Raw genomic sequence first — 56763 nt, 5'->3', positions numbered from 1 at the left:
ACTGGCCCTATGAAACCTCAGCAACAGGTCGAAAGATACTGTGCTAATTCCTGCGGGTGCTGCACCCGATCGATAAGATTTCCGAATTGTCGACCGACGCATCCGTGAGGATGCGTTTTTTGTTTGAAATAGGTGGAACGAGGAGGAAATGGATTCATGAAAACGAGCGGAGCTTTTCGACGCAAGATGGAATCACGTCATCTGATCATGCTGTCGTTAGGAGGCGTCATTGGAACAGGATTATTTTTAAGTACAGGTTATACGTTGGAACAAGCGGGACGTGTCGGAACGATTTTGTCGTATTTGATCGGAGCCGTCGTCGTCTACTTAGTCATGTTAAGTCTCGGTGAACTCGCTGTGCACATGCCGGAAACCGGATCATTCCATAAGTACGCAACGAAGTATATCGGACCCGGTACCGGTTATACGGTGGCCTGGCTCTACTGGCTGACGTGGACGGTCGCCCTTGGTTCAGAATTCACGGCAGCAGGCATTTTAATGCAACGTTGGTTCCCGTCGATTCCAGTCTGGGTGTTCAGTGCATTATTCGCTGCGATGATCCTTGGTATCAACGTCTTGAAGGTCCGCATATTTGCTGAAGTCGAGTTTTGGTTCTCCGCCATTAAGGTCGTAACGATCATTGCTTTCATTTTACTTGGTGCGGGAGCCATCGTTGGCTTCATCCCATTACAAGATGGTAGCCCAGCACCATTCTTTTCTTCCTTAACGGAAGGAGGATTGTTTCCAAATGGGGCATTTGCGATCTTCATGACGATGCTTGCTGTGAACTTTGCTTACTCAGGAACGGAATTGATCGGCGTCGCAGCGGGTGAAGCGGTCGATCCGAAGCGGACGATTCCGCTTGCGATCCGAACAACGATTTTGCGACTCGTCCTCTTTTTCGTCGGTACGATCATCGTATTAGCCGTCTTATTGCCAACGGAAGGGAAGGGCGTGCTCGAAAGTCCGTTCGTTGCGGTGTTCGAACGAATCGGAATTCCGTATGCGGCAGACGTGATGAACTTCGTCATTCTGACAGCGATCTTGTCGGCAGCGAACTCTGGGCTTTACGCTGCCTCCCGGATGCTTTGGTCGCTTGCGAACGAACGCATGATTCCGCGCTTCTTCGCCCAGGTGACGCCAAGTGGGGTTCCACTTCGAGCTGTATTGTTCAGCATGCTTGGCGGAGGACTTGCTTTGCTGTCTAGCATCTATGCAGCAGGAAGTGTCTATATTGCGCTCGTCTCGATTTCCGGCCTTGCTGTCGTCGTCGTCTGGATGAGTATCAGCGTTGCGCAGTATCGCTTCCGGAAACAATTCCTCCGCGAAGGGCATACGGTCGACGAATTGGTCTATCGTACACCACTCTTTCCATTGGTACCGATCGCCGCTTTCGTCGTCTGTTTGATTTCCCTGATTGGTATCGGATTTGATCCGACGCAACGAGTCGCCTTGTATTGCGGTATCCCATTCATCGTGATCTGTTATGTCGTTCATGCGTTCACGAATTCTTCTCAGAAACGGAGTGTTGAAGATGTCCCGAATCAAAAATCCAGTTGACCAACGATTACAGGAAGTTCCTTTTCTTATTTTAGATGGTGCCCTTGCGACCGAACTCGAACAAAAGGGATTCGACCTGAACGATCCACTCTGGTCGGCACGCCTCTTAATTGAAGCACCGGAACAGATTGAGCGTGTCCATCACGATTACTTTGAAGTGGGCGCCGATGTTGCGATCACCTCAAGCTATCAAGCAAGTATCGAAGGATTCAAGCAACGTCACATCACGACCGAGGAAGCACAAGCGTTAATTCGACAAACGGTTACCTTAGCGCAAGATGCACGGACGCGTAGCGGAAAGAGTGCCGCATTGATCGCGGGATCAGTTGGTCCTTATGGTGCCTACTTAGCAGATGGTTCTGAGTATCGCGGTCATTATGGTGTGTCAGCAGATGTGCTAGAAGCCTTCCACAGACCGCGCATCGAAGCATTGATTGAAGCGGGGGCTGATCTGCTGGCATTCGAGACGATTCCGTCGCTTGAGGAAGCTGTCGTGTTGTTCGGGATTCTCGAAGCGTTCCCGGAAGTATCTGCTTGGCTGACGTTCTCGCTTCAAGATGCGACGCACATCAGTGAGGGAACACCGCTTGCGATATGCATCGAGACAATCGGACAGCATCCGCAACTTGCAGCAATCGGTGCAAATTGTTTTCCGGCATCCTACGCGACCGACTTCATCCGTCACGTTAAGACGTTGACGAGTGTTCCAATCATCGTCTATCCGAACTCCGGTGAAGTCTATGATCCGGTCGCAAAGACGTGGTCGGGTACGAATCAGTGCACGTCGTTCCAAGCCATCGCAAAGACATGGTATGAAGCTGGAGCACGATTGATTGGCGGTTGTTGTAGAACTTCACCGGAACATATCGCGCAAATTCGTTCGGTTTGCCAGGTTTCTCATACGTGATGAATGATGACGAAAAAACGGACACGAAATCAATCGATTTCGCGTCTGTTTTTTTAATGGTGTGATTCCATTACCGTTCGCGCAAGGCGCGATTGAATTGTTGCAATAGGCGTCCGAAATCTTCTGCATCATCCGCTGGCCAGTCTGTCAGTAGACGTTCGATGCTCGCGAGACGTGCGGTTCGGTAGATGGTGAGTTCTTGTTGTCCTTTATCTGTAATATGATAGAAGAAGGCTCGCCCATCTGTCGGATCTTTTACTTTTTCAACGAGTTGCTTTTGATCGAGTGCCGCTGCTTGGCGACTGACGGTCGAGACATCGAGCTGAAGTTCACGGGCAAGTGTTTTAACACCGACGTTGCCGGAATCCGCTAATTGTCGCAGTAAGAGATAAGAAGCACGGTCCAAATTACGATTGTCTGCCGTCGCCGTCGTTAAGCGCCGGATCAGGATCGCTAACTCGAGTTCAATGGTTTCGAGTGATTGTTGAGACATCGGGTATCTCCCCTTTCAAAAAAGTCTCTCTGTCCCTCATGATTACCCAATGTGGATAAGCTGTCAATGCGAAAAGCAGGAGGCTTGACAGAGTTGTAGTTGTATTATACAATCATTTTTGTTCTTTTAATTGTATCATACAACTTTCGTAGATGAGAAACGAACGACAAAGGAGAATTCAGATGAAAGCTTATGAATCGATGAAACAAGAGGTCATTACGGTAAACGATACAGATCTGATTCGTACGGTCATCGAACGATTCATTCAATCTGGTATTAGCGGCGTACCCGTCATCAATGCCGAGCAAGAGGTCGTCGGTTATATCAGTGACGGAGATATCATGCGCGCGATCGGAAAACACAAGGACATCATCGTCGATACATTCTTATATGTAGATGTCATCAAAGGAGACGAAGAAGATTATGAAGATCGAATTCGTCATATCTTGAATCGACCTGTCATGGAACTTGCACGCCGGAAGGTTGTAACAGCAGACGCTGATACAGAAATGGAAGAGATTGCAGCAACGCTCGGTTCAAAACGGATCAAAAAGCTTCCAATCCTTAAGGCAGGACGTCTTGTTGGGATCATTAGTCGAGGCGACGTCATCCGCCATTCGTTTAAACAGTTCATATAATACATTCAATAGAAAGAAGGGACACTATGGCACTTGCTGAAAAAACAACGACGCTTGAGCCGGAAACGGTATTAGCGGAAAGCAAACATGGATTATTCCATCAACCGGTTGCTGTTTGGGCAGTCTTTTTCGCCAGTATTACAGCATTCATGGGAATGGGACTCGTCAATCCGGTCTTACCGACGATTGCCGAGAATTTAGAAGCGTCCAAAAGTGAAGTAACGCTCTTATTTACAAGTTATAACGCCGTCATGGCATTCGCGATGTTAATTACAGGCGCGATCTCATCACGGATTGGTCAAAAAGGAACATTAATGCTCGGGATTGCCGTCATCGCAACTGTTGCTGGTTTTGCTTCACAAGCAGACAGCATTTGGACGCTCGTCGCGTTACGCGGTGGATGGGGACTTGGGAACGCTTTGTTCGTTGCAACCGCACTGGCTGCGATCGTTTCGCTGTCGTCAGGCGGAACAGCAAAAGCCATCATTTTGTATGAAGCAGCCGTTGGTCTTGGGATTTCGATTGGACCGCTATTAGGCGGAACACTCGGTTCGATCACATGGCGCGCCCCATTCATGGGTGTTGCGACAATCATGGTCATCGCGTTTCTCGTCTTGCTCTTCTTGATGCCAAAACCAGCAGCATCTGCTGCACCAAAACAAAAGTTATCATTAAAAGCACCGTTCCAAGCGATGAAGCATCGTTCGCTCTTGACACTCGGGATCGTTGCGGCGCTTTATAACGTTGGTTTCTTTACGATCATGGCCTATGCACCATTCGTCATGAAACTACCAGCGAAAGGACTCGGATTCGTCTTCCTCGGTTGGGGGATGTTGCTTGCGATCACATCAGTCTTAACGGCTCCGAAACTGAAACAATGGTTCGGAACGATCAAAGCGATGATCATGATGTTGATCACATTCGCGATCTTGCTTCTGTTGATGGGGATTTTCACGAAAACTCCAGCCGTCGTCATCGTCTGTGTCATCTTGGCGGGAGCTGTGCTTGGGAATAACAACACGCTCATCACGACAGCTGTCATGGATGCAGCACCTGTCGAACGTTCGACAGCATCTGCGGCATACAGTTTCCTACGTTTTCTCGGGGCAGCCATCGCGCCATTCATGGCCGGTAAATTGGCTGAAATCTTCAACGCAAATCTACCGTTTTATGTCGGAAGTGGCTTCGTCCTCTTATCCGTCATCATCATCGGGGTCAATCTCAAACACATTCGCCATATCGACCGGACGGAAGGCGGACATTAATTCGATAACAAGACAGCCGAAGCGCATTCGCTTCGGCTGTTTTTGATTGAAATCAAGAGGGGTACATGGTTTTTAACGTGCGGATCGAGTGCTCGATCATTTCCCGAAGTACGCCTAAGTCAATGTCAGTCAGTCGTTTGACGTAGATGCAGGACTTACCGCGTCGATACGTACCGAGACTGGCAAGCAGTCGTTCTGAGACTGCGTCTTCACCAAGTGCGAGATAAAGGACGAGGTTCGTCTTCCGCGGAGAAAAGCCGACATAAAAGCTATCGCCCTCGCGGCCGGAGGCATAGCGATAATGGTAGGAACCAAAACCAATCAAGGATGAACCCCAAAGTACGGCTTCATATCCCGTGACATCTTCGAAGAACTGACGTAGTGTGATACCATCTGCTTGACGTTGCGGCGGTTCGACTTGTGTCAGAAAGGCATCAACGGACTGTTCGGTAGGACCTGTCTTTGGCGTATCAGACATAAGCAGACTCCTTTCGGATGAAGAAGATATGGGTTACTTTCGAGAAGTGCTAGTAAATATCCTGTGGCTCAGAGGTGGAAATCGAATGAAGCATCGTATCGTGTTTCGAGGAGAAGAAAGCAGTGTATCATGGGACATCTTATACGTATATCCAACGCAAGAAGAACTAACGATTCAGATGGTAGGGCGGAATAGTGAACACCAGTTTTCAGTTACATTTAATCAATATGATGCGTTCATCCGTAACTTTGCTCACGTCCATGAGTCGTTACACGGTGAAGTCGTATTCGAGCAGGGAGTAATTCGACTCCGCTTACGCTATGACCGACTTGGTCGTGTCTTCATCAGTTGGTCTGACGGACAAACGAGTCACCAGTTTCGCAGTGATCAAAGTTATTTAAGTGAGGCGTTAGCACAACTTGGCGTCTACTGAATCAGCTGATGAAAGGCGCTAACACAAAAAGAAGGGACGACATTCGGTTACAATATCGAATGTCGTCCCTTCTTTTTTTAATGTGATGGGAGCGATTGATGTAATGGTGTGTTGATCAAGTTGAAGCAAAACGCAATCGTTTGTTCATATTCGGATAACGGAATCGATTCATCCACTTGATGTGCGAGACGGAAATCATGGAATGAAGCTATTGCGATTGGAAATGACTTTTTCGCTTGGCTGAACATCGCACCATCCGTTCCACCTGGAATAGCGATTTTTTGTGGTGTCACGCCGCTCACCTGCTCCATCGTATCCGCGACCTGTTGCAAGAAAGGCGCCTGTTCATCGGTTTCACAAGAAGGAATATCCTTGATGATGGTCACGTTCATATCAAACTCGGAATCTTCTGCTACAAGACGACGCTCGATAGCTGTAAAGACAGCAAGAACGTCTGCTCGACCGAACCCGGGAATCGTCCGAATATCCATATAAAAGGAAGCCTGACTCGGAACGACATTCGGTCCTTCGCCTCCTTTTATGGATGTGATTGACGCGACGACTGGACCAAGCGCCGGATGATGATTCGCTGTAATCGAGAAGCGTTCCGACTTCACTTCCTGGATGACGCGATAGACGTCATCGATCGCATTACGTCCGAGTTGAGGGGCAGAGCTGTGTGCACTTTTCCCACGACATGTCACTTCGATCCCAACGACACCTTTTTGTGCATAACCGATCATTCCGCTTGTTGGTTCTGTGATCAGTAAAGCGTCTAAATCATCCGCGTGTCCTTGTTCGGTCAAATGACGAGCACCCGTCATTCCATTCTCCTCATCGGATGTAATCAGAAGTTTGATAGTGTTTGGTCGTTCTTGACGTTCTCTATATTGAATCAGTGCTTGCACCATTGCCATGACACCTGATTTCATATCAGAAGCCCCACGACCATAGATGCGGCCGTCTTCGATTTCGCCACCATATGGATCTTTCGTCCAGCCGTCTTCTTGAACTGGAACCGTATCGAGATGACCAGATAGACCGAGGACGGCAGGACGTGAAACATCCTCGCTCGCAGGGACGGTCGCGACGAGACAAATTCGTTTTGGTGAAACTTCAATCCATTCTGTCGAGATCTGATGATCGACCAATACATCGTATACGTAACGTGCGACGGCTTCTTCTCCGTCCATCGGATTGACACTTGGAATTTGAAGACACCGTTGTAAGTAAGTAATCGCTGTTTGCATGAATTTTTCCCCCTTTACCTGTAGTGTACCCTGATAAAAATACTTCAGGGAGGTAAACTAATTCAGAAAATAATTTACGGTACTGAACGTCTTGAGGTAAAAGAAAAGCGGTGCAACTAAAGGGTTACACCGCGCATTGCTCATTCACTTTTTTCTGCTTCGTCTTTCCACTTCGAATCGATTAACATCTCTCCCGGCCATGTATAAGCCATGATGCCGCCATCCGCCGTGATGTCCTCACCTGTGACATATGAGCTGTCGTCAGAAGCAAGGAAGAGGGCGACCGTTGCCATCTCGCGTGGTTTACCGAGTCGACCGAGTGGTGTGATCCAGGCGTTCGCATCGCGGAACTGTTTGCCTTGTTCTTTTTCTTTTTCACCGACGAGTGTATCGATGAGTGGTGTTTCAATCGTTCCTGGCGATAACGAATTGACACGAATACCATGACGCGCGTAATCGATTGCCATCGCGCGAGTGAAATTCGCGATCCCGCCTTTCGCCGCGTTATAACCAGACCGGTTCAAGTCAGCTGCGCGACCCGACATCGATGACGTGTTGATGATCGAACCACCGTTATCCAGCATGAGTGGAATCAAGAATTTACTGACGAGGAATGTACCGCGTAAATCGACAGCAATGATCCGGTCGAAGAGATCGATTGGATACTCGTGGACTTTCCCGCCTTGTTCATCGATTCCGGCATTGTTGAAGAGGACGTCGACCGTACCGTACGTCTTTTTGACATGCTTCGCAAGTTGCTCAACACTCTCGACGTCTGAGACGTCAACATGGACGGCTTCCGCTTTCCCGCCTTGTTGTGTAATCTGTTCTACTGTGTGTTGTGCTTTTTCAAGTGAGACATCGGCACAAACGACCGTTGCTCCTTGTTCTGCGAATACAAGCGCAGTCGCTTGTCCAATCCCTGTTGCCGAGCCGGTAATGACAGCTATTTTTTGATCCAGTCTACCCATTGCTAAATCCCTCCTAAGTCGTATCGTTCACCTTATAAAACATTCCCGGAGAAATGGAGATTAAACCCATCGATGCGTCTAGTAATAGAAGATAAGGGGTACATCTACAACAGCATAATCGCTGTAAAAAGGGAGATGAGAACGCTGACATCCGATCAATGGCAACTTGCCAAAAAACTATTACAGGAAGCTGTCGAGTATCAAATGACGCTCGAGAAAAGTGCGTTCGCAGATCAACTGATTGATCAAACGACACCTGTCCTTTGGTTTGGTGATGCGACGCGTAGCAGTTGGGTGACGATCGCGACGAACCCATCCCGAACACAGTTTTTAGACCGGACGGGCGCATTACGATTCGACGAGACCGGTCCGCTCTTTATTCGTCCGAAGTCGATGTCATGGGAGGATTATCTGCAGGAGAAAATGCTGACGGATTCAATCCGGTGCTTCAATGATTATTTCAAACAACCGAACGTTTACCGGACATGGTTCGGTCGACCTGGTGGCGGTAAGCTTGAAGGATTCTTGAACGGACTCGGTGCGTCGTTTTACGAGGAGGCGCTTGATCCAGTCGTTCATCTGGATTTTTTTCCGTTTCCGACGCACCACTACATGGGAGCGATCAAAGAACGCGGGGTGTTAGAAGATAGTCCGTTCGGTCAAACATTTCTAATGCGCCTGCTTGAACTATTTTCGATAAAAGGAATCATCCTGCTCGGGAAGGAACATACGGAACGATTTGCGAAGCTTGAACCAGCAATCGATTGGCATATGTATCAACCAACAGATTATCCGGACGCGATTTTTCAAATCGGCTTTTCATCACAATTTCAGGTACCCGTGGTCGGTCTCCACTTCAAACCAAGTGAGCAATTCATCGGTCTCGGTAACCGAAAGGATGAAAACGGCGTCAGCCATGGCACCTATGGGTCAGCGGAACACCTACGTCAAATCGGAAAAATCGTCCGTGAAAAAGTCGTAAAAAATAGCGGGAAAGAAGATTGACAGATATTTCGAACTCCCTAATAATAGGAGATGAATTAGCACTCTATACGAATGAGTGCTAAAAAAGGGGAGGCAGAATAAGCATGGAAACGAAACAATTTAAGGCGGAATCAAAACGATTGCTGGAGATGATGATTCATTCCATCTATACGCATAAGGAGATTTTCCTGCGCGAATTGATCTCGAATGCTAGTGACGCCATGGATAAGATGTACTATAAAGCATTGACGGACGATACGATTTCGTTCGAGAAGGAACACTACAAAATTACGATCGAACCAAATAAAGAAACACGACAGCTCGTCATTCGTGATACAGGAATCGGAATGACGAAAGACGAGCTAGAAGAAAATCTTGGAACGATCGCGAAGAGCGGATCGCTTGCCTTTAAGGCAGAGAATGAAGCACAAGATGGTCATGATATCATCGGTCAATTCGGTGTCGGATTCTATTCTGCGTTTATGGTCGCGGACGTCGTCACTGTCGTTACGAAACCGTTCGGTAGTAAGATCGCTTATAAATGGGAATCGCGTGGTGTCGAAGGCTATACGATCGAGGAAGTCGACAAGGACACGGTTGGAACGGAGATTACGCTCCATATTAAGACGAATGAGGACGAAGAATCGTATGACGAATACCTCGAGACGTATCGTCTGCGCAACATCATCAAGAAATACTCGGATTTCATCCGTTATCCGATCGAGATGAAGGAACTCGAACGTCAGCCGATTGAAGGCAGTGATGAGACGGAAGAGGTCGAGGTCGTCAAGACGATCAACAGTATGGTGCCGATCTGGCGGAAGAACAAACGAGAATTGACAGACGAAGACTATACGAACTTCTACCAAGAGAAGCGGTATGGTTTTGACAAACCGGCAAAACACATTCATATCAGCGTCGATGGCGCCGTTCGTTATCAATCGATCTTATTCATTCCGGAACAGGCACCGTACGATTATTATTCGAAAGAATTTGAAAAAGGACTCGAGCTTTACGCGAATGGTGTCTTGATCATGGAAAAATGCAGTGATTTGTTGCCGGATCACTTCAGTTTCGTCAAAGGAATGGTCGACTCGGAGGACTTATCGCTTAACATCTCGCGTGAGTTGTTGCAACACGATCGTCAATTGAAACTGATCGCGAAAAATATCCAAAGTAAAATTAAAACGCAACTCGAAGCACTTTTGCGCGAAGATCGCGCGAAGTACGAAACGTTCTATCAAGCGTTCGGACGTCAGCTGAAGTTTGGTATGTACAATGATTACGGCATGCATAAAGAACAGGTACAGGACCTCATCCTCTTCTACTCAGCGAAGGAGAAGAAGTTGATCACGCTCGCAGAATACGTCGCAGCGATGCCGGAAGACCAAGCGCATATCTACTACGCCGCTGGTGAGAGCACAAATCGTTTGGATAAATTACCGCAATCCGAGCTCGTCCGTGATAAAGGATATGACATCTTGTACTTCACGGAAGAGATCGATGAGTTCGCGATTCAGATGCTGATGACGTATGACGAGAAAACATTCAAATCAGTTACGAGCAGTGACTTAGGAATCGAAGCAGAAGAAGCAGAGACGACAGAGGCACAAGTAGAGATGTTCCAAGCGATGCAGGAGATCTTAAGTGGACAGGTCAAGGAAGTCAAAGCATCGACGCGTCTAAAATCGCATCCTGTCTGCTTTGCGACAGACGGCGCCGTCTCAATTGAGATGGAGAAAATCTTGAAAGCGATGCCGAATAATGAAGGGGTAGCAGCGGTCAAGATTCTCGAGTTGAACCCGTCACACCTAGTGTTTAAATCTCTTGAATCAGCTTATCAAAACGACCGTTCGAAATTTGAGCGCTATACAAAACTGATGTATCAACAAGCATTGCTTGTCGAAGGACTCCCACTCGAGGATCCAGTAGCATTCGCGAATGATGTGTGTTTATTAATGGTTTAAATTGAAATGACGCTATCCGTATGAGGATGGCGTCATTTTTCAAAAAAAGAATGAGCTACTCCGCAAAATGCTGAATGAGCTGTTTCATTAAGTACGGTTGATTCTCTTCAAACTGTTTTTTCCGATGACCATTCGCACCAGATGGATGAGGGAAGCCTGAAAGAAGCTGATGCTGTTCGATTCGTCCATCATGAATCAAACTACGGACTTGTGCTTCGACGACACGACCAAGTGGAATCAACAGTGTCGGTTTTCGTAGCTGATTGATTTCAGCGACGAAGTGTTCCTCCGCATAATGTCTCAATAAAGGACTGCGACTGATCTTCGGTTGATGCCCCGAATAATTTTTTTCCCGATAGAAGACGGGTTGCTTTAACAGTGACGTCGGATGTAATAATTCCTGATGTTGATGAAATAAGCTAGCCGTCGTCTCGATTCCAAGCAATGCTGGAAGCTCAAGTGCATCTAACATCTGGACGAGATTACGTCGCATCGTTCCAGCAAAACTGGCTGTATATTTGACGAGCCGTGCCGTCTCTTCTAGCGAAGCACCATGATGGAGCGCATCCGTCGCTTCCTCAAAGGCGATTCGCATCTGTTCAAAGCCAGGTGTGATCCCGACGATGACGACTTTAGCCCCAGTATTGATATATTCACCGATCGGAGAATAATAGACGGTTAGATTATTCTCCTGTTGCAATAAAAAATCATCCGTCCATAATTCATCACGTCGTAACGTACGATCGTCAGGTAAGCTACGAATGACTTGTTCAAATATAGTTAACGAATTCATGAAAAGTCCTCTTCTCTCTGTATTGGCACTATAATAACAAATAATACCATTTGAGACAAATACACCCTTTCACTATTTTGATATGGGCACACAAAAAGGACTCAAGACGAGTCCTTTTTAGTTTATTGCGCGCGTTCTTTGACCGAAGCGACTTCGTACGTCAGAATCTCGCTACCGAGCATTGGCGATTCTCCCGCTTCACTATTCGCCGGTCGACTATGGGACGCTTTGAAATCGTCACTTTCCCGCCATGCTTGGAAACTCTTCATATCTTCCCAGTACATGTTGACGTTCATCTCATCATGTTCTTCGATGTTTTGTGTCAACAAGACCTCGACGCGGATGAATCCATCCATCGTATCAAGTCCACTTGGACGTGTAAAACGAGGAGCGAGGGCAGCAGCCATGCCTTTTTTGACTTTAATACGGTTCGTAACGACGATCATTATGAAATCCCCTTTCAAAAAACGAATAATGTACTTCTTTAGTATAGTACGATGAAGGCAAGAATGCCGGAAAGAAGGAACAAACGATGAATGAACAGGAATACGATCAACGACTACGAATTGAGACCATTGAGATGCAACATCTTTATAGTGTGTTTAGTCACTACAATCGATATGAACCAACGCCCTATGCAGCATTAGACGAACTGTGCGAAACGTATTTGTTTCAAAAACAGGATACTGTCATTGACTTCGGATGTGGGAAAGGGCGCTTGAACTTTTACTTACACGACCGTTTTAACTGCTCCGTCATCGGAATCGAGATGAACGGACAATTTTACGAAGACGCGATCCGGAATATGGGGAACTACCAAAGTCGACGGAAGCGGCGTTCCGGAGGTTTACGATTTGAACAGGCGTATGCCGAGCAGTATGTCATTCCGGATGAGGCAAACAAGTTTTATTTTTTCAATCCATTCTCTTCGCAAATTTTCATGAAAATAGTCGATCACATCCTAGGTTCAGTCGAGCGCTCCTCGCGTTCAGTTGATCTCATTTTGTATTACCCAACTGATGAATACCGGGAATATCTAGAGCGCCATACCGTATTTGATCAAGTTGATGAGATTCGATTGCAGGATCTTTATGACAAAAATCACGACGAGCGATTCGTCATCTATCGTTTTGATCCGAACAAACTGCTTCAAAACGGGTATGAATACAGTGATGAGCGAAATAAAGGATGAGGAGGTCGGATGATGATCCGTTTGGAGCATGTGACGAAGGAATTTGCGCCGGGACGCGGGATATTCGATGTCAGTTTTACGGTTGAGCCGGGTATGATATTCGGTTTTATCGGACCAAATGGATCCGGAAAATCAACGACCCTCCGGCATTTAATAGGACTACTGGCTGCGGACGATGGAAAAGCAACCGTCGGCGGTTTTGATTGCTGGAATCAAAGTAAAGAAGTAAAGCAGTTAGTCGGTTATTTACCGGGTGAAATTAGTCTGCCTGGAGACATGACAGGAGCAGACATGCTGGATTTGATGCAGCGATTACACGGCAGCGATCCGGCACGGCGGCAATTGTTGTTGAAACGGTTTCCCTTTGAGACGAAGACAAAAATCCGAAAGATGTCAAAAGGGATGAAACAAAAACTGGCACTTGTCGGTTGTTTCATGAAGGATGCGCCGGTCTACCTACTCGATGAGCCGACAAGTGGACTTGATCCCTTGATGCAAGAGCGTTTTTTAGAGTGGATTGAACAGGAGAAACAAGCGGGAAAAGCGATCTTGATGAGTTCGCATCACTTTCCAGAGATGGAAAAGTCGTGTGATCGAGCCGCTTTAATCAAAGCGGGCCGCATCATCGTCGAATCCGATATTCATGCGTTGATTCGATCGAGTCGAAAGGTGTACACGATCGTTTTTCAAAGCGAAACGGAAGCGGCGCAATTCGCGATGCAAGTCGGCGTTGAACCAAAGCGGACAGAAGTCAGTTTTCAAACGGATGAGACGTTGACCTTAAACCAGGTGATTGTTTATTTAACGCAGTATGATGTGCGATTGATCCGACAATCGGCGGATGATCTAGAACAGGTCTTTTTGCATTATTACGGCGAGGAGGAACCATCGTGATGTTGCTAATCCGCTCTTTATTCAAGCAAGTCAGAAAGCCTGTTCTTGCTTATGCGATTGGAACGAGTCTTTATTTATTGATGCTTGCGTTGCTTTATCCATCGATGATGAAGGCAGGTTTATTAGAAGCAAAGCTTCAAGCATTACCCCCGGAAGTCTTAAAAGCATTCCAATACGATAAGGTGACAGGATTCAATAATGTGCTTGATCTGCTCGGTGGGAATTATTACGGATTGATCTTCCAAGTCATCGCGAGTCTATTTTTACTCTCGCTAGCAGCACGACTCGTCGCGCGACCAATCGACAATGGAGAATTGATCGTCTACCTAGCGGCACCGATCACACGAAATGACTATACGTTAGCAGTTGCAAGCGTCATCGGACTCGCTAGTCTTCTTCTCGTCACGCTGAACGGTCTCGTATTGATGGTAGCGGATTGGTGGATGAGCGGGATTACGATCGATACTGTGGTATTATGGCGAATTCAACTCAATGCGCTATTGTTACTCTTTGCAATTGGTACATTTACGTTATTCATTGCGACGTTATTCGATGAAGAACGACGTGCTTTTTCGCTTGCTGGTAGTGTACTCGTCCTATCGATCGTCTTGACGATTCTGTCTGAACTGAGTGACAAGACAGAGTGGCTCCGTTATCTATCCGTCTTCTCCTTATTCAATACGACGCAATTACTAGAAGGAACGAATCATTTTCTGCTCCACTCGGTCATCCTATTCGTCCTATGTCTCATTTTCTTGACTGGAGCATTCGTTCAATTCGGGCGTCGAAGTCTGTCGATTTGATCGAAAGTGACGAAAAAAATTTACAGAAACTGAACATTTAGGATTTGAACGTTGCGTCACGCGCTGATTTTTACTAAGATAAAGGAATGTTGTAGTTCTGGAAAAAGAAATGAGGTCTTTTGAAATGAATAAACCATCCATTTATGGATTAACGCTTGAGCAGATGACAGAATGGTTATCGAATCAAGGGCACAAACCATTCCGTGCCAAACAAGTATGGGATTGGCTCTACCGTAAACGTGTCACGACTTTCGCGGAAATGACGAATGTCAACAAGGATTGCCTTGAGTTGTTAGATCAGAGTTTTACGATTGACTCGATGACAGAAGCGGTCAAGCAAGAATCAGCAGACGGAACAATCAAGTTCCTCTTCAAATTATATGATGGCAACTTGATCGAAACGGTTTTGATGCGTCATAAATACGGTCTTTCTGTCTGTGTTACGACACAGGTTGGCTGTAACATCGGCTGTAGCTTCTGTGCAAGTGGTCTCATCAAGAAGAGCCGCGACTTGTCAGCAGGCGAAATCGTTGAGCAGATCATGAACGTTCAACATCACCTCGATGCAGTCGGAAACGAAGAACGTGTCAGCCACGTCGTCGTCATGGGTATCGGTGAACCGTTCGATAACTTCGACAACATGGTCGATTTCTTGAACGTCATCAAGGACCACAATGGTCTTGCAATCGGTGCGCGTCACATCACGGTTTCAACAAGTGGTTTGGCAGACAAGATCTACAAGTTCGCTGACTTAAAACTCCAAGTCAACTTAGCTATCTCGCTTCACGCGCCAAACAATGAATTGCGTACGCAAATCATGAAAATCAACCGGGCGATTCCGCTTGAGAAATTGATGCCAGCAATCGATTATTACGTTCAAACAACGAACCGTAAAATCACGATCGAGTATATCTTGCTTCGTGGCGTCAACGACCAAAAAGAACACGCGGTCGAACTCGCGAAATTGTTTGAAGACAAACGTCACCTGACGTATGTCAACTTGATTCCGTACAACCCAGTCGATGAGCACGGTCAATATCAACGCAGTACGTCTGAAGATATCACGACGTTCTACGATACATTGAAGAAGAACGGCTTGAACTGTGGTGTTCGTCTTGAGCACGGAACAGATATCGATGCTGCGTGTGGTCAATTACGTAGTAAGCAAATCAAAAAAGATAAAGTAGCATCCAAATAATTCGTTGGGCTTCTCATCGTTTCGGTGGGAAGCTTTTTTTACGATAAGAAATGAGGACATCCTATGACACGTATACGATTCAATGATTTTAACTTAAGCACACCGATTCTCGACTCGATCGAGCAAATCGGATACACGGCACCAACCGAAGTCCAGCAATCGGTCATTCCCGTCGTATTATCCGGAAAAGACGTCATCGTCAAATCACGCACAGGAAGTGGGAAGACGGCTTCCTTCGCAATCCCTCTTTGTGAACTCGTCGAGTGGGAAGAAAACAAACCACAAGTCTTAGTCTTGACGCCAACACGTGAGCTTGCCTTGCAGGTCAAAGAAGACATCATGAACATCGGACGCTATAAGCGGATCAAAGCGACGGCCGTCTTCGGCAAGCAACCGTTCCGTGGACAAGTCACGGAACTCAAACAAAAGACACACGTCGTCGTCGGTACACCGGGACGTGTACGCGATCATATCGAGCGGGGCACGCTATCGCTTGAGAAAATCCGTTACGTCGTCTTGGATGAAGCCGATGAAATGCTGAATATGGGCTTCCTCGATCAAGTCGACGCCATCTTGTCCGAGTTACCAAAAGATCGGATGACACTCTTATTCTCTGCGACCTTCCCGGAAGATATCGCACAGTTGAGCAATCGTTACATGGATGCACCGAAACGAATCGAAGCGGGTGAAACCGTCGTCTCAACGATTACGCATAGTTATATTCCGGTGACGGATAAGACGAAATTCGCGATTCTAAAAGATGTCCTCGTCGCTGAAAACCCGGATCGCTGTATAATTTTCTGTCGGACGAAAGAACATGTCGATTTCGTTGCGAATGGTCTCCGTGCACATGACTATCCGGTTGAAGCGATTCACGGAGGAATGGAACAAGACGATCGACTCGATGCGATGAAGGCGTTCCGTGCCGGTAAATTCCGGATTCTCGTTGCAACAGACGTCGCAGCACGCGGTATCGATATTGAGAACATCACGCATGTCATCCAGTATGATCTCCCTGTCGAACGAGAAAGCTACGTTCACCGGACCGGTCGGACGGGTCGTGCAGGAGCAACTGGACAAGCAATCAGTCTCGTCACACCAGCAGACGAACGTCGCCTGAAGGAAATCGAGCAATATCACGGAAAGCTGACACGCCGCCAAGCACCGACGGAAAAGGACTTGATGCGGACAGCGGATGCGTTCGAAGAGAAAATGGCGACGGCAGATACGCGTTCGTCGAAAACGGAACAGCTCGATGCCGACATCATGAAGTTGTTCTTTAACGGCGGAAAGAAAAAGAAACTTCGTGCCGTCGACTTCGTTGGAACGATCGCGAAGATTGAAGGCGTCACAGCAGACGATATCGGGATCATCTCGATTCAGGATACGTTGACGTATGTCGATATCCTGAACGGCAAAGGTCCGCTTGTCTTACGAGTGATGAAGACGACGAAAGTCAAAGGGAAACAATTGAAGGTATATGAAGCATTCAAGAAGTAAAACAAGCCGGTCCATCTCCGCTTAGGCGAAGAGGAACCGGCTTGTTTGCGTCAAAGCATGTCCGAGATGAAGTCCGCTAGCGGCTGCTTGGGCAAGAGAGTGCGTTGCACCAGAGCAATCACCGATCGCATAGACGCCGGAGCATGTCGTCTCAAATGTTTCTGACGTCTCAAGCATCGGTGCGTAAAACTTACCATCTAGTCCATAAAGTAACGTATCTGCTGGAAGTTCCGTCTCAAGGAGTCGCTCGAGGCGTTTTAAAAAACCTTCTAAGACGAGGAGGTCTTCCACAGGTACTTCCGCGTGTAAATCTCCAGGGGAAGCAGCTAGCGAAGGGATGATTCCGTTATGAAGCAATTGATCCGTTGTTGTCGCTCGCGATTTTCGAAAGTCACTGAGGCGCTGGACAACGATGCGATCCTGTCCTTGATTGATTCCTCCGATAACGCGTGTGGCGTATGCATTGGCTTGTGCTAACGTCGAAAAATAACGCGGGAGAAACAGTGTAAAGTTCAAATTCGTTGATCCATCTGCCGTCTCATGGACGTTTTGACCGTCCGGCATGACGAGTCCTTCTTGATATTTGCGGATGATCCGTCCGCATGGATTCATGCAATAGGTGACGGCTTTACCATAAGGTGAGTCGTAACCGAGCTTTGTCTCGAACGTCTCCTGTAGTAATGTTCGAAATAGTGCCTCATCCGTCTCGACCCGCACTCCGAGATCAAGTCGGGTCCGCTGTGGGATGACACCAAGCGTCGCTAACTGTTGCAACGTAAAGTCTGCACCGGAACGACCTGTCGCGAACACGATCCGTCGACTTACGAAGGTTTCGTCCGCTGTTTTAATCGTAAACGCCTCCGACTTCGTGATCTGTTCGATCGTCGTTTCGAAACGAGCATCGAGTCGTGGCAATAAAGCATCCTCAAACGCCGTGAAGACGCCAACTGTCCGTGCTGTGCCTAAATGACGGACGGTCGTCTCGACCGTATGGAGACCAGCACGACGGGCGCGAATTGCGACAGCAGGTGAATGCGTCGAGTAGGTCTCGATCATATCGGCACCGTATGTACATAAAAGATTATCGACTTCTTGGAACAGTCGTCGTGTCGTCTCTTCACCGATTTTTGAGACGAGTTCTCCGCCGAATCCCATCGCATAATTGAATTTTCCTTCTGATTTTCCAAGCCCTGCAAATCCAAGATACGCATCTTCTACTGTTCGCTTGCGGATTGGTTTTCCGGCATCGAGCAGTAAGACGCATTGCCCATCTTCAACGAGCTGATGAGCAAGGAAGATTCCCGCTACACCGGCTCCGATAATCGTCACATCATACATTACAGACGCCTCCTTTTCTCTGAGTATACAAAAAAGCCGGATTCCTATAAAAGGAATCCGGACTGAGTGAGATCGCTTATTTCCATTCTGCGATGTCAGCGATTGGTAGACGAACCGATGGGTATCCTGCATCTACTGCTTTACCGATTGAAAGCAACATGACTGGGAGGTAACGCTCTTTTTCAAGACCGAATGCTTCCGCGATTTGATCTTTTTCGTAACCGCCGATTGGGTTTGTGTCGTAACCGTGCGCACGAGCGACGAGCATCAATTGCATCGAAACGAGACCTGAGTCGATCAAGATGCTGTCACGTAATGTTTCAACGTCTTCTGGACGGTAGAAACCTTTGATAGCTGGTACTTGGCGATCGCGTACTTCTTGTGGCATGAGACCTTTTTCAACAGCCATATCGTAGATTGTCTCGATGCTATCGACCGCGTTCATGTCACCGAAGACAGCGATGACAGCAGAAGATGTCTCGACTTGGACTTGGTTGAATTTCGCGAGTGGTGCAAGTGTTGCTTTTCCTTCTTCGCTATCGATAACGAGAAAACGCCATGGTTGCATATTGACAGAAGAAGGTGCAAGTGTTGCTTCTTCAAGGATTTGTGTCATTTCTTCTTTTGAAATTTTTACGTTCGTGTCGTAGTTACGAATCGAGCGACGTCCTTTAACGATTTCCATGAAGTCCGTTGTTGTTTGAGTAGTCATAATTATTCAATCTCCCTTGTGTATGTTTTTTCTTTTTTGTGGTGTGAAAAACTTATTTCCAGTCTGCGATGTCGTTGATCGGTAGGCGAACCGATGGGTATCCTGCATCTACTGCTTTACCGATTGAAAGCAACATGACTGGGAGGTAACGCTCTTTTTCAAGACCGAATGCTTCTGCGATTTGATCTTTTTCGTAACCGCCGATTGGGTTCGTATCATATCCGTGCGCACGAGCGACGAGCATCAATTGCATCGAAACGAGACCTGAGTCGATCAAAATGCTATCTTTCAAATCGTTTGCTGAGATACTGCTGTACATGCCTTGGATCGCAGGTACTTGGCGATCGCGTACTTCTTGTGGCATGAGCCCTTTCGCAACAGCTGTGTCGTAGATGTTTTCGAGTTGATCGACTGCCTTCATGTCACCGAAGACAGCGATGACAGCAGAAGATGTCTCGACTTGGACTTGGTTGAATTTTGCGAGTGGTGCAAGTGTTGCTTTTCCTTCTTCGCTATCGATGACGAGGAAGCGCCATGGTTGCATATTGACAGAAGAAGGTGCAAGTGTTGCTTCTTCAAGGATTTGTGTCATTTCTTCTTTTGAAATTTTTACGTTCGTGTCGTAGTTACGAATCGAGCGACGTCCTTTAACGATTTCCATGAAGTCTGTTTGAGTTTGCGTTGCCATATTAAATCGACTCCTCTTTTAGTTTAGGTAATGCATCAGCGTTTGCTTCGATGCGCTGAATCATCTCAGCTAACGTCCGTTGTTCTTCAGCAGAGAATCCTTCGAGTAGATCCTCGAGAAACTCATCTTTTTGTTCGCGTAATTGAGCGATACGCGTCGCCCCTTGTTCCGTTAAAGAAACAAGAATCACCCGATTGTCAGCAGCTGAACGCTCTCGAGAAATCATCCCGGTCGATTCCAGGTGCTTGAGATGACGGGTCACTGCCGCATGATCCACATTAACGCGTTTTTGTAACTCTTTTTGGCTAATCGTTTGATCGACTTGTAGTTGAGCGAGTAGATCCATTCGAGTCTGACTAAAACCATCCGTACAGAGATCGAATTTTTGAGCAATCGTCTTATTGACAGAAACGAGTGCATAGATCAACCGTCCTTTTTCAGTGCAGGAGATACTCAATCCATCACATCCTTCCCTTCGTTCGAAGAAACCTTTGACGTATCAAAGATTGATATGTAAACGAATATAACGTGTTTAATTTGATGACGCAACTTATTTGCTTTTAACATAAAAAGAGATATCATTCACGCGGAATGATATCGAGTCAGGCGACTTAGCTAATTTGGCGTTTAGACGCTGGAATTCCTTTTGCATCGATCGCTGCAATGATCCGACGGAAATAGAACAACCAAAATTGTAGGAATGGTCCGATTAAGAAAATCGAGAGGATTGTACCGAAGAAAACAGGACCACCGAGCAACCAGCCAATGCCGCATGCCGTGACCTCCATGATCGTCCGCATCAGACGAATCGACGTTCCAAATCGCTCTGCAAGTGTCAGCGTCAACCCATCGCGTGGACCGGCTCCATATCCGACAGCAACATAAAGACCTGCCCCCATGCCGATGATGAAGATGCCGAAAATCAACCAGATCGTATTCAACCAGATCGACTCAAAAGAGGGTAAGAGATGAGAATTAAGGACAAGATTCATGAAGACACCGACGAAGATCGCGTTGACGAGTGTTCCAATTTGTGGTGTGACGCGGTCTAATGTGTACTTAACGAACACGAGTAATAGACCAACGAGCAAAATAATCGTTCCGACGGACAGTGGTGTTTTCTTTTGGAGACCGAGATGCAATACATCCCACGTCGAGACACCGAGTTCAGCAGTGATCATCATCGATGAGCCGAGAGCGAGTAAAAATAAACCGAGTAGGAAGAGTCCCCACTTTAACGTAGCGCGTAATAACCAGGAAGCACGATGACGCGTCATGTCTAACACCTCATTTCTTAAAAATAATTGATTCGTTAACTGTATCATGAGGAAAGTAGAAGAAGAAAGACGAAATTTTCCGTTTTTTCCATCTTAAGAAGGAGGGGAAGGTCGAAAGAGAAACGTATACTGAAGAAAAAAGGAGATGACAGGATGAAAGCGATCCGACACCTGATTCGTTTTACATACATAGAAGCCGTCTGTTGCGTCTTTCCCGTCATGATTTTCGCAGCGCTTGCTCTTTCACGTTATCTTCCTGCTGAACCGGTCGCTCGATACGATCTCCTGTTGCTATGGTGTCTTCTCGTCCAAATCGTCTTACTCGTCACGCGTTATGAAACGCTGGAAGAGTTCAAACTGATCTTACTCTTTCACGTGATTGGTCTAGCACTTGAACTGTTCAAAGTGAACGTTGGGTCTTGGAGTTATCCGGAACAGGCTCTAACGAAAGTGGCTGGTGTTCCCTTGTATGCAGGATTCATGTATGCAAGTGTCGCAAGTTATGTCTGTCAAGCGTTCCGAAGATTTCATTTACGCTTCACAGCATTCCCACCACCTTGGCTTGCGATCAGCGTAGGCAGTCTCGTCTATCTCAACTTCTTCACCCACCACTGGATCTTCGATGCACGCTGGCTATTGATGGTCCTCGTCGTCCTTGTCTTCTATAAGTCATGGGTTCATTTTACGATCGAGCAGACGATCTACCGGATGCCGCTCGTCCTGTCTTTTTTACTGATCGCGTTCTTTATTTGGATCGCTGAGAATATCGTGACGTTCTTTAAAGGGTGGGTCTATCCACATCAGGAAAGAGGATGGGAAGTCGTTGATCTCGGAAAGTTGTCTTCTTGGTTCCTGCTTGTGATCATCACGGTCCTGATCGTCATCGTCGCGAAATACAAGCAACGGGATCCGGCTGTGGAGATATATCAGCGTACATAGATAAAAAACATGACATTTCGTTTGCGATGAAGCGCTTCGATGTTCAACGTTCGTTCTAACATGTGGACGACAACTTGAGCGTGCTTGGCTCAACCAGCAACGAGACGGGAAATTATTGAAAAAAGAGTGAAACATTAGAAGTTTTAAGCCGTAGAGTAAGGTGAGAACTTATTTTTCAAGGAGGACCTTACTCATGTCATCTCAATTAAAAAAAGCAGCGAAGGAATCGCTCAGCGGTCGTTGGGGATTTGCAGTCCTAGCTTTTCTGCTGTTTAGTATTATTCAGGGTGTTCCTAATTTATTTGGATCGGATATCGATGAGCCGTCTAGTAGTATAGATCTCGTTGTATCATTGGTGTCGATTTTATTGATTCCAGTAGGAGTCGGTTGGACATGGATTGCCATGTCGATTGCTCGTGGCGAAGAAACGAAAGTGACGGATTTGTTTGAGCCATATGGTATGTTCCTGAAAGTGGTGGGGCTGGCCATTGTTCAGTTCATCTTTATCGCGCTCTGGACGTTACTCTTAATCATCCCTGGTATCATCAAGTCATTCTCTTACTTGTTGACGTACTACATCCTTCGGGATGAGCCGTCAATCGGTATTCTCGAGGCAATTACACGCTCACGGCAACTCATGGATGGACACAAGATGGAAGCATTCTTGCTCTTCTTATCGTTTATCGGTTGGGCGTTGCTTGTTATCGTTACGCTTGGTCTTGCTGTCCTATGGGTCGGACCATACTTCAGTGTCACGCTTGCCAAATTCTACGATCGTATTCGTGGGGAGCAGGCGCCAGAGCAGACATCAGATTTCGTCGCACCATACTAATTCCGAATCCCGACACTACGTCGGGATTTTTCTTTGGAATAAATCCGATAGGAAAAGACGGTTTAATGGTTGCTTTAGTTCAATGAATTCTGTACGATGAATGCAACACATCTTATCTAGAGAAGTCGAGGGACTGGCCCGAAGACACTTCAGCAACCCCGCTATGGCGGAAGGTGCTACTTCCAGGAAGGAATACCTTCTGAAGATAAGAGCGGACAGGACAAGATACCGTCGCTCTTTTCGAACTTCGAAAAGAGCGTTTTTTTATGATAAGGGGGACGATGGAGTGGAGTATGGTTTTTGGTTACCGATTTTTGGGGGATGGCTACGTAACGTCGAGGATGAACAGATGCCAGCAACATTCGATTATGCGAAACAAGTCGCACAAACAGCTGAACGCATCGGCTTCTCGACGACGTTGATTGCGGAATTGAACTTGAACGATATCAAAGGCATCAAGGAACCGAGTCTTGAGGCATGGACAACGGCATCGGCGATTGCTGCAACAACAGAACGCCTTGAGATCATGACAGCGGTTCGTCCCGGGTTCCATAATCCAGCGACGACGGCGAAGATGGCGGCAAACATCGATCAGTTGAGTGGAGGGCGATTTACGCTCAATGTCGTCTCAGCCTGGTGGGCAGAAGAAGCAAAACAATACAACGGTATTTTTACTGCACACGATGAACGCTATGCCCGAACGGAAGAGTTCGTCACGGTCATGAAAGGACTATGGGCAGATGCGTCACCGTACAGCTTCTCCGGCAATCACTACACGATCGAACAGGCAGAACTCCATCCGAAACCCGTCCAGCGTCCGGGGATTAAGCTCTACGCTGGTGGAGAGAGTGAAGCCGGAAAACGGACGATCGTCGAACATTGTGATGCCTACGTCATGCATGGAGGCACTGTTGAAGAAGTAGCTCATAAAATCAATGATATGAAAGTACGCCGGGAAGCGACGGGACACGCACCGCTTGAGAGCTTCGGTCTTGCTGCCTACATCATTTGCCGGGATACGGAAGAAGAAGCGCTTCTTGAGTGGCAACGCATCACGGACGTCAAGGAAGACAGCGCCGGTTATGCCGGTTATCAAGATTTCATCAGTAAATCGCAACTCGAACAACAGGTCGAGCGAAATGATTATTCCGTCTCGAACCGTGGTCTGCGACCGAACTTGATCGGAACACCAGAACAGATTGCCGAACGGATTCTAGCGTTCGAAGCCGTTGGTGTCACGTTGCTCTTGTTACAATTCTCACCACAACTTGAAGAAATGGAACGCTTTGCCCGTGACGTAATGCCACTGGTCGAAGCGAAACGAAAGGTAGGTCAACAATCATGACAAAAATTCATATTCTCCACGAAAACCAAGAATGGACGGATCATCTCATCAAACGTCTCGAAGAACTCAAGTTGCCGTACGAACAGTGGCACTTGAATGAAGGAATCGTACCGTTAGATGAACTGCCGCCAGAAGGTGTCTTTTACAGTCGTATGAGTGCGTCTTCGCATACGCGGGGGCATCGTTATGCGCCAGAGTTGACGGAAGGGGTCCTCGCTTGGTTAGAAGAGCATGACCGGACTGTCTTTAACGGAACGCGTGCGCTCCGTCTTGAAGTCAGCAAAGTTAATCAATACACAGCGTTACGTAAGGCTGGGATTCGTGTACCAAAGACAACGGCTGCTGTCGGACGTGATCAAATCGTACAAGCAGCAAAAGAAATCGGTGTTTCGTCATTCATCACGAAACATAACCGTGCCGGGAAAGGTCTCGGCGTCCAGTTATTCCATTCGATTGAAGCACTTGAAGCTTATCTCGATGGTTCGACATTCGACGAACCAGTCGATGGCATCACGTTGATTCAAGAGTACATCCAAGCACCAGAACCGTACATCACGCGGTGTGAGTTCGTGGGTGGAAAATTCGTCTATGCGGTACGAGTCGATACGTCGGAAGGATTCGAACTTTGCCCAGCTGATGCGTGTGTGATTGACGACTTGTTTTGCCCAGTTGGTGAAGAAGCGCCGCAAACACCGATGAAGTTCCAAATCGTTGAAGGCTTCGATGATCCAATCATTGCAAAGTACGAAGCGTTCCTCCAAGCGAACCAGATTGCGGTCGCAGGTATCGAGTTCATTAAGGATGCGTCAGGTACGATCTATACGTATGACGTTAATACGAATACAAATTACAATTCGGATGCCGAAGCTGCTGCAGGACGCTACGGCATGCTAGAACTGGCAAAGTTCCTCGGAGCTGCACTTGAAACAAGCACAGTAAAATAAGAATCGGCTCCCGCCCTGTCACAGGACGTTACAAGACCGGATGACGGGGTATTTCTATAGAAAGGGGGCGGATCTATGATTACGTGGAGAGAAGAACGACAGCTCGATATCCCGATTGAGGAAGCATGGCACTTGTTTGATCACACGCGGCTGCAACGTCTGATTCCGAACGTCGTCCAGCATGAGGTGATTGAACGAAAACCGGGTGTCGTCGGTTCGACGTATCGTCAAACGTACATGCAGGGCAACCGACTCGAAACCTACATCGTGACCGATTTAGCCTATACGAATGAGCCGGACTTTAAACAAAATACGATTGGATTCACGTTAGCTAAAATATTCAAGATTGAGATGACGTTTACGCTCAAACCACTTGGACACGCTCGTTGTCTGTTGATTTATACAGGAAAAAATGAAGGAGTGAACTTCGTTGGGAAAAGTCTCTTGTCACTCGGTGGCGAACGAGAAAACGAGAAAATTGTTCAGGGCTTGTTGCAACGTGTCGAAGAAGAGGCAGCGAAACAAAAGAAGAACAATGCATGAAAAAACGGATTCCCGCGCCTAAGAATCCGTTTTTTCATATCTTATCGATTCGTATACGATTTGTGACCACTCGGTAAAACGGATAGAGTCGACACCTTGATAACGTTCTCGTTTTCTATCGCTGGATCGAGCGATTTTGGATTATCAAAAAGCTTAGTTACCGACTACTATTTTTAAGTATAAATACGGTTATTAAATTTTCATTTAATCCAAAGATTATATCGTTACGATAGTAGACGCAAACGAGAAATCTGTGGATCATCTTGAAGCTCCTTTAATGGTCGAAACCGAACAGCTCGTAATTCTTGTTGATCAAGCGATAGTTCAGGATCGATCCCGAGTCGAGGTTCAGGACTATCTAAGACACGGCGAACGAGAAAACATGTCTCTGTTCCTTGATCCATTGAAATCTCGTAAAGTTTCCGTTCGACCGTGACGTGAAGATGCGTTTCTTCTAACACTTCTCGCATGATGGCTTGCTCTTTTGTTTCACCATTCTCGACACCTCCGCCGGGTAACGTCCAAAATGTCCGGGAAGGGGTATGTAATTCGACCATTAGAATCTGTTGCTCTTCAATCAACGCAGCGCATACGCGATGTCGCATATCGCATTCCTCCTTCAACGTGTTCAAAAAAGAGACCGAAACGACAGTTCCGGTCTCTTTTAAAATCATTGTGCGTATAACGCTGTTAATTGCTGTTGGATCGTATCGTTGTTCAAATACTCATCGTATGTCGTTTCTTTATCGACGATACCGTTTGGCGTCAACTCGATGATCCGGTTCGCGATCGTTTCGACGAACTGGTGGTCATGCGAGCTGAAGAGCATTGCGCCTTTATAAGCGATCAAACCATCGTTGAGTGCCGTGATCGATTCGAGATCCAAGTGGTTCGTTGGATCGTCGAGTACAAGGACGTTAGCACCACTGAGCATCGCTTTTGAAAGCATACAACGGACTTTTTCGCCCCCGGATAAGACAGATGCTTTTTTCATGACTTCTTCTCCTGAGAAGAGCATCCGACCGAGGAATCCACGGAGGAACGTATCGCTCTCATCTGCCGGTGAATACTGACGGAGCCAATCGAGGATCGTCTTATCCGAGCCTTCGAAGAATTCCGAGTTATCTTTTGGCAAGTATGATTGGGAAGTCGTGACGCCCCATTTGAATGTACCGCTGTCCGGTTCCATCTCACCCATAAGGATTTTGAATAGTGTCGTGATCGCGATATCGCTCTGGCTGATGAACGCGACTTTATCCGTCTTGTTCAACGAGAAGCGGACATTATCAAGGACTTTGACGCCATCGATCGTCTTCGAGAGACCATCGACCATCAAGAGATCATTTCCGATTTCGCGTTCTGGCGTAAAGCCAACGAACGGATAACGACGTGATGATGGACGAATGTCGTCGAGTGTGATTTTATCAAGCAATTTCTTCCGTGACGTCGCTTGTTTCGCTTTCGAAGCGTTTGAGCTGAAACGTGCGATGAAGGCTTGAAGTTCTTTAATCTTCTCTTCTTTTTTCTTGTTTTGGTCACTTGCCATACGCGAAGCAAGCTGACTTGATTCATACCAGAAATCATAGTTTCCGATATACAGTTGGATCTTACCGTAATCAAGATCCGCCATGTGCGTACAGACGTTGTTCAAGAAGTGACGGTCGTGGGAAATGACGATGACCGTGTTTTCGAATCCGATCAAGAATTCTTCAAGCCATTTGACAGCTTTCAGGTCGAGTCCGTTTGTCGGCTCATCGAGTAAAAGAATGTCAGGTTTACCGAACAATGCTTGGGCAAGCAAGACTTTAACTTTTTCAGATCCTGTCAGCTCAGCCATCGTTTTCGAGTGAAGGTCTTCCTTGATGCCAAGTCCTTGTAGAAGCATCGCTGCTTCCGACTCCGCTTCCCAACCGTTCATTTCAGCGAATTCACCTTCGAGTTCAGCAGCACGCATGCCGTCCTCATCTGAAAAATCTTCTTTCATATAAATCGCATCTTTTTCTTTCATGACTTCATAGAGACGTTTGTGTCCCATCATGACTGTTTCGATGACTTGGAATTCTTCGTATTCGTAATGGTTCTGGCGAAGGACGCCTAAGCGTTCGCCTGGTGTGATGATGACATCGCCTTGTTGTGCTTCAATGTCACCAGCGAGAATTTTCAAGAACGTTGATTTACCGGCACCGTTCGCACCGATCAGACCGTAACAGTTACCTGGCGTGAACTTGATGTTAACGTCTTCGAATAATTTTCGGTCCGCAAAGCGAAGACCGACGTTTTGTACTGTAATCATATAGAGATGAACCCTCGTTTCTAGTAAGTGATGTGCTCATTCGAGTGTACCACAAATCATGATCTGTCGTAGAGCAGGCAAAGTTCTTTCCATATTAGGACAGAAATTAAAAATAAGCAACCGGATATTTAAAATAATGAAACATTTTCCAGATGGATGCGTAGAAGAAAGTAAGGAATTCGCTAGAGGAGGGGTTAGATGGCCATCTTTTTCACGTTATTGTTTTTCGCCCTCATCGTTTTGCTTGGCATGGAACTCTATCGCTATATCCAAGAAAAGATTGATAAAGGAGATTCAGAATGAGAGAAATCAAACCGAAGAAAAAAATTCGTCCATCGATGATCATCGCTGGTGTACTTGTATTAGCCCTGCTGGCTACAACGCCGTTCGTCGTCGAACAAATCGAACCCGGACAAGTTGGTGTCGTTTATACCCCGTCAAGCGGTGTCAAAGATGAGACGTTATCGCAAGGCTGGCATGTCGTTTCACCAATCACACGGGTGACGGAGTATCCGATCCGTACACAGACGAAATCGCTTGATAACATGACGCTTGCGACTAAAGACGGAAAGAACATCGTCGTCGACTTTACATACAGCTTCTCCGTTTCGCCGGATAAGGTGACAAAAGTCTTCAACAAGTTCGGACCGATCGAAATCGATGAGATTGCCAAAGGTTACTTGAAACAACGACTCTATGATGCGTCGCGTGAGCAAATCTCGAAAGTTACCGTCCTTGAACTGTTCGGTGAAAAATCAGGAAACGTCTCTACGAGCATTCAGACGCAGTTTGCAGAAGACGTCAAGGACATCGGTTTCATCATCGAGGATGTCGCACTCGGTGCACCAAAACCAGATGAAAAGACACAGGAAGCAATCGATGCGCGTGTCAAAGCGTCGCAGGAACTCGATAAAAAGAAAACGGATCTTGAAATCGCTAAAGCAGAGGCAGAACGTCTTCGCGTAGAAGCAAAAGGAGCAGCCGATGCGCGTTTGATCGAAGCTCAAGGGTTGGCAAAAGCACAAAAAGAATTACAGAAGACGTTGACGAAAGAAATGATTCAATACGAAGCTGTCAAGAAGTGGGACGGGAAATCACCACTTGTCAGTGGATCAGGGAGTATGGTTCAACTACCGATTCCTGACGGTACGACACAAGAAAAAAACTAATTGAAATATGTCTAAGATAAACCGCTTAAAGACCACAACGGCAGACGTGAAAAAAGCAGATTCTCAGCGCTGAGAATCTGCTTTTTGATTAGTGCGAAGCTTGTTCAAAACCTTGAGCGATGGCAATGATGACTTGTGTTGCTTTCACCATATTATCCACAGAGATGAACTCGAACTTGCCATGATAGTTCTCACCGCCGGTAAAAATGTTCGGTGTCGGAAGTCCCATGTATGAGAGTTGTGATCCATCTGTTCCACCACGAATCGGTTTAACGATTGGCGTAATATCAAGCGACTCCATCGCTGCATGAGCAATATCAACGATGTGCATGTGGGGCTCGATTTTTTCACGCATGTTGTAGTACTGATCGTGTAAGTCGATTTCCACACTACCAGCACCATACTTTTTGTTCCACTCATCGACAAGGGCAGACAAGAAGTGTTTCCGTCCCTCGAAGGCTTCACGATCAAAATCACGAATGATGTAGTCGAGCGTCGTTTTTTCGACCGAACCGTCAAATGAAATCAGATGGAAGAATCCTTCAAAACCATCCGTGAATTCAGGAGACTCTTCTCCGGGAAGACGATCGTGGAACGCCATCGCATGTTTCTGCGAATTGACCATCTTATCTTTTGCTGTTCCCGGATGGACATTTGTTCCGTGGAAGACGATTTTAGCCGCCGCCGCATTAAAGCTCTCGTATTCAAGCTCACCAAGCGGACCGCCGTCGACCGTATAAGCATACGTGGCATCGAACGCTTCGACATTAAAGTGATGTGGTCCACGACCAATCTCTTCGTCAGGTGTGAAGGCAACACGAATGCGACCATGCTTAATTTCCGGATGTGAAATCAAATGATGCATGGCTGTCATGATTTCTGCGATTCCGGCTTTATTATCGGCTCCGAGTAATGTCGTCCCATCTGTCGTCATCAAGGTGTGACCGACGTAGTTGTGCAGTGCAGGAAAATCAGTTGGCGATAGAATGACGGATGGCACTTCACTTAACGTGATGGGATGTCCGTCATACGCTTCCACGAGTTGTGGACGGACATTCGTACCTGTGAAGTCTGTCGCTGTATCGAGATGAGCGAGAAAACCGATTGTTGGAATGTCTGCGTCTGTATTGGCAGGTAATGTCGCCATGACATAACCATTATCATCAACGGTGACTTCTTCCATGCCAATTGTCTTTAATTCTTCTACGAGCAAACGAGCTAGTGTCCATTGCCCTTCTGTCGTTGGAACAGTCATACTCTCATAGTTCGACTGTGTATCGACTTTCACGTATGTAGTTAGACGATCAATCAATTCTTGTTTCAAATCAAAAACGTCCCTTCTCGTCATAAGATATCTTCATCATAGCATGAACGACTAATGTGAGAGAATTCTGAATCATGATAGACTAATATTGAAAAAGGGGGAATTCTTCATGAGAGCATTCGTAGTCGATCAGTACGGAAAAAATGCATCACTTACAGAAAAAGACGTCACACCCGAAAAAGCGGGGAAGTACGAATTACGGGTTCAAATCGAGGGGTCAAGCATCAATCCACTTGATACGAAGATGTTTTTCGGACATGTGGCGGCGGCTTCAACGACTGGAATTCTCCAGGGTGATGTAACGGGGAAAGTGATTGAAATCGGGGAGGGTGTGACGTCTTTTTCTGTCGGCGATCGCATCGTCGCATTCGGCGGTGGACTTGGAAAACGCGCCGGTGCGTTAGCGGAAGAAATGCTTGTGCCTGAACAAATGGCAGTCTTACGACCGGAAGGGGTATCGGCTGAGGTTGCTGGTTGTTTACCGGTGATTGGATTGACAGCAATGGAAATTTTAAAAGAGCGAATCGCGATTACCCCAGGAATCCGCGTATATGTAGCAGGCGGAACGGGTGGAGTAGGACATCTTACCGTTCAACTGGCTCGTCATTATGGATGTGACGTTACAGCGAGCGCCTCTTCTGACGAGAAGGCAGCTTGGCTAGAAGCAAAAGGGATTCGCATTCACCGGTACAAGGAAGAATCAGCTGAAACATTGCTCAAACGACTCGATCTGGATGGATTCGACGTCATCATTGATACAGTGGGTGGTGACCATTTACAAGAATCGTTCATACTCGCAAAAGAGCGGGGACGCATCATTTCGATCGCGACACGGACGACACAAGATTTAACGATGATGCATAGTAAAGCCTTGTCACTCGAAGCTGTGTTCGTTGCGCTCCCGTTGCTAAAAGGAAAAGTAGAGGAGATGAAGCAACAGCAACGTCACTTATCAGAACTCATTCATTTAGTGAAAGAGAGAACGATTGAGATTCGGATTGAAGAGCAGATTCCCTATGAACGCGATGCGTTGAACGATCTCTATCAACGATTTGATCAAACATCACACTTTGGTAAAGTGAGTGTATATCCAGCCCATTAAAAATGATTCTCCATTCATTTTACATTTCCTGTTAAAAATATAAAAAATCCGTTACTGAAAAATTCAGTAGCGGATTTTTTAGATAACACGTCATTTACGGCGAACAAGAATACTTTTTGGATTGAGTTGTGGCATGGAAGGAGGAGTCGGGAAATCTTTCTGCTCCGGCTGCTCCCATACGACTTCAAATTTTTGACGCAACTTGTTGAACGCCTGCTCCACAGCTTTTTTCAATTGTGACGCATCAAGAGCGGGACTATCTGTCGTAATCGCAAGCAGTCCTCCGCGATTCGTCAAATGAATGACTTTTTGGATCCAAAGAGCGAGATCCTGTTCGGTCCGAAACTGACGTGTTCGTGTATTGACTTGTACGGGTGGATGGAACAAGACGACGTCAAAACGAGTCTTCTTATCCGCTTGTTCGATGTAATCGAACGCATCCTGAACTAAAATCTTCTGTTTCTCAGGAGTAAAACTGTTCAACACAAGATTATCTTTTGTCTTATTTCGACTACGTGTCGAGAAATCAACACTTGTCGTTTGAGCAGCCTCACCATAAAGGGCAGCTACCGTTAATGTTCCTGTATCAGAAAAGAGATTAAGTACGGTTTTTCGTTCGACGGAATCGAGAAGGATTCGGCGAAGTTCACGTTGGGCAATGTCAAAACCAGTCCGCATACCAGCATCCAAGTCATACTCATACAACACACCGTATTCTTGTGCGACTTCAGGAAAATCGCCTCGTTCCCCTTTCAAAAAGTCGTCGCCTTTGACGGGTTGAAGATCGACGAGGAAATCTCGTTTTTCATAAATGCTTCTGTAATTCAGTAGTGATTCAAGAGCTTCAAGAATCAGTGGACGGAATGTATAGATGCCTTCATTTTCGAATGTAATAAGGTAATGATGATCGTAACAATCAATTGTCAAACCACCGATACCATCTCCTGCACCGTTAAAAATACGGAAGGCTTCTGAATACTCTTCAAAAAATTCGTTTCGTTTGTCTAATGCTTGTTCAAAAAGTTGTTTGAAGAAGTCGACATCAATCGCTTCTTGCTCGTCCATTGAGAGAGTCCAACCGACACCTTTTTCTTGCTTGCCAAAATAACCAGTCGCGAGGTATTCTTTATGTTCTGTCATCAGATGGAGCAGTCCGCCTGCCTCTTTGACATGTTGTAAGGCTTCGAACATTTCCTTACGTAACGCGGGATACCCGCTTCGAATCGATTCAATCCATTCTGGTTTGACAACGATCGGATAAAGTTCACGAGACATGTAAGTTTCCTCATTTCTACTTGTGGATAAGTGGCATAAGTATACCATAAATGGAGTTATCCACATGTGGATAACTGGATATAAATAAAACCGCTATTCTTTGTAAAGTCAAAGGAATAACGGTTTTTGTTATGATAAGCAGAGAACTGAAAAATCTGTAATGATTTGGAGTGAAACATAAAAAATGAAAAAACATGTTCAAGTCGTTGGGGCTGTCATTCGCAATGATCATAATGAAATATTGTGTGCACTTCGTAGTAGTCAAATGTCATTGCCCAACTTATGGGAGTTTCCTGGTGGAAAAATTGAGTTACATGAAACGCCATCACAGTCGTTAGTTCGTGAAATCAATGAAGAATTAAAATGTAATATTAAGGTCAAGCAACCAATCGAAAAAACGACTTACGAGTACGATGCTATTATTGTTACATTGCATACGTTTGAAGCTGAAATCGTAACAGGAGAACCGATTGCTGTAGAACATGCAGAGCTTCGCTGGGTGGCTGTTTCAGACCTTGATCAGCTTGAATGGGCTCCTGCCGATATTCCTGCAGTTGAGTACATTAAGAAAGAGTTTGCCACTCCTTAAACAGTTCAATTGATAGTGGAGAATGAAGTGACCAAGTCACACTAATCGGTTTAGAACCTGTACTTTGAAGATGCTTTAACTGGCCAAAGTATGTGAACGGTAGCGTTTTTCCTTGTTCTTTATCTGCTTTACGCATAAACAAATGAATACGAATTCCTTCGCTCTCATGGTTTTGATATAAAGTACCCGCTTTACCTGTAGCAGTTGCATTACTTTGAGACTGCCAATGGAAACGATATTGATCTAAGAAATAATCGTTATATTTTAGTTGCTCATCAATGGCTTCATCTTTGTGTAAATTCACGAATAAAATGTAATCATCACCAGCTTGAGCTACGCCTTCACGCCAAGAACCTTCCTGACTTGGTGAACAAAGAAGACGTTGGATAACAGAACGATTGTATGTTTGATGTAATAGAAACGCCTGGTCTTCGATCAACCAGTTAATTCGATCTGGTAGTTGATGAAATGCAAGTAGACCTGCTTGGATAAAATGCATCATATATGAACGTAATTCAGTTGATTGTTGAAGTGCTTGGACGACTGTATTTGAAAAGCGATAGCGCTCTTCTGATACAGCATCTAGCAATTGAATACGGTCATTTTTAAACGCAGTAGACCAGCGTTTAAAAAGATGATGAATAATAGGTCGCTTTGAAAAAGAGTGATTCGTCGATAAGGCGAATTCTTTGAAAACTTCTTGTTCAATATCTTGTACTGAAGCAGAAGGATGATGCAGTAAATGTTTTAAAATCAGTAAGCTGAAGGGCTCACGAATTGGGAATAGCCCTTCGAGCTGTTCGACAATTTTGCGTGTTGTGTCATCTAGCAATAAACGTAGTTCTTCATCGGTAGCATGTTTTTCAAGTTGTTTAAGACGTAATGTACTTCTCCATTGCTGAACAATACTTTCAATAGCTGGTGCGTCTTTATGCGTAACTAAATCATTTAAACTTGGAGGATTTCCGATCATACGTGTCAGCCTTTGATAACTTTCACGGAGCTGTTTGCTAGCTGAAAACTCTATTTTTTTCATTTGTTCAATAATAAATCTTTCTGTAATTGAATCTAGAATGGCTAAAGATCCTTCCGGTAAAATCGGAAAATGCTGTTTTACAGCAGTAGCAATTTTATAACGATCAATAGAATGAAACGATTGTTGACCAGACAACACAAGCGGTGCAACAAAAGCCTTTTGACTATTTCCGATAAAATCTAAAATCGTAACAAATTCTTTTGAGCTATGTTTACGTAAGCCTCTCCCCAATTGTTGAATAAAAATAGTAGGAGACTCCGTAGGACGTAAAAATAGCATGAGATTAACTTTTGGAATATCGACTCCTTCGTTAAACAAGTCAACTGTAAAAATATATTGTAGTGGATCTTGATCGTCCTCTAGTCGGCGAATGGCTTCTTCGCGTTCTTCTTCAGACTGTTTACTTGTAACAGCCATTGCTTCAATTTGATGTCGTTTAAATTCTTGCTCCATAAACTCTGCATGATTGATATTGACGCAGAATCCTAATCCAACAGCCTGATTACCACTGAACCCAAATTTACGAATCATTTCAACAATATAATCTGTTCGTGTTGAGCGTTCGAGTGCAACAACAAGATCTTGTTCCACATAAAAGCCGTTTTGTTGAGGAATAAGAGAATAATCAATCGATTCATCATCTTGAATACCAAAATAATGGAATGGTGAAAGTAAATCTTGTGCTAAGGCATCATACAGACGAACTTCGTAAGCGACATTATAGTCAACAAGCTGGAAGATATTTTGACCATCCATTCGTTCTGGTGTTGCCGTTACGCCAAGCAAAAATTGTGGCGTAAAATAGTTAAGAATGTTTTGGTAAGAAGCAGATGAAGCGTGATGGAATTCATCAATAATGATGTAGTCAAACGCATCCCGTAAAAATTGATTAAGGTGAACCTCTTTTGAAAGTGTTTGAACGGTAGCAAAGGTAAATTGTGCATCTTGAATTTGTTGTGATCCTGAATATCTACCAAATGTATAATTTTCATTTGAAAAAACTTGTTTAAATGTATGCTCAGCTTGTGATAGTAATTTTCCACGATGTGCAACAAATAATACTTTTTTAGCCTGAGTTTGACGGACATCAAATGCTGCTAAATACGTTTTTCCAGTTCCAGTTGCCGCAATGACCATTGCTTTTGTTTCTTTTCGCTCGCGTAAACGATCCAGTTCTTCTAAAGCCGGAATCTGCATGAGGTTCGGTTCAATAACGTTGTAATCGACAGCGGATTCGGCAATTGTATCGCGGATAGAAAATGATTTTATAGGTGGTGTTTCTTGTTGGTACTGTTCATATTGAAGTAATAATTCTTCTGTACAAATAGTCGCTTCTGGGCTGTTCCAAAGTTGTTCAAATAAGTTTTTCGCTTGAGTGACTAATGTTGTGACGGGTGTAGAAGGTATACGAATATTCCATTCCATACCGTGCGTTAAAGCCGACTTTGATAAATTAGAGGACCCAACAATAGCACTATCCAACTGGTCAGGACGAGAAAATAAATAGGCTTTCGGATGGAACGCATGATTTTTTTTTATCGGTTCATAAATTTTTACTTCAATATTTCTGAATTCCATCAACTGTCGGATAGCCTTCGCTTCTGTAATATTCATATAAAATGAAGTCAAAATGCGGATTGATTTGCTTTGAGCTTCTGCTTCCTTCAAAGCTGGGACAAGCGTCTGTACTCCAGAATGACGTGTAAAACTCACCATCCAATCGGCAGCAGATGCTGTCCATAATTCTTGACTAATATGATGCAATAACTGTTCTTGTTCCAGTTGGCCAGGAGCAATGAGTTCCCAAGCACGCAAAGAATTTTTATATTGTGTAGGTAAAGCATGTGTTGTGCTAGTAGTGAGTTCACGATGAAGTGGCAAGTCGATCAGAGGTTGATTTAAATGCATGAGCCATTCATTGACCGTTTCAACCATTTGATCAGGTTTATCTTGTTTTTGGAAATGGTCTAAAGATTGATACAGTACTTGATTGAGGTGTGTAAGTAATTCTGTTGTGTAGTCATGTGCTGGTACAGATACACTTATTGCATCGGATTGTGAGTTAGTTTCAGTTGAAGAACGTAATGTTTCATAATAAGACATGGTTATCCTCCGAATAATAGTAAATGGTATTTAGAATGATTAAATCATCAATAATATACCAATAAGTAGATAAATAAAGTAAAAAATCATCGTTCAACTAAAAAGTTAAACGATGATTTTTGTTTGTTAATTTGAGATTCTCTCTACCACAGCATCAAGTGATACTTTGACATTACCAGCCAGTGCCCGCGTAATCATACACGAACCTTCTGCTTTTTCAGCGAGACGTTGCGCCTTCTCCACATCACGATCCGACAGATCGGCTGGTAATAAGAGTTTCGGACGATGAATGATCGCATCGTATGTGAAGACGCCGTTCGTGACATCAACGATGCCTTCAGATTCCATCGTTAAGGAGACTTTTGGGATGTTACTACGCTCAAGCATTGCGGCAAGCGTGATGATATAGCATGTAGCAGCTGCCCCAAGCAACATCTCATCTGGATTCGTGCCAACCCCTGGACCATCCATAGCGTCCGGAATTGAAATTTTTGTTTTTAACTCACCTGTCTCGATCTGACCGACATCATTGCGATTTCCCGGCCAGTCTGCAGTTAAATGAAAATGGTGCTTCATGATCAATCGCCTCCATGCCTCCATCATACGAAGTTCAGCATGATTTTTCGCCTATTCTGCTCATGTGCATAAGAAGAGAACGATCAGCTAAAAATTTGGTCGATTTTTTCGATATCCTCTTGCGACAACTGAACGTCTAACGTACGCAACGTATCTGTCACCTGATCCGGGCGTTTCGCACCAGGAATGATGGCATCGATGCCATCTTGTGCCAAATACCACGCGAGTACGACGTGTGCGACTTCCGCATCGTGTGCGTCTGCGATCGGACGCAGTTGATCGACTTTTGCGAGGTTTTGTTCAAAGACGTCTTTTTGGAACAACGGGTCGTTTTTTCGTAAATCATCAAACGTCGTCTCTTTCGTATATTTCCCTGCCAATAACCCAGCGGCGAGTGGGAAGTACGGAACGAAGGACATGCCGTTCTCAACGATGTATGGAAGTAACTCTTTTTCCGCATCCCGTTTAAACAGATTGTATTCTCCTTGATAGACGTCGACATGTCCGTCCTTGTTCGCTTCCTTCAGTTGTTCGAGTGAAAAATTCGAGACACCAATCGCGCGAATTTTTCCTTCTTTTTTCAGTTCAGCAAGTGCAGCGACGGCTTCGTCCTTCGGTGTCGACTCATCTGGGAAATGGATGTAATATAAATCGATATAGTCTGTTTTAAGACGTTTTAAACTTTCTTCGACCGATTGACGGAGAAAGTCAGGTGAGTTGTTCATGACGACGTTTCCGTCAACGAACTGATGCGCACCTTTCGTCGCGAGGACGACATCTTCTCGAGCGACCGTGTCGTGCCAGACTTCACCGACGAGTTCCTCCGAACGTTCTGGTCCGTAGATGAAAGCTGTGTCGAGGAAATTAATCCCTTGCTGTAACGCGACACGAACGAGATCGCGTCCGGCTTGCTCATCGAGATTTGGATACAAGTTGTGTCCACCGACGGCATTCGTACCGAGACCGATTGGGTGAACGAATAGATTAGATTGACCGAGTTGAACATGTTTTGTCATGAAAATGACCTCCTTAAACGATATCGAGTGGTTCTTTTTTTGTTGGTGCTGGGAACGCTTGATCAAGTGCAGCTAGCTCTTCTTTTGTTAAATTCAAAAGTGCGGCGCGACCGTTGGCTTCGACATGATGTGCTTGTCCTGCTTTAGGAATTGCGATGACGTCACCTTCACGCATCGCCCAAGCAAGTAAGATCTGTGCCGGTTCAACACCATGTGTCTCAGCGAGTTCCTCGACGGTCGGATGATTCAGGAGTTGATCACGCAGTGAACCACCTTCAGCTAGTGGGCAATACGCCATTACTGGAATACCATGTTCGCGTAGTAACGGGAGCAGTTCATACTCGATTCCGCGTGAGCCGAGGTGATAGAGTACCTGATTGACAGCACACTGATCACCGTTCGGTAATGCTAACAGTTCTTTCATGTCTGATACGTCAAAGTTCGATACACCCCAACGGCGAATCTTACCCTCTTGTTTTAAGGCTTCCAGTCCTTCAACGGTTTCCTTTAGTGGAATGTCGCCACGCCAGTGAAGAAGATAGAGATCAAGATAATCCGTACCGAGACGTTCAAGCGATTTGGAACAAGCTTTTTTTAACGCTTCCCCACCAGCGTGATGAGGATAGACTTTCGAGACAAGAAAGACTTCTTCGCGTCGATCAGCGATCGCGTCGCGAATCAATTCTTCAGAGGCGCCTTCCCCGTACATCTCTGCCGTATCGATGAGTTCCATTCCGCTGTCGAGACCGACACGGAGTGCTTCGATTTCTGCTTCGTGCTTCTCCGACTCTTCCCCCATCCGCCACGTACCTTGTCCGAGTGCGCGCACATGTGTCTGATCGGGAAACGTCACTGTTTTTTGCTTTAATGCAGCAAGTATTAGCGTCTTTTCTGTTGCGTTCATCGAATTCCTCCTTTAAGTAGAGAGACAATAGTAGGGTTTACCACGCGAACTCTGAACAAAAACGTCTTCTTCAAGAGAAAGAGACGTCACCAATGCTCAAATAAGGGACCATGATCGCCGAGGACGGGATCTTTTTTGGGACGCATTACCTGGCGGATACGCTGAAGGTTTTCCGGGCGTTCACTTGTTTGCCCGGTCAACGTATCGTAGTCTTGACCATTCGGATAGGCACCGATCACACGGAAGTGTCGACTTGTATCAAGTGCTTTGTGTCCTGTGCCTGCAGGAAGTAAGAGAACATCTCCACTCGTCAAGGTGAAGGTCTTACCGAGTGGACCACCGAGTTGGACAGTCGCATGTCCTTCGAGGATACCAATCACTTCATGGGCGATGCTATGATAATGATGAAAATCAAAAATGCCATCTACCCAGCTATTGCGCCAGTCATGTGAATGGAAAGTCTGTTCGATGCGTGACGGTTCTTCAAATGCATGCCGATAAATCAACACCGGAAAATTAGGGTTATTCGGAATATGTCCGTCATCCTCAAAGTAAAATACCTCAACACGCATCTTCGTTGCTCCCTTCTCTGATGTGGTACAAAGTAATAATTCCCTCTATAAATACCCGTAATTAAATATCATCAATCGTCCGAGCATCTTTATGGCGTAACGAATCGGGAGGTGCTACGATGCTTAAGTTAACGAAATTACAAAGGAGGCTTTCCGATGATCGCCATCGAAGCAAAGTTAGAAGTACAACCCGCAAAACGAGAAGAATTTTTAGCAGCAACTAAAACATTAGTAGAAGGATCGCGTGCTGAAGCTGGAAACATCAGCTACGATCTGTTCCAAAGTACAGAAGACGAAAATGTCTTCATGATGATTGAAAAATGGGAAGACCAAGCTGCGATCGAAGCACACAACACAAGTGCTCATTTCGGACAGTTCGTTGCATTTGCTCAAACAGCTCTTGCTAAACCACTGGACGTTCAATCATTCCAAGCATAATGAAACGAGTTAGAAGCGAATGTAACACATAAGGAAGGTATTCTAGGTTTTATGACCTAGGATATCTTTCTTTTTTGTTTTATACAACGCGCTCCTTCGCTAGTTCATCTTGATAAAGATTTGACTAAAAATGTTCCACTTTTCTTTTACAATCACATAACATTTCATTAAAACTGTTAGTTTTTCCCTGAATAGGGCATTATTCTTATAAAGACACGAAAAGGAGGCCTTTATCATGAATGAACGAACAGATGCCACACAGTCGAAGCAATCATTCTTCAAGATGCCTCATACATATGCCATCATCATGGCGATTCTCATTATTTCAGTCATCTTGACGTACACACTTCCAGCAGGACAATTCGACCGTGAAAAACAGGATGGTCAGACCGTCGTTATCGATGGTACCTATCGCGCGGTGGAGTCTGCACCTGTCAATTTCTTTGGTTTATTCGAAGCGATCCCGAAAGGAATGGAAGCAGGCGCTGCGATCATCTTTTACATTTTCTTAGTCGGTGGTGTCTTTGGCATCATTCGTCAAACGGGTGCCATCGAAGCGGGAATCAATCAATTGATTCGTCGGTTTGGTCAAAAGGGACACATCATGATTCCGATGACGATGTTCGTCTTTTCGATTGCCGGAGCAACAATCGGGATGGCAGAGGAAACAATCATCTTTGTACCGATTGGTATCATGCTCGCGCGTGCACTCGGTTATGACGCGATGACAGGAGCTGCAATCGTTAGTTTAGGAGCGGCGGTTGGTTTTGCTGGCGGGATGCTGAATCCGTTTACGGTAGGTGTTGCTCAATCGATCGCGGAAGTTCCACTCTTTAGCGGTCTTGGTTATCGAACCGCCGTTTATATCGTTTTCTTAGTCGTAACGATTCTTTATGTCATGACTTACGCACGGAAAGTCAAACAGGATCCAACGCGTAGCCTCGTTTATGATCTCGAACAACGTCGTGCGGAAGAAGCAGCAACGACGATTTCACGCTTTTCGAAACGTCATGCTTTTGTTTTACTGATTTTGATCGGTGGAATCACGCTCAACGTCATCGGAATTTTCGAGTGGGGCTGGTATTTGACGGAACTGACAGCCTCGTTCTTGATCATTGGACTGATTGCTGGGATCATCACACTCGGTGTGAACGGTACTTTTGAGAGTCTGATTGACGGGGCGAAAGCCGTGACGTTCGGTGCATTGATCGTTGGCTTTGCCCGTGCCATTGTCGTCATTCTTGAAGAAGGTCGTGTCATTGACACGGTCATTTACGGCTTATCGAATGCCGTAGGACATTTACCAACGTTCTTCGCTGTCATCGGAATGTACATCGTACAACTGATCACGAATTTCTTCATTCCATCGGGGAGCGGGCAAGCCGCGACAACGATGCCAATCATGGCACCTTTATCTGACTTACTCGGTATCGAGCGTCAAGTAGCTGTTTTAGCATTTCAATACGGAGATGGATTGACGAACATGATTTTTCCGACAAGTGCGCATTTGATGGCGTTTCTTGCGATCGCAGGTATTCCGTATGAGCAATGGTTACGTTTCGTCTGGAAACTCTTCGCGATTTGGATTGCTTTAGCATGTGCCGCCTTATTACTTGCTGTGACGCTCGGTATTCAATGAAGTCGACCTTTCGGACATCTGTCCGGAAGGTTTTTATGTTGCAGGAATCGGGAAGCGTTATCACGAACGGGTAGAGAAGTGACTAAAGGGGGAACTGAAGTGACATATTCAATCGTTGGTTATTGCGAAAAAGAACAAGCGTGGGGTGTTGCTGTCCAATCAAAATTTTTAGCTGTTGGGAGTGCTGTTCCGTTTGCGAAAGCGGGAGTAGGTGCTGTAGCGACACAATCATTTGCAAATACGACGTATGGCCCTGAAGGATTGCAGATGATCGAACAAGGCGCTTCAGCGGATGAAGTGCTCCATCGATTAACGGAAGCGGATGAAGGGCGAGCAGATCGTCAAGTCGGAATCATCGATGCGCAGGGCAAAAGTGCGACTTTTACGGGAGAGAGATGTAACGACTGGGCAGGCGGAATTGCGGGGAAACATTTTGCGGCGCAAGGGAATATTCTTGTAGATGGCAATACGGTCAAAGAGATGGCACGTGTCTTTGAATCGACGCAAGGGCCACTCGCAGAACGGTTGTTGCGTGCGTTGGCTGCGGGGCAAGCAGCAGGTGGGGACTCGCGTGGGATGCAATCAGCAGCACTGCTCGTCGTTAAGGAAAGTGGCGGGTACGGTGGATTCAACGATCGCTATATTGATCTACGTGTTGATGATCACCCGAATCCAATTGAAGAACTCGAACGTATCTATCAATTGCACACACTTTACCTACAACCGAGTAAGCCGGAAGAAATCAAGCCCATCGATGATGCGTTAGAGTCGGAGTTGATGGATAAATTATTGACACTTGGCTATCGCGGTGATTTCGAAGAAGCGCTCCGGACATATCTGCATACGGAAAACTTTGAGATGCGCGAACAAGCGGATCGTGCGATTGATACACGTGTCCTCGCATACATTCGATCCCAATGAAAACGACAGGATGGACCAAAGTCCATCCTGTCGTTTTGTTCATGCTTGCGTCGACTGAGCACGAATCGGTACTTTAAATCCGGTCGCGATGAACCGTTCCATTTCCGGTTCCGATTTAGCATTCAAGCCAACCGTCCCATCTCCTTTTAGTGCCACATTCGTTAACTTGACGCGATTGATGTCAGGACCGATCGTAATCCCGTGTTTGGCAGAATCCTCGATCCGGATATCCCGAAGGCGTACATCCTCAGCTCCATTTTCTCCACCAAAGATTTGGATATCCGTTTTCGCTTGTCGGAATCCGCTCATCTTCAACTGACTGATCGTAACGTTGCGTGCCTTATATTGTATTCCGATCATTGGCTGTTCTTGGTAGTCATAATACGGATCACCGAGCACCGTGAAATCATGAATAACGACATTACGATAAGCGGAAACGACGAGTGCGCGCGGTTTTGAATTCGCATAGAGCTCCGTATATTGAGGAGTCTGAGCAATCAAGCGTGTTGCGATGATATTGTAAGCCGTCTGAGACGTTGGATCACTTGCTTGATGATGCCCGATATGGCGAAAATTAAAGGCACGGTGGTCATCAATTGATAAATGACCAACGATTTTAACGGTTGAGGCAGCAGAAGAGGTCGCATGCGCCTTGATTTCAAGTCCACCGAAGCAACGACTTGATGCGTTATTGAATAACCAGACATCGCGTGACCCATCATCGATTTCAATCCCGTTCGAATTGGAAAAACCTTCTGCATGGGCACGTCCACTTGGGTCATGCATAAAGCAGTTCGAGATGAAGAGATGGTCACTATGATGTGTCGTGATCCCGTCGTCTCCGAACCCGTAACCGGTTAATCCATCGAACCAGATGAATGAACTACTTAAGTTCGCTCGAGCACCGTCCCCGTTGTAATTGTAATACGGTGTCGAGATATCAAAACAATGGAGTCCTGGATTGACAGCTTCGACATCAAAGACCCAACCATAAGTGACATGTGCGTATGTGAGACAACTGGAGTGATTGCCCCATGTGCTACTTTTCTTTGCGTCACCGATTCGTTTGATGTTCCAATCAAGCGTCATTTTCTCAACAAGCAGGTGATGATTGCCAAGGAGATAATTTTGGTTCGTCACAAGACGTCGTCCTTTAGGTGCGTCATCGTGCATCTTTATAATCGTTCTCCCTTTGCCAGCTCCCGTTAAAATCGTATAACTAGGTAAACGAATTCCTCGAACGATGTACGTACCGGCTGGAACATGGACTTGTCGATGTCCATCACCGAGCGCTTCGATGAACGCTTGTGTATCATCTGTCTGTCCATCACCGACCGCACCATAGGAAGTGATATCAACGATTTCGACTTCACTGATCAAACGTTCGAACTCATGATTGAGCCGCCCGAACCAACTCGGTCGAATCTCATCGTGTGGCGTTACGAAAGCTGGTGTCAGCGGTAAAATATGTTTATCACGGTTTGTCAAAAATAACGGTGAGATCATCGAACGAAGTGTTCGACTGAGGTTAGGATCACGTCGTGGTGCAATAAATGTACTATCGTGTAATAGTTGTTCTGCTTGTCGAACAGCCTGTTCGTTGCTTGATGTTTCAACGTATTCTTGAATCAGCGCCGCATTTTGATACGGATCATGCGTGTGATCGAGTTTCAACATGAAATAGTTCTCCTCTCTGAATAGGTCTGTCTACCTTTTCCCCTCTAATTGAACAATCATTCCTTGTTTCATAACATCCATAAAAATACACTAAAACTATATAATTGGATTATAATGGATTTATAAAAAGGAGGGCTTTTGATGTCACTTCGCAAACGACTCGTAATTGGTATCGGATTGATTTTGCTGATATTAGGGATCAGTAAGCCGCTGACGGAAGCGGCTTTTCAAGCATTGAAGCCACAAGCGATAAAGATGTCAGGAGTCGAAACGAACGGATCGTGTAAACCGAACTGCAAGAACAACGGCAAGCTGTTAAACATTCCATTTCTTTCGTGGTTGCCTAAAAAGCAGACGAAGAATGACGAAGATTTACGTGTTTGGGACACGAATGAAAAGCCCAAAAAGCAGAAAGACCTCAAACCGAAAAAGAATAAGCTCATCGTTGTAGGGGTTGAAAATGCTAAGCGAGGTATGAATGAAAAAGGGGAATCGTCCTCATCGATGTTACTGATGAGTCTGATTGTTCTACCTCTATTCATCATAAGCTATATCGTTTGGCGGAAACGTCGAAAGACCAAGAAACAGGATGAGGACTCGATCAGAACTGACACCCCGTTACAGTCCTTAGACAACGGCTTTGTTATAAAAGAGAACTCGATCGAGCTACCAGATGCCTGGATGCGTAAACAACTCATCTAGTTCAATCAGATACTCCCGACCCGCTTACGGCGACATGATACAGAAACACTTCAGGAATGGTGCCTGCGTATCGGATTCCAACCGTCACATGTCCTAATAAAAGCCTATCTCTTAGAACGCTATACAGACCGAGCTACTACGATATCGGAGATGGACAAGCAAACGATTCAGGGGGAATTTGGAGCCTTCGTCCATCAGTTTGATTGAAACCTTTTGAAAGGAATGACGTAAATGGAATAGGAAAGGGGAGTTGATGATGTACCTAGCAGATGCCGTGAAATTAAAGAGTATTCTGAGGAAACAGCTTGATCAGCTGATTGAAGAAATGGAGCGCGTAGCGTTCATTGATTTAGAAAAGGGAGAAGCACTCCCCGCACAACAAGGCCGGAGCTTAACCGACGTCGAAGCCGCCATGGACATCGTGCGTCATGATATGCGAGTCTTGGATCGTCTCGTCTATGCGGCGAATCTAGAAACTGTCATCGTGACGGACGAAGGAGAAATGCCGCTCGTCGAAGCAATCGAGTGGGCGACCCAATTGCGGGCAAAGGCACAAAATTATCAGATGCTCGCAAGTCGACCAAAACGCGAGTTCCAATACGGATTTGAAGGGACGACGATCATTCGTCATGCCTTATTCGATCCAGATGCCTATCGCTTAAAAGCGGAGGAAGTGGAACGGCAAGCACACAAAGTATCGAATGCGATCAATGCCGCGAACTATCAAACGACAATTGACTTTGATGGTGGACGTTATATGTAACTCCTTGACGTGGTGAGACTCCACGTCAAGGAGAGGGGACGGACCTCAATTTTCCTCTGTGGAGAAGAGATGGCGATGGCAAACCGATGACCATGAACCATTGACAGACTGACCTGTTACCTTTGACCACCTATGGAACGCTGATGTTTTTTTCCGTCCCCGCTCCCTGTCGTTTCTTTGAGAAACGGCAGGGATTTTTAGTGTGTCGATGGAAACAACAGGGTATAGAGAAGCACAAGAGAAAGGAGAGACATCATGAAACACACTTTTTCAGCATTCGTCGTACGAGAGGTGGATGGGAACTATGAAGGGAAAATCGAGACGAAACAAGTCGATGATTTACCGGAAGGAGACGTCTTAATTCGTGTCACGCATTCATGCGTCAACTATAAGGATGCTTTGTCGATGTCGGGTAATCGAGGGGTGACGAAATCCTATCCGCATACACCAGGCGTTGACGCAGCAGGATACATCGAACAAACGACAGATACACGGTTTCAAGCTGGTCAAGCGGTCGTCGTCAATGGCTTTGATTTTGGGATGAATACGTCGGGCGGATTTCAAGAATACATACGTGTACCAGCCGATTGGGTGACACCACTTCCAGAATCCATTCTTCCGTTAGAAGCGATGCAATACGGAACGGCAGGATTGACGGCGGCGCAATCAGTCGATGAACTGTCACGAATTGTTTCAAAGGAGACAGGACCCATCCTTGTGACTGGAGCGACAGGAGGTGTCGGTACGATTGCGATTGCTTTACTAATTCGATTAGGCTACACAGTACATGCCGTAACCGGGAAACGAGTAGAACAAGAACGATTACTTGAAAAAGGTGTGGCTGAGGTACTAGATCGCGCTACGTTCCTAGAAGAAACGGATCGTCCTTTAAAGAAAGGGCTTTATGCCGGTGTCATTGATACGGTAGGGGGACCATTGCTCGCGTCCGTCATTCGCTTCGTACAATATGGTGGTGTCGTCACGACGTGTGGGAACGTCGGTGGGGCAGAAATGACGTTGACAGTCTATCCCTTCATCTTACGTGGCGTCCGCTTGATTGGAATCGATGCGGTACAAACACCAATCGCCTATCGCGAAGAGCTATGGCGACGTTTAGCGAGTGACTGGCAGGTCGATCTTGCGTCAGAAGTCGATATCAAAACACTAAACGATTTACCTGAAATCGCAGAAGCCTTACTGACTTCTCGTCATCGTGGTCGAACTGTCATCGAAATTTAAATATTTCGAGTAAACATTGGTGGTATAGTGGGGAAAAACTGTGTCGACTTTTCAGGAGGAACCATACATGAGTGAACACCAACAAGAACGACAGTCTCGACAAGAACGACGGAAACAGAAACGCAATCGCCGAGGGATTGCGTTTGGTGGTATTTTAGCAACGCTATTCATCGTAGGTGGCTGGTTGTATATGTTGACGAATAACGATGCCTCTCAAGCAACATCGACGCTTGAGAAGCCGAAAACGACGGATCAAGCAACGAAAAACGAAAAGTCGAAGAAAGAGACAGCCTCGACAAAGGATCCAAAAGAAGCGAAAAAAGAGAAGAAGAAATCAAAGAAAAAGGCGGCAGAGTATGCGCAAGCAGCTTGGGTGACACGTCCGTTCGCGAACGTCTATCGCGATGCAAGCCGAAGTAGTGTCATCTATAAAGCAGATTTAGGTGATGTCTATGAGGTATTGGATGCAAAAGACGGAATGGTCCACTTGAAACTCAATGATAGTATCGAAGGGTATTTGCCTGAGACCGATGTCCGATTAGAAGCACCAAAAGGAACATCAGATAAAGCAGTCCTTACGGCACTCTCGCAAGCAGTTGCCAACCAACCGATTGATAAGCCGGAGCAGTATCTCGGAAAACCGATTGCTGACTTCGAAGCAAAATATGGTGCTGTTGGTAATACGCAACAGGACGCGGTCAATACCTATTACTTCTCGAACGCCGGATACCTGCTCGTCGTCTCGGACGGAATCATTGAAGCGATCGACTGGACGAATGCCTCAACGAACGCCTTGTCAACGCTCGGTGAACCTGTCGTCGATACGAGCTATGGGACATGGTACGAGGGAGAATCTTTACAATTGAAAGTATTCCCGGACAACGGAAAGATGCGCTTACGTCTTGCCCGTGATCCTGGACAAGACTAATGGAAAGACGGATTCGCTCCAAGCGAATCCGTCTTTTTTGCGCATAAAAAACCTCCCGAGTCCGACACTCGAGAGGAAATATGAAAATCCTTTGGGAGGAGATTTTCTTAGTAGACGCCTACAGCATCAAATGATTTCGCTGCTGCTGTTGCTTCTGCACTTGTTGAACCGTACAGGTCTTTTGCCGATTGAACGACTGCTGCGCGAAGTGCGCTGAAGTTCGAGTTCGGAGTCAAATAGACGCTAAGAGCACGGTAGTAGATTGCTCCAAGTTTCGGTACGCCGACACCTGTGACAGTCACGTTGTAATGAGTTCCACCATTACCGAGGAGGTAAGCAGCTTTGTTGACGATACCAGAGTTCGTGTGGACACCACCGTTATCTTGTGTACCTGTGTAGCGTTTTGAGTAGTGATCTGGATCGCCGTAAGCAGCTGGATTCGACATTGAACGGAGTGCATCACCGCTGACACCAGGCGTGTAGATGTCTTCTCCTACGAGCCAGTCGAAGTTCGAACCGACTGAGTATTCAGCAACCGTACCCATGATATCCGAAACAGCTTCGTTGATTGCACCTGATTCGTTTTGGTAAACGAGACCAGCTGTGTATTCTGTGACAGCGTGTGTCAATTCATGCGCTACGACGTCAAGTGCGCCTGAGAGGTATGTGAATGTTGAACCGTCTCCGTCACCGTAGACCATCTTCGTTCCATCCCAGAATGCATTGTTGTAGCTTGTTGAATAGTGGACAGATGAGTTTAAGGCAGCACCTGCGTTGTCATAACTGTTGCGACCATATGTGTTTTTGTAGAAATCATATGTTTTCGCAGCGTTGACATGTGCGCTGACAGCAGCGCGGTCATATGTCGTATTGAACTGGTTATCGAGGTCAGCCCAGAGTGTTCCTGGAAGTGTGTTCCGGTTCTTCGCATCATATGTGTAGATGCCTTTACCGCGAGTTGAATCTTGAAGATAGTAGTACGAGCCACTCTTCACTGTATTAAATGATGCGCTCGTGCCAAGAACTGTTGTTCCTGTACCGACTGCATTTGTTCCCGTAACTGTGTTGACCGGCTTCGCATGTGCTAGTTGGTCGAATTTATTAAGTACTTTACCTGAGTTTGCATCGATGAAATATGTCCAGCGTGATGGTTCTTTACCAGCGAGGACCGTCGATGTCACTTTATACGCATAGACTGCATCATTTTTAACAGGATAGATGACGAGTTCTGCTTTTGGAGCGACTTCAAATTCAGAAGCCTTGATTGCTTTTTGGTATAACTTGATTGCTTTCTTTTCAGAAAGAGTTGCTTTTTTCGCGAGACCTGGTTTTCCTTTGACGTTGATCGCATCGTTTACGATTGCTTTCAAAGTACCGTCTTTCGCGACGTTCCCGACGACGACACTACCAAAGACAGGGACGCCATCCACTTCTTGTTGGAGACGTACGATCTGCGAAGATCCGTCTTTTTCGACATTCTGAACAGCAAAGTCACCTTTTTTGTTCACGAAATCTTTAACGATCGTTGCAGCTGGTTCTGACGAAGCTTTCGTGAGTTTACCAGCTTGAAGACCTTCTGCACCTACGACCGTAGGAACGACAAGTACACTTGCGACAAGCGATGTAGCGAGAAACTTTTTCAAAATAAATCGCCTCCTTGTTTGGGTTGAGTCTAACTATGCCAAAGAATTAAGAAAGCGAGAATAAGTCATTTGAATTAAATCGAATTTTCTGAATATAGTCCGTAGTACCTGTACTGAATTATTAAGTATGAAAGATATTTCAACGCAAAAAAAGAACCATTCAAGCGAATGGTTCAACGAATCCGTTGATAGAGATGGTGGACATCGTCCCGAGTCTCATCAATCTTAAAGTCATTAGGATCAAGTTCAATCCCTTGCTTAGAGGCAAAACGTTGAATTTTTTCGAAGGACTTCCAAATTTCGATATCCGGTCCTTCATGTTTCCAAAAAACATAACGTGCAGCAGGAATACGGTGACCTTTCATTCCTTTTGGAATACCGTCGAGTGACGAGACCGGATACCCGACACATTGCGAGTATTTGGTTCCGTTTCGTTCGAGTGAGATATCGAGCGGATAGCTATCTGGTTTTGCAGGAATCTCATGTGAGCGTCTTGAAAATTCACGCCAGAGTTCCGGCATCAACGTATGCAATTCGTTTTCTTCACATGTCAGTCCAAGACCAACAAAATAAAATTCATGACGTTCCACGATTTTAGGATGCATGAGAAACTCCTTTCCATACTTACGACACGTCTTCAATCGGCGAACGTTTCAAGTCTAGAAAAAGACGCGTAAAAGTGGCGTCCCATTGTGTACCCATGCCCTCTTCTAAGATGGATAAAGCTTTTTCCACTGGCATTCCCTTACGATAAGGACGGTCAGATGTCATCGCATCGTAGGCATCAGCAATCGCCATGATCCGACCGAAGAGTGGAATGTCCTCTCCTGCGAGACCTTCCGGATACCCCTTTCCGTCATAGCGTTCGTGATGATACTTTACCCCAGGAAGAATCGGATATAACGTCTTTGGAAGCTGAACTTGCGATAGAATATGCATACCGATGACCGGGTGTTGCTGAATGATCTGAAATTCTTCGTCAGTCAGGCGACCTTCTTTTAATAACACATCGTCACGAATGCCGATTTTTCCGATATCGTGCAACAAAGCTGATTTGCGCAATAACTCGATTTGTTCGTAAGGTAGGTTGGCAGCCGTAGCGATTTCCACTGAATAAGCAGCGACACGAAGCGAGTGTCCTGCCGTATAAGGATCCCGGGCATCAAGTGTTGCGGCAAATAACGTAAACAGACTGTCCAGCAATTGCTCATTTTGTTCATCGCGTTTTTTGATTCCTTCCATCATCAGGTTAAAACCAGAGACGAGGTGCGAGAATTCATCAGAATACGGATTCGGTAACGAGACGAGACGATTGTTTTCGACATCTTGAATGCCTTGTTGAAGAATCGCAATCGGTTTTCGAATGTTCTCATAAAGAAGAAGACTACAAAACGTTGCGACGGACAAGATGACGATTAAAATAAGCGTCGACCAACTCCAATAAGAGCGGAGGCTTTCATTTTCCGTTAACTGAACGGCTGAGGCGAGCACGAACAGCATGATCGGAAAAACACCGATAATCAATGTGCTGATCAGCATTTTTTGCTTTAACGTGACGACCGTCGTTTTTCTTGGAACATCAAAGCCATGTTCGAAGGCATACTTCTCTAACGTGAGGAGCATATGCTCCGTAACGCGGTAGGTTAGAAAAAATTCAATCAGACCGTGTAAAATCGCGACGAGAACAGCACCAAAACAGGCGAGACCAATCAAGTAGTACGGCATTTTTAACCACTCTTGAGAGATTGCGAGTGCTGTCAGGAGTGATGCGGGAACTGAGAGACCTAAGAAGTGTGGTCCCATGATGCGTTGAACAGTCAGAACCGGAAAGTGATGGGTCGTTTGATAAGCCTCTTGGAAAGAGGCGAGTGAAGGAATCTCGTTTTGGAAGAAGCGTCGTAAGGCACCGATGTGCCGAGAATAAATCATATATTCGAGTAAGAACATCAGACTGACAGATAAACTCATGATACCCATTAAAATCAACTGTTCATTCCGCGTGAAAGTAAGGGTCTCAAAAATAAACAGACACCCGACGCCGAACACCGCGATAAATGAACCGAGCAGATAGTTTCTTAGTAAGTGGCGTTCAAAACGTTGTAAAGCGCTCATTGTATCCTCCCTTTAGTGAATTAGAGTGCTTTCAGCGTACCGTTTTCTAAAACGGTGGAAGGATGTTTTTTTGAAAAAAAGGTGAAAGAATCTTTTGAAAATTTTTTGAAATTAATACTTAAAAATAGGTATGGTCATAAAGCACTAATTATCTTAAAAAAGATTGATTAAGGAAGTAAAATAAACTAAGATTTGAATATTCAGAAAAGTATAGTAATCTTTTACTTTTCACTACTACATAGGGGGTCAATTCACGTGGGAAAAAAGAAACAGCTTAGCCTGGCAGTATTGTCAGGCGTGACAGCAGCTGCATTTGCTGTTGGTCCAGTTTTACCTGGTGGGCAGGTAAAAACGGTCCAAGCAGCCGAAAAAGTGACAGCTGGTGCACCAATGGATTTAAGCACAGTCGATCAAGACAGATTGTTGAAAGTCTTGGAAAAACGTGGGGTCGTTTCAAAAGCCGCTTCCGTAGAAGCGAAGCAAAAAGCAGTCCAAAAGTATCTTGACCAAAAGGCGAACGGAAAACCAGCTCCTGATCATACGCATGCATCGGGTAAAGAAGCAGCCTTCGACAAGAAAACAAAGGATTTCTTGACGAAGCAAAAGGAGAAGTTAGCAAAACAGCTGGACAAAAAGCATGATAACTACAAAAAAGGCAATCCGAACGGCTTCGTCAAAGTAGACAAAGCTAAGCAAGCAAAGTATAACGGTACGACACGGACGGACAAGGTATTGGTACTGCTTGTCGAGTACAGTGACTTCGCGCACAATAACGTCGTTCAAGAGCCAGGTTATATGTACGCTAAAGACTTTAACCAAAAGCATTATCAAGATTTGATGTTCGGGGATAAAGAATTTGAACTGTTCAATGGAGAAAAGGTTAAAACGTTCAAGCAGTATTATGAAGAACAATCGGGTGGAAGCTATTCGGTCGATGGGACGGTTTCGAACTGGTTAAAAGTTCCGGGAACAGCTAAGGATTATGGTGCTGATAGTCCAAAAGGCGGAAATGATAACTTGCCAGGAGCAAAAGGGCCGCGTGGACTCGTCAAGGATGCCTTGAATGCTGCCGTCAAGGCAGGCATCAATTTAGCTGAGTACGATCAGTTTGACCAGTATGACTTAGATGGCGACGGTAACTTAAATGAACCAGATGGTCTCGTCGATCACTTGATGATCATTCACGCAGGAACGGGGCAAGAAGCGGGTGGCGGTAAATTAGGGGATGACGCAATCTGGTCGCACCGCTGGACGCTCGATAGCGTTTATCCAGTCGAAAACACGACATCAAACGTTCCAACACGCTGGGGCGGGAAGATGGCAGCTTACGACTATACGATTCAACCTGAAGACGGCGCAGTCGGAGTCTTCGCGCACGAATTCGGACACGACCTCGGACTTCCCGATGAATACGACACGCAATACACAGGTCAAGGGGAGCCAGTCGCTTCTTGGTCCATCATGAGTGGTGGTAGCTGGAATGGTAAAATTGCCGGAACAGAGCCGACGAGCTTCTCTCCGCAAAACAAGGAATTCTTCCAGACAGTCATGGGCGGAAACTGGGCAAACATCCAAACAATCGATTTTGATTCGCTCACGAAAGCTGGAACAGCTTCGTACCTCGATCAGAGTGTCACGAAATCAAAAAATCCAGGGATCATCAAAGTCAATCTTCCACAAAAGCCAGTGAAAGGAATTGCTCCAGCGTTCGGCAAGAAGTACTACTACAGTACAAAAGGGAACGATCTTCATACATCGATGACGTCTCCTGAATTTGATCTGACGAATGCTAAACAAGCAAAATTTGACTTTAAAGCGTACTATGACGTTGAATTCAACTACGATTTCCTGACAGTCACTGCTACAGCCGATGGTCAGTCAAAAGTACTGGAAACGATCGGTAAAAAGGACACGGATGGCGATGAACGAGCCGATTCTACTAAAGGCGCATGGGTAGATAAATCATACGACCTCAGTGAATTTGCTGGTAAAAAAGTAACGCTGAAATTTGAATATGTCACTGACGCAGGACTCGCGCTTGATGGTTTCGCGCTCGATAATGCTACGCTGACAGTCGATGGTAAAGTCGTCTTTGAAGATGATGCCGAGGGAACACCTAAATTCAAATTAGATGGTTTCGTCGCATCGAACGGCTTCACGTATGCAGATAACGCGTACTACCTTGAATGGCGCAACTATGCAGGTTCGGACAAAGCGCTCGAACATGCACGAGGCGTGAAGTACAACACAGGCCTTGTCGTTTGGTATGGTGATTCTAGCTTTGACGACAACTGGGTCGGTAAGCACCCAGGTGAAGGATTCCTCGGAGTCGTTGACTCGCATCCTGAAGCAATCGTTGGAACACTTAATGGTAAGCCAGTCACGACAGGAAGCACACGTTACCAAATCGCAGATGCTGCTTTCAGTTATGATAAAGCACCTGCATGGCTCATCGATTCACCATCACGTGGACTTTACGACTATAAAGGTCTTCCAGGTGTGACGAAGTTTGATGATTCAAAATCGTATATCAACCAGTTGATTCCGGATGCAGGGAAATTGCTTCCGAACAATGGATTGAAAATTCAAGTCATCGGTGAAGCAAAAGATAACTCTGCTGGAGCAGTCTGGATCCACCGTTAAAAACAGAAGAACAGGTTCAGTTTCAGCTGAACCTGTTTTTTGTTTGAGTTACGTAGAATAAGTGGAATCAATTGGAAAAACATTGGTCTGGCAACTTGACTTTTAAAGCGCATCCATTTTATACTTACGTTAGCTTAATATTGTTATTGTCATTACGGATTCACATCGTGTCACGAACAATCTTTTCGTTGCTCCATGTATTTCGGGACAATAATGAATTCCTTTCATATGCTCAGCATATGTATTAAGTAATTTATTTTTGGAGGTTGTTCCCATGAACACAGGTAAAGTAAAATGGTTTAACGCAGAAAAAGGTTTCGGTTTCATCGAAGTTGAAGGCGGAGAAGACGTATTCGTACATTTCTCAGCAATCACTGGTGAAGGCTTCAAAACACTTGACGAAGGTCAAGAAGTTGAGTTCGAAATCACTGAAGGCGCACGTGGAGCACAAGCTGCTAACGTCGTAAAACTTTAATTTCAACTATTCAATCGTCCCTTTTCGGAGGGGCGGTTTTTTATTAGACTAATATCTTGAATTCAAGATATTAGTGCGTTATACTTCAATTACCAAATCATTTACAGGGAGTGACGAAGATGGAGCTACTTGGAATTCATCATGTATCAATCTTAACAGGCATGGCAGAGCGAAATTATCAATTTTATACGAAAGTACTCGGAATGCGTTTGATTAAAAAGACAGTCAATCAAGATGACACGACATCGTATCATTTGTTTTATGGAGATGCGGAAGGGAATCCTGGAACAGATTTGACGTTTTTCGATATTCCACATCTTGGAACGGGTGTACCAGGAGCATCGAGTATTTCTTCGACATCTCTTCGTGTCAAAACAACAGCCGCTCTTCAATTTTGGAAAAAACGGTTTGAGGAAAAGGACGTTGAGCATGACGAAATCATTGAGCGTGCTGGACGACAGACACTGGCGTTTCGTGATCAGGAAGGAACGCGTTTGATTCTTGTCGCGGAAGATGGCGAAGTAGGTGTCGCAGGCGGTGTTCCATGGCCGCAAGAAGAGATTCCTTCTGAACATGCCATCGTTGGACTTGGAGCCGTGACATTGACGGTTAACGATCCGACACTAACGGTCCGCGTGCTGACGGAAGTGATGGGTTTCCGGAACGTTGGTCGCTATCCTTCACTAGCGGGTGACTTTGCTCCAATCGAAGTCTATGCGACAGGAGAAGGGGGAATCGGAGCAGAAGTCCACGTCGAAGCGCGTCCAGACCTTGATCGGGAGCGTTTAGGTCGTGGTGGTGTGCACCATGTCGCGTTCCGTGTACCGAACAGTGAGGAGTACGAGAAGTGGGTCGAACGTCTGAATGCTTATCACTTACCGAACTCCGGTAAAGTCGATCGTCACTATTTTCAAGCCCTTTACTTCCGGGAACCGAATCATATCTTATTTGAACTCTCGACAGATACACCAGGATTTGCGACGGATGAGTCGGTTGAAACATTAGGGGAGACACTTGCGTTACCTCCGTTTCTTGAGCCAAAACGAGCTGCCATCGAAGCTCGGTTACGACCACTCGAAATCTGACAATCCTGTGACACCGGTCACAGATGGATCGTCCATCCCGTATACTAAGAGCAGGAATCAGGAAAAAGGAGTGACGGGATGTTAAGAACTACGCTTGGGCAATTCCGGATGATTGCGATATTAGAAGGAATTTCGTTTTTAGTCTTACTGTTGATTGCGATGCCGTTGAAATATATGGCGGACATTCCACAAGCAGTTTCGGTCGTTGGTGCACTTCACGGTGTCTTATTCGTCATGTACGCGATCTGGCTCGCCGTTGTGAAATTCAAATACGATTGGTCGATCATCAAGGCGGGTATTGCGTTCATCGCATCATTCATCCCGTTCGGCACGTTCATACTCGATCGGAAGTTAAAACAGGAAGCAACAAACGCGTAAATTGTGTATACTGAATAGAGCACGGCTGTGGATAACTGTTTTTGTCTATGCGAAGCAGGTTATCCACAGCTTTTTTCTGTGGATAATTTTTAGGAGGATATATTATGTCAACATTTGAAACATTACACATCAGTGACCTGTGGATAAAAAAATTACAAAAACAAGGCATCAAGGAGCCGACACCGATTCAAGAACAAGCGATTCCATCATTACTTGA

At 45.7% G+C, this 56763-nt stretch carries 56 protein-coding genes and 2 riboswitches (2 of these 58 cut by a window edge); of the genes, 32 read left to right on the top strand and 24 right to left on the bottom strand.

Going from position 1 to position 56763, the window contains the following annotated elements:
- A riboswitch (SAM riboswitch) is annotated at nucleotides 1-79 on the top strand (it extends 23 nt beyond the left edge of the window).
- 77 nt (nucleotides 80-156) lie between these two features.
- Nucleotides 157-1560 (top strand): amino acid permease, encoded by a 1404-nt coding sequence (locus tag ACN9MT_RS15410; RefSeq protein ID WP_426272547.1) that lies wholly within the window; start codon nucleotides 157-159, stop codon nucleotides 1558-1560.
- Nucleotides 1535-2467 carry a homocysteine S-methyltransferase gene (mmuM, locus tag ACN9MT_RS15405; RefSeq protein ID WP_290775477.1) on the top strand — a complete coding sequence of 311 codons (933 nt, stop codon included), beginning with the start codon at nucleotides 1535-1537 and terminating at the stop codon, nucleotides 2465-2467. Before ACN9MT_RS15410 ends, mmuM begins: the two co-directional genes overlap by 26 nt.
- 70 nt (nucleotides 2468-2537) lie before the next feature.
- Here the strand turns inward: mmuM and ACN9MT_RS15400 are convergent, their stop codons facing one another.
- On the bottom strand, nucleotides 2538-2960 hold the full coding sequence (locus ACN9MT_RS15400; protein ID WP_035411811.1) for a MarR family winged helix-turn-helix transcriptional regulator: 423 nt from the start codon (nucleotides 2958-2960) through the stop codon (nucleotides 2538-2540).
- A 182-nt stretch (nucleotides 2961-3142) separates the two neighbouring features.
- Here ACN9MT_RS15400 and ACN9MT_RS15395 point away from each other — a divergent pair, with 182 nt between their 5' ends.
- The gene (locus ACN9MT_RS15395) at nucleotides 3143-3598 is read left to right on the top strand and encodes a CBS domain-containing protein (RefSeq protein WP_035411814.1); all 456 of its coding nucleotides are present in this window, start codon (nucleotides 3143-3145) and stop codon (nucleotides 3596-3598) included.
- Nucleotides 3599-3624: 26 nt separating this feature from the next.
- Nucleotides 3625-4863, top strand: a complete 1239-nt coding sequence (locus tag ACN9MT_RS15390; RefSeq protein WP_426272546.1) for an MFS transporter — start codon at nucleotides 3625-3627, stop codon at nucleotides 4861-4863.
- 52 nt (nucleotides 4864-4915) lie between these two features.
- On the opposite strand, the gene ACN9MT_RS15385 is transcribed toward ACN9MT_RS15390, so the two are convergent.
- The gene (locus ACN9MT_RS15385) at nucleotides 4916-5341 is read right to left on the bottom strand and encodes a DUF1801 domain-containing protein (RefSeq protein WP_426272545.1); all 426 of its coding nucleotides are present in this window, start codon (nucleotides 5339-5341) and stop codon (nucleotides 4916-4918) included.
- Nucleotides 5342-5426: 85 nt separating this feature from the next.
- On the opposite strand from ACN9MT_RS15385, the gene ACN9MT_RS15380 reads away from it, so the two are divergent.
- Nucleotides 5427-5774 carry a hypothetical protein gene (locus ACN9MT_RS15380; RefSeq protein WP_290753688.1) on the top strand — a complete coding sequence of 116 codons (348 nt, stop codon included), beginning with the start codon at nucleotides 5427-5429 and terminating at the stop codon, nucleotides 5772-5774.
- Between the two features lie 77 nt (nucleotides 5775-5851).
- Here the strand turns inward: ACN9MT_RS15380 and ACN9MT_RS15375 are convergent, their stop codons facing one another.
- A complete protein-coding gene (locus tag ACN9MT_RS15375; RefSeq protein ID WP_426272544.1) occupies nucleotides 5852-7024 on the bottom strand; it encodes a M20 family metallopeptidase in 1173 nt (390 codons plus the stop codon).
- Nucleotides 7025-7164: 140 nt separating this feature from the next.
- On the bottom strand, nucleotides 7165-7995 hold the full coding sequence (locus ACN9MT_RS15370; RefSeq protein WP_426272543.1) for an SDR family oxidoreductase: 831 nt from the start codon (nucleotides 7993-7995) through the stop codon (nucleotides 7165-7167).
- 135 nt (nucleotides 7996-8130) lie between these two features.
- Here ACN9MT_RS15370 and ACN9MT_RS15365 point away from each other — a divergent pair, with 135 nt between their 5' ends.
- Both ACN9MT_RS15365 and htpG read left to right on the top strand, forming a co-directional pair.
- On the top strand, nucleotides 8131-9000 hold the full coding sequence (locus tag ACN9MT_RS15365) for a hypothetical protein (RefSeq protein ID WP_426272542.1): 870 nt from the start codon (nucleotides 8131-8133) through the stop codon (nucleotides 8998-9000).
- Nucleotides 9001-9083: 83 nt separating this feature from the next.
- Nucleotides 9084-10946, top strand: a complete 1863-nt coding sequence (gene htpG, locus ACN9MT_RS15360; RefSeq protein ID WP_426272541.1) for a molecular chaperone HtpG — start codon at nucleotides 9084-9086, stop codon at nucleotides 10944-10946.
- Nucleotides 10947-11001: 55 nt separating this feature from the next.
- Here htpG and ACN9MT_RS15355 read toward each other — a convergent pair whose 3' ends face one another.
- The gene (locus ACN9MT_RS15355) at nucleotides 11002-11739 is read right to left on the bottom strand and encodes a uracil-DNA glycosylase family protein (RefSeq protein ID WP_426272540.1); all 738 of its coding nucleotides are present in this window, start codon (nucleotides 11737-11739) and stop codon (nucleotides 11002-11004) included.
- A 122-nt stretch (nucleotides 11740-11861) separates the two neighbouring features.
- Entirely contained in the window at nucleotides 11862-12185 is a 324-nt protein-coding gene (locus ACN9MT_RS15350) for a heme oxygenase (protein WP_035411837.1), read from the bottom strand.
- A gap of 86 nt (nucleotides 12186-12271) precedes the next feature.
- Between ACN9MT_RS15350 and ACN9MT_RS15345 the strand changes: the two genes are divergently transcribed.
- The 5 genes from ACN9MT_RS15345 to ACN9MT_RS15325 all read left to right on the top strand — a co-directional run bounded on the left by ACN9MT_RS15345 (nucleotide 12272) and on the right by ACN9MT_RS15325 (nucleotide 17326).
- Nucleotides 12272-12931 (top strand): methyltransferase, encoded by a 660-nt coding sequence (locus ACN9MT_RS15345; protein ID WP_426272539.1) that lies wholly within the window; start codon nucleotides 12272-12274, stop codon nucleotides 12929-12931.
- A gap of 12 nt (nucleotides 12932-12943) precedes the next feature.
- Entirely contained in the window at nucleotides 12944-13825 is an 882-nt protein-coding gene (locus ACN9MT_RS15340; RefSeq protein ID WP_426272538.1) for an ABC transporter ATP-binding protein, read from the top strand.
- On the top strand, nucleotides 13825-14628 hold the full coding sequence (locus ACN9MT_RS15335; RefSeq protein ID WP_426273528.1) for an ABC transporter permease subunit: 804 nt from the start codon (nucleotides 13825-13827) through the stop codon (nucleotides 14626-14628). The genes ACN9MT_RS15340 and ACN9MT_RS15335 overlap by 1 nt, the downstream gene beginning before the upstream one ends.
- A gap of 124 nt (nucleotides 14629-14752) precedes the next feature.
- Nucleotides 14753-15826, top strand: a complete 1074-nt coding sequence (gene rlmN / locus ACN9MT_RS15330; protein WP_023469793.1) for a 23S rRNA (adenine(2503)-C(2))-methyltransferase RlmN — start codon at nucleotides 14753-14755, stop codon at nucleotides 15824-15826.
- Between the two features lie 63 nt (nucleotides 15827-15889).
- Nucleotides 15890-17326 carry a DEAD/DEAH box helicase gene (locus ACN9MT_RS15325; protein ID WP_426272537.1) on the top strand — a complete coding sequence of 479 codons (1437 nt, stop codon included), beginning with the start codon at nucleotides 15890-15892 and terminating at the stop codon, nucleotides 17324-17326.
- Between the two features lie 21 nt (nucleotides 17327-17347).
- On the opposite strand, the gene ACN9MT_RS15320 is transcribed toward ACN9MT_RS15325, so the two are convergent.
- The 5 genes from ACN9MT_RS15320 to ACN9MT_RS15300 form a co-directional block, all read right to left on the bottom strand.
- Nucleotides 17348-18664, bottom strand: coding sequence for an NAD(FAD)-utilizing dehydrogenase (locus tag ACN9MT_RS15320; RefSeq protein ID WP_313489551.1), 1317 nt, complete (start codon nucleotides 18662-18664; stop codon nucleotides 17348-17350).
- Nucleotides 18665-18740: 76 nt separating this feature from the next.
- Nucleotides 18741-19376, bottom strand: coding sequence for a nitroreductase family protein (locus tag ACN9MT_RS15315; RefSeq protein ID WP_023469790.1), 636 nt, complete (start codon nucleotides 19374-19376; stop codon nucleotides 18741-18743).
- Nucleotides 19377-19428: 52 nt separating this feature from the next.
- Nucleotides 19429-20064: a nitroreductase family protein gene (locus tag ACN9MT_RS15310; RefSeq protein WP_426272536.1), complete on the bottom strand. Its 636-nt coding sequence runs from the start codon at nucleotides 20062-20064 to the stop codon at nucleotides 19429-19431.
- Between the two features lies 1 nt (nucleotide 20065).
- Nucleotides 20066-20521, bottom strand: a complete 456-nt coding sequence (locus tag ACN9MT_RS15305) for a MarR family winged helix-turn-helix transcriptional regulator (protein ID WP_426272535.1) — start codon at nucleotides 20519-20521, stop codon at nucleotides 20066-20068.
- A 154-nt stretch (nucleotides 20522-20675) separates the two neighbouring features.
- Nucleotides 20676-21341, bottom strand: coding sequence for a YczE/YyaS/YitT family protein (locus tag ACN9MT_RS15300; protein WP_035411857.1), 666 nt, complete (start codon nucleotides 21339-21341; stop codon nucleotides 20676-20678).
- Nucleotides 21342-21494: 153 nt separating this feature from the next.
- Between ACN9MT_RS15300 and ACN9MT_RS15295 the strand changes: the two genes are divergently transcribed.
- The 5 genes from ACN9MT_RS15295 (at nucleotide 21495) to ACN9MT_RS15275 (ending at nucleotide 25944) form a co-directional block, all read left to right on the top strand.
- A complete protein-coding gene (locus tag ACN9MT_RS15295; protein ID WP_308102313.1) occupies nucleotides 21495-22280 on the top strand; it encodes a DUF817 domain-containing protein in 786 nt (261 codons plus the stop codon).
- Between the two features lie 193 nt (nucleotides 22281-22473).
- Entirely contained in the window at nucleotides 22474-23112 is a 639-nt protein-coding gene (locus ACN9MT_RS15290) for a DUF975 family protein (RefSeq protein ID WP_035411859.1), read from the top strand.
- Nucleotides 23113-23221: 109 nt separating this feature from the next.
- Nucleotides 23222-23324, top strand: a riboswitch (SAM riboswitch).
- A 74-nt stretch (nucleotides 23325-23398) separates the two neighbouring features.
- Nucleotides 23399-24457, top strand: coding sequence for an LLM class flavin-dependent oxidoreductase (locus ACN9MT_RS15285; protein WP_426272534.1), 1059 nt, complete (start codon nucleotides 23399-23401; stop codon nucleotides 24455-24457).
- Complete coding sequence (locus ACN9MT_RS15280) at nucleotides 24454-25401, top strand: ATP-grasp domain-containing protein (protein WP_426272533.1); 948 nt, start codon at nucleotides 24454-24456, stop codon at nucleotides 25399-25401. Before ACN9MT_RS15285 ends, ACN9MT_RS15280 begins: the two co-directional genes overlap by 4 nt.
- Before the next feature lie 75 nt (nucleotides 25402-25476).
- On the top strand, nucleotides 25477-25944 hold the full coding sequence (locus tag ACN9MT_RS15275; RefSeq protein ID WP_426272532.1) for a hypothetical protein: 468 nt from the start codon (nucleotides 25477-25479) through the stop codon (nucleotides 25942-25944).
- Between the two features lie 224 nt (nucleotides 25945-26168).
- On the opposite strand, the gene ACN9MT_RS15270 is transcribed toward ACN9MT_RS15275, so the two are convergent.
- Nucleotides 26169-26549, bottom strand: a complete 381-nt coding sequence (locus ACN9MT_RS15270; RefSeq protein WP_426272531.1) for an NUDIX domain-containing protein — start codon at nucleotides 26547-26549, stop codon at nucleotides 26169-26171.
- Between the two features lie 65 nt (nucleotides 26550-26614).
- A complete protein-coding gene (locus tag ACN9MT_RS15265; protein WP_035411871.1) occupies nucleotides 26615-28237 on the bottom strand; it encodes an ABC-F family ATP-binding cassette domain-containing protein in 1623 nt (540 codons plus the stop codon).
- 299 nt (nucleotides 28238-28536) lie between these two features.
- On the opposite strand from ACN9MT_RS15265, the gene ACN9MT_RS15260 reads away from it, so the two are divergent.
- Nucleotides 28537-29406: a prohibitin family protein gene (locus ACN9MT_RS15260; protein ID WP_058713675.1), complete on the top strand. Its 870-nt coding sequence runs from the start codon at nucleotides 28537-28539 to the stop codon at nucleotides 29404-29406.
- A gap of 88 nt (nucleotides 29407-29494) precedes the next feature.
- Here ACN9MT_RS15260 and pepT read toward each other — a convergent pair whose 3' ends face one another.
- Nucleotides 29495-30730: a peptidase T gene (gene pepT / locus ACN9MT_RS15255; protein ID WP_290780683.1), complete on the bottom strand. Its 1236-nt coding sequence runs from the start codon at nucleotides 30728-30730 to the stop codon at nucleotides 29495-29497.
- 109 nt (nucleotides 30731-30839) lie between these two features.
- On the opposite strand from pepT, the gene ACN9MT_RS15250 reads away from it, so the two are divergent.
- Nucleotides 30840-31832 (top strand): zinc-binding dehydrogenase, encoded by a 993-nt coding sequence (locus tag ACN9MT_RS15250; protein ID WP_426272530.1) that lies wholly within the window; start codon nucleotides 30840-30842, stop codon nucleotides 31830-31832.
- Between the two features lie 90 nt (nucleotides 31833-31922).
- Here the strand turns inward: ACN9MT_RS15250 and ACN9MT_RS15245 are convergent, their stop codons facing one another.
- Nucleotides 31923-33107 (bottom strand): class I SAM-dependent rRNA methyltransferase, encoded by a 1185-nt coding sequence (locus ACN9MT_RS15245; protein ID WP_426272529.1) that lies wholly within the window; start codon nucleotides 33105-33107, stop codon nucleotides 31923-31925.
- 184 nt (nucleotides 33108-33291) lie between these two features.
- Here ACN9MT_RS15245 and mutT point away from each other — a divergent pair, with 184 nt between their 5' ends.
- The gene (gene mutT / locus ACN9MT_RS15240; protein ID WP_368915608.1) at nucleotides 33292-33696 is read left to right on the top strand and encodes an 8-oxo-dGTP diphosphatase MutT; all 405 of its coding nucleotides are present in this window, start codon (nucleotides 33292-33294) and stop codon (nucleotides 33694-33696) included.
- Here the strand turns inward: mutT and ACN9MT_RS15235 are convergent.
- The 5 genes from ACN9MT_RS15235 to ACN9MT_RS15215 all read right to left on the bottom strand — a co-directional run bounded on the left by ACN9MT_RS15235 (nucleotide 33671) and on the right by ACN9MT_RS15215 (nucleotide 39903).
- Nucleotides 33671-36835 (bottom strand): DUF3427 domain-containing protein, encoded by a 3165-nt coding sequence (locus ACN9MT_RS15235; protein ID WP_426272528.1) that lies wholly within the window; start codon nucleotides 36833-36835, stop codon nucleotides 33671-33673. The two genes, mutT and ACN9MT_RS15235, sit on opposite strands and share 26 nt — an antisense overlap.
- Before the next feature lie 126 nt (nucleotides 36836-36961).
- The gene (locus ACN9MT_RS15230; protein WP_426273526.1) at nucleotides 36962-37414 is read right to left on the bottom strand and encodes an OsmC family protein; all 453 of its coding nucleotides are present in this window, start codon (nucleotides 37412-37414) and stop codon (nucleotides 36962-36964) included.
- An 80-nt stretch (nucleotides 37415-37494) separates the two neighbouring features.
- The gene (locus ACN9MT_RS15225) at nucleotides 37495-38427 is read right to left on the bottom strand and encodes an aldo/keto reductase (protein WP_313489545.1); all 933 of its coding nucleotides are present in this window, start codon (nucleotides 38425-38427) and stop codon (nucleotides 37495-37497) included.
- A gap of 13 nt (nucleotides 38428-38440) precedes the next feature.
- On the bottom strand, nucleotides 38441-39331 hold the full coding sequence (locus tag ACN9MT_RS15220; protein ID WP_214856595.1) for an aldo/keto reductase: 891 nt from the start codon (nucleotides 39329-39331) through the stop codon (nucleotides 38441-38443).
- 86 nt (nucleotides 39332-39417) lie between these two features.
- Nucleotides 39418-39903, bottom strand: a complete 486-nt coding sequence (locus ACN9MT_RS15215) for a cupin domain-containing protein (RefSeq protein ID WP_035411904.1) — start codon at nucleotides 39901-39903, stop codon at nucleotides 39418-39420.
- 156 nt (nucleotides 39904-40059) lie between these two features.
- On the opposite strand from ACN9MT_RS15215, the gene ACN9MT_RS15210 reads away from it, so the two are divergent.
- From ACN9MT_RS15210 to ACN9MT_RS15200, 3 genes are all read left to right on the top strand, one after another.
- Complete coding sequence (locus ACN9MT_RS15210) at nucleotides 40060-40341, top strand: putative quinol monooxygenase (RefSeq protein ID WP_035411908.1); 282 nt, start codon at nucleotides 40060-40062, stop codon at nucleotides 40339-40341.
- Between the two features lie 235 nt (nucleotides 40342-40576).
- Nucleotides 40577-41980, top strand: coding sequence for a YfcC family protein (locus tag ACN9MT_RS15205; RefSeq protein WP_308102307.1), 1404 nt, complete (start codon nucleotides 40577-40579; stop codon nucleotides 41978-41980).
- A gap of 99 nt (nucleotides 41981-42079) precedes the next feature.
- Nucleotides 42080-42901: a DUF1028 domain-containing protein gene (locus tag ACN9MT_RS15200; RefSeq protein ID WP_426272527.1), complete on the top strand. Its 822-nt coding sequence runs from the start codon at nucleotides 42080-42082 to the stop codon at nucleotides 42899-42901.
- Nucleotides 42902-42940: 39 nt separating this feature from the next.
- Here ACN9MT_RS15200 and ACN9MT_RS15195 read toward each other — a convergent pair whose 3' ends face one another.
- Nucleotides 42941-44578 (bottom strand): glycosyl hydrolase family 28-related protein, encoded by a 1638-nt coding sequence (locus ACN9MT_RS15195; protein ID WP_426272526.1) that lies wholly within the window; start codon nucleotides 44576-44578, stop codon nucleotides 42941-42943.
- 141 nt (nucleotides 44579-44719) lie between these two features.
- On the opposite strand from ACN9MT_RS15195, the gene ACN9MT_RS15190 reads away from it, so the two are divergent.
- The 4 genes from ACN9MT_RS15190 to ACN9MT_RS15175 all read left to right on the top strand — a co-directional run bounded on the left by ACN9MT_RS15190 (nucleotide 44720) and on the right by ACN9MT_RS15175 (nucleotide 48210).
- Entirely contained in the window at nucleotides 44720-45280 is a 561-nt protein-coding gene (locus tag ACN9MT_RS15190) for a hypothetical protein (protein WP_426272525.1), read from the top strand.
- Between the two features lie 256 nt (nucleotides 45281-45536).
- Nucleotides 45537-46043, top strand: coding sequence for a hypothetical protein (locus ACN9MT_RS15185; protein WP_035411922.1), 507 nt, complete (start codon nucleotides 45537-45539; stop codon nucleotides 46041-46043).
- Between the two features lie 255 nt (nucleotides 46044-46298).
- Nucleotides 46299-47282, top strand: a complete 984-nt coding sequence (locus ACN9MT_RS15180) for a YhdH/YhfP family quinone oxidoreductase (RefSeq protein ID WP_426272524.1) — start codon at nucleotides 46299-46301, stop codon at nucleotides 47280-47282.
- A 67-nt stretch (nucleotides 47283-47349) separates the two neighbouring features.
- Nucleotides 47350-48210: a hypothetical protein gene (locus tag ACN9MT_RS15175; protein WP_290755301.1), complete on the top strand. Its 861-nt coding sequence runs from the start codon at nucleotides 47350-47352 to the stop codon at nucleotides 48208-48210.
- A 107-nt stretch (nucleotides 48211-48317) separates the two neighbouring features.
- Here the strand turns inward: ACN9MT_RS15175 and ACN9MT_RS15170 are convergent, their stop codons facing one another.
- The 3 genes from ACN9MT_RS15170 to ACN9MT_RS15160 all read right to left on the bottom strand — a co-directional run bounded on the left by ACN9MT_RS15170 (nucleotide 48318) and on the right by ACN9MT_RS15160 (nucleotide 51965).
- The gene (locus tag ACN9MT_RS15170) at nucleotides 48318-49853 is read right to left on the bottom strand and encodes a M4 family metallopeptidase (protein WP_329469540.1); all 1536 of its coding nucleotides are present in this window, start codon (nucleotides 49851-49853) and stop codon (nucleotides 48318-48320) included.
- Nucleotides 49854-50026: 173 nt separating this feature from the next.
- On the bottom strand, nucleotides 50027-50458 hold the full coding sequence (locus ACN9MT_RS15165; protein ID WP_056064803.1) for a GyrI-like domain-containing protein: 432 nt from the start codon (nucleotides 50456-50458) through the stop codon (nucleotides 50027-50029).
- Nucleotides 50459-50477: 19 nt separating this feature from the next.
- A complete protein-coding gene (locus ACN9MT_RS15160) occupies nucleotides 50478-51965 on the bottom strand; it encodes an HD domain-containing phosphohydrolase (protein WP_426272523.1) in 1488 nt (495 codons plus the stop codon).
- A 255-nt stretch (nucleotides 51966-52220) separates the two neighbouring features.
- Between ACN9MT_RS15160 and ACN9MT_RS15155 the strand changes: the two genes are divergently transcribed.
- The 5 genes from ACN9MT_RS15155 to ACN9MT_RS15135 all read left to right on the top strand — a co-directional run.
- Entirely contained in the window at nucleotides 52221-54608 is a 2388-nt protein-coding gene (locus tag ACN9MT_RS15155; protein ID WP_426272522.1) for an immune inhibitor A domain-containing protein, read from the top strand.
- Nucleotides 54609-54882: 274 nt separating this feature from the next.
- Nucleotides 54883-55083, top strand: a complete 201-nt coding sequence (locus tag ACN9MT_RS15150) for a cold-shock protein (protein WP_023469752.1) — start codon at nucleotides 54883-54885, stop codon at nucleotides 55081-55083.
- Nucleotides 55084-55202: 119 nt separating this feature from the next.
- Complete coding sequence (locus ACN9MT_RS15145; protein WP_035411942.1) at nucleotides 55203-56168, top strand: ring-cleaving dioxygenase; 966 nt, start codon at nucleotides 55203-55205, stop codon at nucleotides 56166-56168.
- 78 nt (nucleotides 56169-56246) lie between these two features.
- Complete coding sequence (locus ACN9MT_RS15140) at nucleotides 56247-56546, top strand: DUF3817 domain-containing protein (protein ID WP_035411945.1); 300 nt, start codon at nucleotides 56247-56249, stop codon at nucleotides 56544-56546.
- Between the two features lie 104 nt (nucleotides 56547-56650).
- On the top strand, nucleotides 56651-56763 hold the beginning of the coding sequence (locus tag ACN9MT_RS15135; protein WP_426272521.1) for a DEAD/DEAH box helicase. Its footprint extends 1120 nt past the window's final position; 113 of the gene's 1233 nt are visible here — the first part of the coding sequence; the start codon lies at nucleotides 56651-56653; its stop codon lies beyond the right edge, outside the window.

Source organism: Exiguobacterium sp. R-17 (genome assembly GCF_049913315.1).
Lineage (GTDB): Bacteria > Bacillota > Bacilli > Exiguobacteriales > Exiguobacteriaceae > Exiguobacterium_A.
This window is presented reverse-complemented; position numbering and strand designations above follow the sequence as displayed.

What these genes read in the sequence shown, in the direction of transcription:
- ACN9MT_RS15410 (WP_426272547.1), top strand. Translation starts at nt 157, where the DNA reads ATGAAAACGAGCGGAGCTTTTCGACGCAAGATGGAATCACGTCATCTG.
- mmuM (WP_290775477.1), top strand. Translation starts at nt 1,535, where the DNA reads ATGTCCCGAATCAAAAATCCAGTTGACCAACGATTACAGGAAGTTCCT.
- ACN9MT_RS15400 (WP_035411811.1), bottom strand. Translation starts at nt 2,960, where the DNA reads ATGTCTCAACAATCACTCGAAACCATTGAACTCGAGTTAGCGATCCTG.
- ACN9MT_RS15395 (WP_035411814.1), top strand. Translation starts at nt 3,143, where the DNA reads ATGAAAGCTTATGAATCGATGAAACAAGAGGTCATTACGGTAAACGAT.
- ACN9MT_RS15390 (WP_426272546.1), top strand. Translation starts at nt 3,625, where the DNA reads ATGGCACTTGCTGAAAAAACAACGACGCTTGAGCCGGAAACGGTATTA.
- ACN9MT_RS15385 (WP_426272545.1), bottom strand. Translation starts at nt 5,341, where the DNA reads ATGTCTGATACGCCAAAGACAGGTCCTACCGAACAGTCCGTTGATGCC.
- ACN9MT_RS15380 (WP_290753688.1), top strand. Translation starts at nt 5,427, where the DNA reads ATGAAGCATCGTATCGTGTTTCGAGGAGAAGAAAGCAGTGTATCATGG.
- ACN9MT_RS15375 (WP_426272544.1), bottom strand. Translation starts at nt 7,024, where the DNA reads ATGCAAACAGCGATTACTTACTTACAACGGTGTCTTCAAATTCCAAGT.
- ACN9MT_RS15370 (WP_426272543.1), bottom strand. Translation starts at nt 7,995, where the DNA reads ATGGGTAGACTGGATCAAAAAATAGCTGTCATTACCGGCTCGGCAACA.
- ACN9MT_RS15365 (WP_426272542.1), top strand. Translation starts at nt 8,131, where the DNA reads ATGAGAACGCTGACATCCGATCAATGGCAACTTGCCAAAAAACTATTA.
- htpG (WP_426272541.1), top strand. Translation starts at nt 9,084, where the DNA reads ATGGAAACGAAACAATTTAAGGCGGAATCAAAACGATTGCTGGAGATG.
- ACN9MT_RS15355 (WP_426272540.1), bottom strand. Translation starts at nt 11,739, where the DNA reads ATGAATTCGTTAACTATATTTGAACAAGTCATTCGTAGCTTACCTGAC.
- ACN9MT_RS15350 (WP_035411837.1), bottom strand. Translation starts at nt 12,185, where the DNA reads ATGATCGTCGTTACGAACCGTATTAAAGTCAAAAAAGGCATGGCTGCT.
- ACN9MT_RS15345 (WP_426272539.1), top strand. Translation starts at nt 12,272, where the DNA reads ATGAATGAACAGGAATACGATCAACGACTACGAATTGAGACCATTGAG.
- ACN9MT_RS15340 (WP_426272538.1), top strand. Translation starts at nt 12,944, where the DNA reads ATGATCCGTTTGGAGCATGTGACGAAGGAATTTGCGCCGGGACGCGGG.
- ACN9MT_RS15335 (WP_426273528.1), top strand. Translation starts at nt 13,825, where the DNA reads ATGTTGCTAATCCGCTCTTTATTCAAGCAAGTCAGAAAGCCTGTTCTT.
- rlmN (WP_023469793.1), top strand. Translation starts at nt 14,753, where the DNA reads ATGAATAAACCATCCATTTATGGATTAACGCTTGAGCAGATGACAGAA.
- ACN9MT_RS15325 (WP_426272537.1), top strand. Translation starts at nt 15,890, where the DNA reads ATGACACGTATACGATTCAATGATTTTAACTTAAGCACACCGATTCTC.
- ACN9MT_RS15320 (WP_313489551.1), bottom strand. Translation starts at nt 18,664, where the DNA reads ATGTATGATGTGACGATTATCGGAGCCGGTGTAGCGGGAATCTTCCTT.
- ACN9MT_RS15315 (WP_023469790.1), bottom strand. Translation starts at nt 19,376, where the DNA reads ATGACTACTCAAACAACAACGGACTTCATGGAAATCGTTAAAGGACGT.
- ACN9MT_RS15310 (WP_426272536.1), bottom strand. Translation starts at nt 20,064, where the DNA reads ATGGCAACGCAAACTCAAACAGACTTCATGGAAATCGTTAAAGGACGT.
- ACN9MT_RS15300 (WP_035411857.1), bottom strand. Translation starts at nt 21,341, where the DNA reads ATGACGCGTCATCGTGCTTCCTGGTTATTACGCGCTACGTTAAAGTGG.
- ACN9MT_RS15295 (WP_308102313.1), top strand. Translation starts at nt 21,495, where the DNA reads ATGAAAGCGATCCGACACCTGATTCGTTTTACATACATAGAAGCCGTC.
- ACN9MT_RS15290 (WP_035411859.1), top strand. Translation starts at nt 22,474, where the DNA reads ATGTCATCTCAATTAAAAAAAGCAGCGAAGGAATCGCTCAGCGGTCGT.
- ACN9MT_RS15280 (WP_426272533.1), top strand. Translation starts at nt 24,454, where the DNA reads ATGACAAAAATTCATATTCTCCACGAAAACCAAGAATGGACGGATCAT.
- ACN9MT_RS15275 (WP_426272532.1), top strand. Translation starts at nt 25,477, where the DNA reads ATGATTACGTGGAGAGAAGAACGACAGCTCGATATCCCGATTGAGGAA.
- ACN9MT_RS15270 (WP_426272531.1), bottom strand. Translation starts at nt 26,549, where the DNA reads ATGCGACATCGCGTATGCGCTGCGTTGATTGAAGAGCAACAGATTCTA.
- ACN9MT_RS15265 (WP_035411871.1), bottom strand. Translation starts at nt 28,237, where the DNA reads ATGATTACAGTACAAAACGTCGGTCTTCGCTTTGCGGACCGAAAATTA.
- ACN9MT_RS15260 (WP_058713675.1), top strand. Translation starts at nt 28,537, where the DNA reads ATGAGAGAAATCAAACCGAAGAAAAAAATTCGTCCATCGATGATCATC.
- ACN9MT_RS15250 (WP_426272530.1), top strand. Translation starts at nt 30,840, where the DNA reads ATGAGAGCATTCGTAGTCGATCAGTACGGAAAAAATGCATCACTTACA.
- ACN9MT_RS15245 (WP_426272529.1), bottom strand. Translation starts at nt 33,107, where the DNA reads ATGTCTCGTGAACTTTATCCGATCGTTGTCAAACCAGAATGGATTGAA.
- mutT (WP_368915608.1), top strand. Translation starts at nt 33,292, where the DNA reads ATGAAAAAACATGTTCAAGTCGTTGGGGCTGTCATTCGCAATGATCAT.
- ACN9MT_RS15235 (WP_426272528.1), bottom strand. Translation starts at nt 36,835, where the DNA reads ATGTCTTATTATGAAACATTACGTTCTTCAACTGAAACTAACTCACAA.
- ACN9MT_RS15225 (WP_313489545.1), bottom strand. Translation starts at nt 38,427, where the DNA reads ATGACAAAACATGTTCAACTCGGTCAATCTAATCTATTCGTTCACCCA.
- ACN9MT_RS15220 (WP_214856595.1), bottom strand. Translation starts at nt 39,331, where the DNA reads ATGAACGCAACAGAAAAGACGCTAATACTTGCTGCATTAAAGCAAAAA.
- ACN9MT_RS15215 (WP_035411904.1), bottom strand. Translation starts at nt 39,903, where the DNA reads ATGCGTGTTGAGGTATTTTACTTTGAGGATGACGGACATATTCCGAAT.
- ACN9MT_RS15210 (WP_035411908.1), top strand. Translation starts at nt 40,060, where the DNA reads ATGATCGCCATCGAAGCAAAGTTAGAAGTACAACCCGCAAAACGAGAA.
- ACN9MT_RS15205 (WP_308102307.1), top strand. Translation starts at nt 40,577, where the DNA reads ATGAATGAACGAACAGATGCCACACAGTCGAAGCAATCATTCTTCAAG.
- ACN9MT_RS15195 (WP_426272526.1), bottom strand. Translation starts at nt 44,578, where the DNA reads ATGTTGAAACTCGATCACACGCATGATCCGTATCAAAATGCGGCGCTG.
- ACN9MT_RS15190 (WP_426272525.1), top strand. Translation starts at nt 44,720, where the DNA reads ATGTCACTTCGCAAACGACTCGTAATTGGTATCGGATTGATTTTGCTG.
- ACN9MT_RS15185 (WP_035411922.1), top strand. Translation starts at nt 45,537, where the DNA reads ATGTACCTAGCAGATGCCGTGAAATTAAAGAGTATTCTGAGGAAACAG.
- ACN9MT_RS15180 (WP_426272524.1), top strand. Translation starts at nt 46,299, where the DNA reads ATGAAACACACTTTTTCAGCATTCGTCGTACGAGAGGTGGATGGGAAC.
- ACN9MT_RS15175 (WP_290755301.1), top strand. Translation starts at nt 47,350, where the DNA reads ATGAGTGAACACCAACAAGAACGACAGTCTCGACAAGAACGACGGAAA.
- ACN9MT_RS15165 (WP_056064803.1), bottom strand. Translation starts at nt 50,458, where the DNA reads ATGCATCCTAAAATCGTGGAACGTCATGAATTTTATTTTGTTGGTCTT.
- ACN9MT_RS15160 (WP_426272523.1), bottom strand. Translation starts at nt 51,965, where the DNA reads ATGAGCGCTTTACAACGTTTTGAACGCCACTTACTAAGAAACTATCTG.
- ACN9MT_RS15150 (WP_023469752.1), top strand. Translation starts at nt 54,883, where the DNA reads ATGAACACAGGTAAAGTAAAATGGTTTAACGCAGAAAAAGGTTTCGGT.
- ACN9MT_RS15145 (WP_035411942.1), top strand. Translation starts at nt 55,203, where the DNA reads ATGGAGCTACTTGGAATTCATCATGTATCAATCTTAACAGGCATGGCA.
- ACN9MT_RS15140 (WP_035411945.1), top strand. Translation starts at nt 56,247, where the DNA reads ATGTTAAGAACTACGCTTGGGCAATTCCGGATGATTGCGATATTAGAA.